Source organism: Alistipes sp. CHKCI003, from assembly GCF_900021155.1.
Lineage (GTDB): Bacteria > Bacteroidota > Bacteroidia > Bacteroidales > Rikenellaceae > Alistipes > Alistipes excrementavium.
Genome location: NZ_FCNT01000012.1, coordinates 57,672 through 113,889, shown reverse-complemented (window position 1 = coordinate 113,889; position 56,218 = coordinate 57,672). Strand labels below are relative to the sequence as shown.

General features: G+C 60.2%; 55 protein-coding genes (2 of these 55 only partly in view). 36 read left to right on the top strand and 19 right to left on the bottom strand.

Going from position 1 to position 56,218, the window contains the following annotated elements:
- Window positions 1-480: the 3' portion of a pyrroline-5-carboxylate reductase gene (gene proC, locus BN3659_RS01740; protein ID WP_224757826.1), read on the top strand. The gene continues 315 nt to the left of window position 1, outside the view; the window shows 480 of its 795 coding nt (coding positions 316-795); the start codon falls outside the window, past its left edge; the stop codon is at window positions 478-480.
- A gap of 399 nt (window positions 481-879) precedes the next feature.
- Here the strand turns inward: proC and BN3659_RS01735 are convergent, their stop codons facing one another.
- The 6 genes from BN3659_RS01735 to BN3659_RS01710 are packed head-to-tail and all read right to left on the bottom strand — an operon-like array spanning window position 880 to window position 5,850.
- Entirely contained in the window at window positions 880-2,013 is a 1,134-nt protein-coding gene (locus tag BN3659_RS01735; protein WP_091534068.1) for a peptidoglycan DD-metalloendopeptidase family protein, read from the bottom strand.
- 12 nt (window positions 2,014-2,025) lie between these two features.
- Entirely contained in the window at window positions 2,026-2,601 is a 576-nt protein-coding gene (locus tag BN3659_RS01730) for a DUF3109 family protein (RefSeq protein WP_091534067.1), read from the bottom strand.
- Window positions 2,598-3,584 carry a D-alanine--D-alanine ligase gene (locus tag BN3659_RS01725; protein ID WP_091534065.1) on the bottom strand — a complete coding sequence of 329 codons (987 nt, stop codon included), beginning with the start codon at window positions 3,582-3,584 and terminating at the stop codon, window positions 2,598-2,600. Before BN3659_RS01725 ends, BN3659_RS01730 begins: the two co-directional genes overlap by 4 nt.
- A 1-nt stretch (window position 3,585) precedes the next feature.
- Window positions 3,586-4,398 carry a nicotinate (nicotinamide) nucleotide adenylyltransferase gene (nadD, locus tag BN3659_RS01720; protein WP_091534064.1) on the bottom strand — a complete coding sequence of 271 codons (813 nt, stop codon included), beginning with the start codon at window positions 4,396-4,398 and terminating at the stop codon, window positions 3,586-3,588.
- Between the two features lie 4 nt (window positions 4,399-4,402).
- Entirely contained in the window at window positions 4,403-4,963 is a 561-nt protein-coding gene (gene gmk / locus BN3659_RS01715; RefSeq protein WP_091534062.1) for a guanylate kinase, read from the bottom strand.
- A gap of 2 nt (window positions 4,964-4,965) precedes the next feature.
- Window positions 4,966-5,850, bottom strand: coding sequence for a YicC/YloC family endoribonuclease (locus tag BN3659_RS01710; protein WP_410488785.1), 885 nt, complete (start codon window positions 5,848-5,850; stop codon window positions 4,966-4,968).
- Window positions 5,851-6,163: 313 nt separating this feature from the next.
- Between BN3659_RS01710 and serC the strand changes: the two genes are divergently transcribed.
- The 8 genes from serC to BN3659_RS13640 all read left to right on the top strand — a co-directional run bounded on the left by serC (window position 6,164) and on the right by BN3659_RS13640 (window position 13,866).
- A complete protein-coding gene (gene serC / locus BN3659_RS01705) occupies window positions 6,164-7,246 on the top strand; it encodes a 3-phosphoserine/phosphohydroxythreonine transaminase (RefSeq protein ID WP_091534061.1) in 1,083 nt (360 codons plus the stop codon).
- A 99-nt stretch (window positions 7,247-7,345) separates the two neighbouring features.
- Entirely contained in the window at window positions 7,346-8,269 is a 924-nt protein-coding gene (locus tag BN3659_RS01700) for a 3-phosphoglycerate dehydrogenase (protein WP_091534299.1), read from the top strand.
- A 24-nt stretch (window positions 8,270-8,293) separates the two neighbouring features.
- Entirely contained in the window at window positions 8,294-9,538 is a 1,245-nt protein-coding gene (locus BN3659_RS01695; RefSeq protein WP_091534059.1) for a DUF1015 domain-containing protein, read from the top strand.
- A 163-nt stretch (window positions 9,539-9,701) separates the two neighbouring features.
- Window positions 9,702-9,929 (top strand): 4Fe-4S binding protein, encoded by a 228-nt coding sequence (locus BN3659_RS01690; RefSeq protein ID WP_091534058.1) that lies wholly within the window; start codon window positions 9,702-9,704, stop codon window positions 9,927-9,929.
- 3 nt (window positions 9,930-9,932) lie between these two features.
- A complete protein-coding gene (locus BN3659_RS01685) occupies window positions 9,933-11,030 on the top strand; it encodes a 3-methyl-2-oxobutanoate dehydrogenase subunit VorB (RefSeq protein WP_091534056.1) in 1,098 nt (365 codons plus the stop codon).
- Window positions 11,031-11,034: 4 nt separating this feature from the next.
- Complete coding sequence (locus BN3659_RS01680; protein WP_091534055.1) at window positions 11,035-11,796, top strand: thiamine pyrophosphate-dependent enzyme; 762 nt, start codon at window positions 11,035-11,037, stop codon at window positions 11,794-11,796.
- 10 nt (window positions 11,797-11,806) lie between these two features.
- Window positions 11,807-12,352, top strand: a complete 546-nt coding sequence (locus BN3659_RS01675; RefSeq protein WP_091534053.1) for a 2-oxoacid:acceptor oxidoreductase family protein — start codon at window positions 11,807-11,809, stop codon at window positions 12,350-12,352.
- Between the two features lie 764 nt (window positions 12,353-13,116).
- Window positions 13,117-13,866 (top strand): GIY-YIG nuclease family protein, encoded by a 750-nt coding sequence (locus tag BN3659_RS13640; protein ID WP_366142746.1) that lies wholly within the window; start codon window positions 13,117-13,119, stop codon window positions 13,864-13,866.
- On the opposite strand, the gene BN3659_RS01665 is transcribed toward BN3659_RS13640, so the two are convergent.
- The 6 genes from BN3659_RS01665 to BN3659_RS01640 are packed head-to-tail and all read right to left on the bottom strand — an operon-like array spanning window position 13,757 to window position 19,332.
- The gene (locus tag BN3659_RS01665) at window positions 13,757-14,428 is read right to left on the bottom strand and encodes a TonB-dependent receptor plug domain-containing protein (protein WP_091534050.1); all 672 of its coding nucleotides are present in this window, start codon (window positions 14,426-14,428) and stop codon (window positions 13,757-13,759) included. The genes BN3659_RS13640 and BN3659_RS01665 overlap by 110 nt on opposite strands.
- A 16-nt stretch (window positions 14,429-14,444) precedes the next feature.
- The gene (fmt, locus tag BN3659_RS01660) at window positions 14,445-15,407 is read right to left on the bottom strand and encodes a methionyl-tRNA formyltransferase (RefSeq protein WP_091534049.1); all 963 of its coding nucleotides are present in this window, start codon (window positions 15,405-15,407) and stop codon (window positions 14,445-14,447) included.
- Between the two features lie 5 nt (window positions 15,408-15,412).
- Complete coding sequence (locus BN3659_RS01655; protein ID WP_091534047.1) at window positions 15,413-15,793, bottom strand: VOC family protein; 381 nt, start codon at window positions 15,791-15,793, stop codon at window positions 15,413-15,415.
- 14 nt (window positions 15,794-15,807) lie between these two features.
- Window positions 15,808-17,028, bottom strand: a complete 1,221-nt coding sequence (locus BN3659_RS01650; RefSeq protein ID WP_171847675.1) for a bifunctional 3,4-dihydroxy-2-butanone-4-phosphate synthase/GTP cyclohydrolase II — start codon at window positions 17,026-17,028, stop codon at window positions 15,808-15,810.
- Complete coding sequence (locus BN3659_RS01645) at window positions 17,006-18,502, bottom strand: LptF/LptG family permease (protein ID WP_091534044.1); 1,497 nt, start codon at window positions 18,500-18,502, stop codon at window positions 17,006-17,008. Before BN3659_RS01645 ends, BN3659_RS01650 begins: the two co-directional genes overlap by 23 nt.
- Window positions 18,499-19,332 carry a metal ABC transporter permease gene (locus BN3659_RS01640; protein WP_091534042.1) on the bottom strand — a complete coding sequence of 278 codons (834 nt, stop codon included), beginning with the start codon at window positions 19,330-19,332 and terminating at the stop codon, window positions 18,499-18,501. The genes BN3659_RS01645 and BN3659_RS01640 overlap by 4 nt, the downstream gene beginning before the upstream one ends.
- Window positions 19,333-19,549: 217 nt before the next feature.
- Between BN3659_RS01640 and mtaB the strand changes: the two genes are divergently transcribed.
- From mtaB to floA, 6 genes are read left to right on the top strand one after another with little or no spacing between them, the layout of a single operon-like run.
- Complete coding sequence (mtaB, locus tag BN3659_RS01635) at window positions 19,550-20,848, top strand: tRNA (N(6)-L-threonylcarbamoyladenosine(37)-C(2))-methylthiotransferase MtaB (RefSeq protein WP_091534040.1); 1,299 nt, start codon at window positions 19,550-19,552, stop codon at window positions 20,846-20,848.
- Between the two features lie 35 nt (window positions 20,849-20,883).
- On the top strand, window positions 20,884-21,690 hold the full coding sequence (locus BN3659_RS01630) for a hypothetical protein (protein ID WP_091534038.1): 807 nt from the start codon (window positions 20,884-20,886) through the stop codon (window positions 21,688-21,690).
- Between the two features lie 2 nt (window positions 21,691-21,692).
- Window positions 21,693-23,138, top strand: a complete 1,446-nt coding sequence (locus BN3659_RS01625) for a TrkH family potassium uptake protein (RefSeq protein WP_171847674.1) — start codon at window positions 21,693-21,695, stop codon at window positions 23,136-23,138.
- 18 nt (window positions 23,139-23,156) lie between these two features.
- Window positions 23,157-24,698 carry an SPOR domain-containing protein gene (locus tag BN3659_RS01620; RefSeq protein ID WP_224757827.1) on the top strand — a complete coding sequence of 514 codons (1,542 nt, stop codon included), beginning with the start codon at window positions 23,157-23,159 and terminating at the stop codon, window positions 24,696-24,698.
- Window positions 24,699-24,737: 39 nt separating this feature from the next.
- Window positions 24,738-25,211 carry an NfeD family protein gene (locus tag BN3659_RS01615; RefSeq protein ID WP_091534035.1) on the top strand — a complete coding sequence of 158 codons (474 nt, stop codon included), beginning with the start codon at window positions 24,738-24,740 and terminating at the stop codon, window positions 25,209-25,211.
- Between the two features lie 5 nt (window positions 25,212-25,216).
- Window positions 25,217-26,191 carry a flotillin-like protein FloA gene (gene floA / locus BN3659_RS01610; protein ID WP_171847673.1) on the top strand — a complete coding sequence of 325 codons (975 nt, stop codon included), beginning with the start codon at window positions 25,217-25,219 and terminating at the stop codon, window positions 26,189-26,191.
- 476 nt (window positions 26,192-26,667) lie between these two features.
- Here floA and BN3659_RS01605 read toward each other — a convergent pair whose 3' ends face one another.
- Window positions 26,668-27,435 carry a CDGSH iron-sulfur domain-containing protein gene (locus BN3659_RS01605; RefSeq protein WP_091534034.1) on the bottom strand — a complete coding sequence of 256 codons (768 nt, stop codon included), beginning with the start codon at window positions 27,433-27,435 and terminating at the stop codon, window positions 26,668-26,670.
- 144 nt (window positions 27,436-27,579) lie between these two features.
- On the opposite strand from BN3659_RS01605, the gene BN3659_RS01600 reads away from it, so the two are divergent.
- The 3 genes from BN3659_RS01600 to BN3659_RS01590 all read left to right on the top strand — a co-directional run bounded on the left by BN3659_RS01600 (window position 27,580) and on the right by BN3659_RS01590 (window position 31,762).
- Window positions 27,580-28,986, top strand: a complete 1,407-nt coding sequence (locus BN3659_RS01600; protein ID WP_091534032.1) for an FISUMP domain-containing protein — start codon at window positions 27,580-27,582, stop codon at window positions 28,984-28,986.
- A 150-nt stretch (window positions 28,987-29,136) separates the two neighbouring features.
- Window positions 29,137-30,339: an MFS transporter gene (locus BN3659_RS01595; RefSeq protein ID WP_091534031.1), complete on the top strand. Its 1,203-nt coding sequence runs from the start codon at window positions 29,137-29,139 to the stop codon at window positions 30,337-30,339.
- Between the two features lie 73 nt (window positions 30,340-30,412).
- Window positions 30,413-31,762: a fimbrillin family protein gene (locus tag BN3659_RS01590; protein ID WP_091534029.1), complete on the top strand. Its 1,350-nt coding sequence runs from the start codon at window positions 30,413-30,415 to the stop codon at window positions 31,760-31,762.
- 380 nt (window positions 31,763-32,142) lie between these two features.
- Here BN3659_RS01590 and BN3659_RS01585 read toward each other — a convergent pair whose 3' ends face one another.
- From BN3659_RS01585 to BN3659_RS01570, 4 genes are all read right to left on the bottom strand, one after another.
- Window positions 32,143-32,901 carry a DUF2490 domain-containing protein gene (locus BN3659_RS01585; protein ID WP_091534027.1) on the bottom strand — a complete coding sequence of 253 codons (759 nt, stop codon included), beginning with the start codon at window positions 32,899-32,901 and terminating at the stop codon, window positions 32,143-32,145.
- A 202-nt stretch (window positions 32,902-33,103) separates the two neighbouring features.
- Window positions 33,104-33,724, bottom strand: a complete 621-nt coding sequence (locus tag BN3659_RS01580) for a flavodoxin family protein (protein WP_091534026.1) — start codon at window positions 33,722-33,724, stop codon at window positions 33,104-33,106.
- A gap of 121 nt (window positions 33,725-33,845) precedes the next feature.
- Complete coding sequence (locus BN3659_RS01575) at window positions 33,846-34,421, bottom strand: TMEM175 family protein (RefSeq protein WP_091534024.1); 576 nt, start codon at window positions 34,419-34,421, stop codon at window positions 33,846-33,848.
- A 45-nt stretch (window positions 34,422-34,466) separates the two neighbouring features.
- Window positions 34,467-34,682 (bottom strand): hypothetical protein, encoded by a 216-nt coding sequence (locus BN3659_RS01570; RefSeq protein WP_091534023.1) that lies wholly within the window; start codon window positions 34,680-34,682, stop codon window positions 34,467-34,469.
- A 253-nt stretch (window positions 34,683-34,935) separates the two neighbouring features.
- Between BN3659_RS01570 and BN3659_RS01565 the strand changes: the two genes are divergently transcribed.
- The 10 genes from BN3659_RS01565 (at window position 34,936) to BN3659_RS01520 (ending at window position 44,787) form a co-directional block, all read left to right on the top strand.
- Window positions 34,936-35,988 carry a class I fructose-bisphosphate aldolase gene (locus tag BN3659_RS01565; RefSeq protein ID WP_091534021.1) on the top strand — a complete coding sequence of 351 codons (1,053 nt, stop codon included), beginning with the start codon at window positions 34,936-34,938 and terminating at the stop codon, window positions 35,986-35,988.
- 20 nt (window positions 35,989-36,008) lie between these two features.
- A complete protein-coding gene (locus BN3659_RS01560) occupies window positions 36,009-37,034 on the top strand; it encodes a 2-hydroxyacid dehydrogenase (RefSeq protein ID WP_091534013.1) in 1,026 nt (341 codons plus the stop codon).
- 523 nt (window positions 37,035-37,557) lie between these two features.
- Window positions 37,558-38,205 (top strand): TetR/AcrR family transcriptional regulator, encoded by a 648-nt coding sequence (locus BN3659_RS01555; RefSeq protein ID WP_091534012.1) that lies wholly within the window; start codon window positions 37,558-37,560, stop codon window positions 38,203-38,205.
- A gap of 3 nt (window positions 38,206-38,208) precedes the next feature.
- Window positions 38,209-39,489: a TolC family protein gene (locus BN3659_RS01550; protein ID WP_091534010.1), complete on the top strand. Its 1,281-nt coding sequence runs from the start codon at window positions 38,209-38,211 to the stop codon at window positions 39,487-39,489.
- Window positions 39,486-40,376: an HlyD family secretion protein gene (locus BN3659_RS01545; protein ID WP_091534009.1), complete on the top strand. Its 891-nt coding sequence runs from the start codon at window positions 39,486-39,488 to the stop codon at window positions 40,374-40,376. Before BN3659_RS01550 ends, BN3659_RS01545 begins: the two co-directional genes overlap by 4 nt.
- A complete protein-coding gene (locus BN3659_RS01540) occupies window positions 40,351-41,271 on the top strand; it encodes an ABC transporter ATP-binding protein (RefSeq protein WP_091534007.1) in 921 nt (306 codons plus the stop codon). Before BN3659_RS01545 ends, BN3659_RS01540 begins: the two co-directional genes overlap by 26 nt.
- On the top strand, window positions 41,264-42,004 hold the full coding sequence (locus tag BN3659_RS01535) for an ABC transporter ATP-binding protein (RefSeq protein ID WP_091534006.1): 741 nt from the start codon (window positions 41,264-41,266) through the stop codon (window positions 42,002-42,004). The genes BN3659_RS01540 and BN3659_RS01535 overlap by 8 nt, the downstream gene beginning before the upstream one ends.
- Before the next feature lie 2 nt (window positions 42,005-42,006).
- The gene (locus BN3659_RS01530) at window positions 42,007-43,098 is read left to right on the top strand and encodes an ABC transporter permease (RefSeq protein WP_091534294.1); all 1,092 of its coding nucleotides are present in this window, start codon (window positions 42,007-42,009) and stop codon (window positions 43,096-43,098) included.
- A 2-nt stretch (window positions 43,099-43,100) separates the two neighbouring features.
- Window positions 43,101-44,204, top strand: a complete 1,104-nt coding sequence (locus BN3659_RS01525) for an ABC transporter permease (protein WP_091534292.1) — start codon at window positions 43,101-43,103, stop codon at window positions 44,202-44,204.
- A 106-nt stretch (window positions 44,205-44,310) separates the two neighbouring features.
- Entirely contained in the window at window positions 44,311-44,787 is a 477-nt protein-coding gene (locus tag BN3659_RS01520) for a TspO/MBR family protein (RefSeq protein ID WP_091534004.1), read from the top strand.
- Between the two features lie 510 nt (window positions 44,788-45,297).
- On the opposite strand, the gene BN3659_RS01515 is transcribed toward BN3659_RS01520, so the two are convergent.
- Both BN3659_RS01515 and BN3659_RS01510 read right to left on the bottom strand, forming a co-directional pair.
- Window positions 45,298-45,528 (bottom strand): hypothetical protein, encoded by a 231-nt coding sequence (locus tag BN3659_RS01515; protein WP_091534003.1) that lies wholly within the window; start codon window positions 45,526-45,528, stop codon window positions 45,298-45,300.
- A gap of 163 nt (window positions 45,529-45,691) precedes the next feature.
- Window positions 45,692-46,939 carry a spondin domain-containing protein gene (locus BN3659_RS01510; RefSeq protein WP_091534001.1) on the bottom strand — a complete coding sequence of 416 codons (1,248 nt, stop codon included), beginning with the start codon at window positions 46,937-46,939 and terminating at the stop codon, window positions 45,692-45,694.
- A gap of 524 nt (window positions 46,940-47,463) precedes the next feature.
- Between BN3659_RS01510 and BN3659_RS01500 the strand changes: the two genes are divergently transcribed.
- The 8 genes from BN3659_RS01500 to BN3659_RS01465 form a co-directional block, all read left to right on the top strand.
- A complete protein-coding gene (locus BN3659_RS01500) occupies window positions 47,464-48,132 on the top strand; it encodes a recombinase family protein (protein ID WP_091533997.1) in 669 nt (222 codons plus the stop codon).
- A 479-nt stretch (window positions 48,133-48,611) separates the two neighbouring features.
- The gene (locus BN3659_RS01495; protein WP_171847672.1) at window positions 48,612-51,347 is read left to right on the top strand and encodes a TonB-dependent receptor; all 2,736 of its coding nucleotides are present in this window, start codon (window positions 48,612-48,614) and stop codon (window positions 51,345-51,347) included.
- A gap of 4 nt (window positions 51,348-51,351) precedes the next feature.
- Complete coding sequence (locus tag BN3659_RS01490; protein WP_141682446.1) at window positions 51,352-51,771, top strand: hypothetical protein; 420 nt, start codon at window positions 51,352-51,354, stop codon at window positions 51,769-51,771.
- Complete coding sequence (locus tag BN3659_RS01485; protein ID WP_091533992.1) at window positions 51,768-53,312, top strand: DUF6850 family outer membrane beta-barrel protein; 1,545 nt, start codon at window positions 51,768-51,770, stop codon at window positions 53,310-53,312. Before BN3659_RS01490 ends, BN3659_RS01485 begins: the two co-directional genes overlap by 4 nt.
- A gap of 35 nt (window positions 53,313-53,347) precedes the next feature.
- The gene (locus BN3659_RS01480) at window positions 53,348-54,589 is read left to right on the top strand and encodes a DUF4876 domain-containing protein (protein WP_091533991.1); all 1,242 of its coding nucleotides are present in this window, start codon (window positions 53,348-53,350) and stop codon (window positions 54,587-54,589) included.
- A gap of 7 nt (window positions 54,590-54,596) precedes the next feature.
- Window positions 54,597-55,487: an ABC transporter ATP-binding protein gene (locus BN3659_RS01475; protein ID WP_091533989.1), complete on the top strand. Its 891-nt coding sequence runs from the start codon at window positions 54,597-54,599 to the stop codon at window positions 55,485-55,487.
- Window positions 55,488-55,498: 11 nt separating this feature from the next.
- Complete coding sequence (locus BN3659_RS01470; protein WP_091533987.1) at window positions 55,499-56,170, top strand: hypothetical protein; 672 nt, start codon at window positions 55,499-55,501, stop codon at window positions 56,168-56,170.
- Between the two features lie 17 nt (window positions 56,171-56,187).
- A protein-coding gene (locus BN3659_RS01465) for a DUF4857 domain-containing protein (protein ID WP_091533985.1) crosses the window boundary here: on the top strand, window positions 56,188-56,218 show its start. It continues 1,199 nt past the right edge of the window; the window shows 31 of its 1,230 coding nt (coding positions 1-31); it begins with the start codon at window positions 56,188-56,190; its stop codon lies beyond the right edge, outside the window.

Genomic DNA, 56,218 nt, shown 5'->3' with positions numbered 1-56,218 from the left:
TACGAACGTGTTCTTGCGGAGGGGACGCCCCATCTGAGCACGATTCCCAATACGCCCGTGTCGGTCGGCGAGGGCATCGTCGTCTGCGAGCGGCGCCACTCTCTCTCCGAGGAGGACTATGCACGGATCACGGAGCTGTTGTCGAAGATTGGGCTGGTCCTTACGGTCGACACGGAACTGTTGGATATTGCAGGGACGGTCGGCGGGTGCGGTCCGGCGTTCGTGTGTCTCTTCATGGAAGCGCTCGCCGATGCCGCCGTGAAACACGGAATAGCCCGCACCGATGCCTACCGCATGGCGGGGCAGATGGTTGCCGGAACGGGCCGGCTGCTGCTCGAATCGGGCTTGCACCCCGCGCAGCTCAAGGATGCGGTCTGTTCGCCGGGCGGGACGACGATCGTCGGGGTGGCGGAACTGGAGCGCCGGCGGTTCCGCGGTGCCGTGTTGGACGCCATAGATGCCATCGAGCGGAAGGAGTAGACGGCCGCGCCGTTGCAGGAGACGGGTTCGCATTTCGGATGCGGAGGGAACAGCGGGAGGCGTAAAGTCTTTTTCAAGACCGTCCGCGTGCGCTCTGGACGGCATTTTCGCAGGCGCTTTGGATCCGATCGGCCCGCATTTCGGATTCCGGTGCAGCCTGTCGCCGCGGGCGATCCTCAGTTGCAACTGCCGCTGCGAGCCCGGTGGCGGGGTTGTCGCAACGAGCATGTCCGCTCTCGCGGGATAACGGGTTGCGCGGCGGTTTCGCAGTTGTCCGAACGAGTGGTTTCATACGGTTTCGCCCCTGCCGTGAATATGGTTCCGGCAGGGGCGATTTAAGTCCGAAGATGTGCGGTATGACCTGCTGTTCGGTGTCCGAAAGCCTCTGTTTATCGCTGTTTACCGCACGCGCAGCGTGCGCCCCAGCCGCAGGATCGTCGTGGGTTTGATGCCGTTCAGCGCACAGATTTTTTTCACGGTCGTGCGGTACTTCACTGCGAGGTGCCCGAGCGTATCGCCCGAACGGATCTTGTGGTATTGACGGGCGGCCAGTTCGGCGGCCTCCTTCTTGTCCTGTTCTTCGTTGGCGATCTCGTCGTCGAAATTCTGTCCGGCCTTCGAGTGGATGCTGAAGAACGTTTTTTTCAGCAGGAACGTCTCGCGGCACAACAACCCTTTTTCGAAGTCGATGAGCCGTTCGGGGTCGAACGACCGGCCGTAGTAGCGCGTCTCGAAATGAAGGTGCGGTCCCGTACTGCGGCCCGTCGAACCTCCGAGCCCGATGACCGTGCCCGCTTCGACCCACTCTCCGGGTTCGACCATGCGCTCCGAGAGATGGCCGTAATAGGTCTCCAGTCCGTTGTCGTGGCGGACGATAACCAGATTGCCGTAACCGCCCCTGTTGTACTCGGAGATCCGCACACGGCCGCTGAATGCCGCATGGACCGGATCGCCCGTCTTGAGCGGGATGTCGATGCCCTGATGCTGCCGGTTTCTGCGGAGCCCGTATTTTCCGTGGGGATGGGGCTTGCCCACATAGGGGCAGCAATAGCTGCGGAGCGAATCGACGAGTTCGATGACCACCGAGAAGGGCATGGCCGACATGTCGACCTCCTTGTAGGGGAAAAGCGTCGTGGTGTCCCAGTATTTCTCGAAAATCGTGCTGTCCTTGGCGATCTCGCGGTTGCGGATGTATTTCCACGTGTTGTTGCCGTACAGGACGACCTGTACGGCATCGTTGGCCGTCGCCAGCGTGTCGATCACCGCGAGGCCGTCGGTGGCGAAGGTCGATTCGATGAATTTCGGACGCAGACGCAGGTTGAGCTGCGCGATGGAGTCGGCGATGGGATCGGGTGCGGCCGCAGTTTCGGTTTCGGTCTTGACGGAGGCCGATGCGGAGTTCTCCGGCCGGTCGGAAGTGCGGACGGCGAGCAGACCGCCGCTCGCGTCCGGGGCGGCGGCCCGTTCGTTCTGCGCCGCTGCGCCGAAAGCCGTCAGCAGGGCCAGAAGGGTGCAGGATAGATGCTTGGTCATGCGGTGTGTCGGTTAATTTTGCGATTTGAGGTATGCCTCGGCGGCTTCGAGAGCCTTGTAGAACTCCTCGCCGAAGCGGCGCACGATGGGCTCGCGGAGCGATTTGTAGACGGGCAGGCCCAAACGGCGTCCGCATGTGCGGGCCGAAGCGCAGACCTCCCAGCGGTGGTAGTTGAGGCCGACGGCGCCGTTCGAGAACTTCACCAGCCGGATCGGATAGAGGTGGCAGGATACGGGCTTGCGGAACGGGGTCCGTCCCTCGCGCCACGCTTTTTCGATGGCGCAGAGCGTGATGCCCTCTTCCCGACAGGCGTAGGCGCACTCGGCGTCGCGGACGAGCGGTGTGGTCAGGTCGCCCTCTTCGTCGAGTACGGCGAATCCCTGCCGTTCGATCGCCTCGATCCCTTCGGAGGTCATGCAGGGCTTGTAATGTTCGTACTCCGCTTCCAGTTCGCCGAGCTCTTCGGCTTCGAGCGGTGCGCCGGCGTTGCCCTCCACGCAGCAGATGCCCCGGCACTGCGAAAGGTCGCAGGCGAAGCATTCGCGCAGCAGGTCGGCGGATACGATTTTGTCGTCGATTTCGATCATTTGCGGCAGGTGTCGGCGATGATGATGTCGTACAACTCCCCGAGCGTCATGCCCATGCACCGCACCTGTTTGGGGACGATGCTGCCGGCGCTCATGCCCGGGATGGAGTTGATTTCGATCAGGTAGGGCGTCCCGTCGGGCGTTACGATGAAATCCACCCGCACCACGCCCGAGCAGCGGCATGAACGGTAGGCTTCGAGCGTCATGCGGTTCAGCGCGGCCCGCACCTCGGGCGCGATGTCGGCCGGCGTGATTTCGTCGGAACGGCCGGCCGTGTACTTGGCCTCGTAGTCGAAGAATTCCTTTTTCGGAACGATCTCCGTGATCGGAAAGAGGTAGGGCTTGCCGCCGGCGATCATCGCGCCGCAACCCATTTCGCGGCCTGCGATGCACTCTTCGACGAGCACTTCGTCGCTCTCGGCGAACGCCTTGTCGAGCGCGGGCAGGATTTCGGCCTCGCTCTTCGCTTTCGTTACGCCGAACGACGATCCGCTGGCATTGGGCTTGACGAAAAGCGGCAGACCGAGTTCGCGCACGACAGCCGCGGGGTCGACCGCATCCCCCCGGCGGATGAAGATTTCGCGGGCGAGCGGAATACCCCGTCCCGCCAGTGTGCGCTTGGTGGTGATTTTGTCGAACGTGAGGACCGAGGAGGTCGTCGAGCACGACGAATAGGGCACGCCCATCATGTCGAGGTAGCCTTGCAGCCGCCCGTTCTCGCCCGGGGTGCCGTGGATGAGGATGAGCGCATAGTCGAATACCGTCTTCACGCCGTCGACGACGATCGAGAAGTCGTTCTTGTCCACCTGCCACTGCCGGCCGTCGGGTGCGGTGTGGTGCCAGTCGCGGCCGCGGAGGTCGATCAGGGTCGTATCGTATTTCGCGGGATCGAGCGCGGCCTCGATCTGGGCGGCGCTTTGCAGCGCGATCTCCCTCTCGGACGAGTCGCCGCCCGCCATGAGCGCAATTTTCAGACGTGTCATATCAGGGATTGTAGTAGTCTTTGTAGCGGAAGGCCAGAATCTCCTCCACCATACCGGCCAGCTCGCGCGCTTCGCGGTGGGCGTCGTCGATCCGCAAGGCCGCATTGAAATCGTTGAGTGCCTTGCCCCACTCCGCACGCCGGTAGCGGAGCTTGCCCCGCTCGACGTAGAGCGCCGCTTCGGCTCCTCCCGCGTCGATTGCGGCCGTGAGCGCTTCGAGGCGAGCGGCCGGATCCCACAACCCCTTGCGGCGGATGTAGTCCGCTACTTCGTTGCCGACCATCGGCGCGATTTGTTCGCCCCGTTCCGCCGCTTCGCGGATCGCAGTGGACGAGAAGTCGTACAGCGGCGCGTCGGCGAGGCAGACCACGCGGTCGGCGAAGCGGCCGGCCGTGGCGCCGCGGCGGGGATATACGTATATTTTATAATGATCCAGTATCTCGTCGTACTCCTTCCAGCGGTCGAGTCGCTCGGCATTGTCCGCACCCATCAGGATCGAGAACTGCATGTCGTGTCCGTGCGTCTCGCGCAGGTAGCGGAGCGTCCGGACCGTGTACGACGGTTTTTCGAGCAGGAACTCCACGGCCGACGGCTTGATGCGGTCGGGGTATTTCGATGCGGCGCAGGCGATTTCGGCCATCTCGAAGCGGTCCAGCTCCGGCGCCAGTGCGTCCGACGGTTTGAGCGGGTTCTGCGGCGAGACGACGAGTACGACCTCGTCACACAATCCGCGCTCTGCGGCATATTCCGCCAAGGCGATGTGTCCCTTGTGGACGGGATTGAACGAACCGAAGTATAAAAGTATGTTTTTCAATGTATTAACCGATAAATTCGTTGATGATTCGGGTAGTCTCGGCCACGGCTTCCGCAAGATCGTCGTTCACGACGATGTGGTCGAATGCGGGAGCTTGCGTGAGTTCGAATTCGGCTTTCGCCACGCGGCGGTCGATCACCTCCGGGGTGTCCGTGCCGCGCGATTCGAGCCGGCGGCGCAGCTCGTCGATCGAGGGCGGCATGATGAATACCGCGCAGGCGTCGTCGCCGAAGATGCGTTTGAGGTTGAGTCCTCCGACGACGTCCACGTCGAAGAGGATGACGTTGCCCTTGCTCCAGATGCGCTCCACTTCGCTGCGCAGCGTGCCGTAGCGGCATCCGGCATAGACCTCCTCCCACTCGATGAACTTGCCCTCCTCGACGGCCTGCATGAAGGCTTCGGGCGTGAGGAAATAGTAGTCCCGGCCGTGCTGCTCCTGACCGCGGGGAGCGCGGCAGGTGGCCGAGACCGAGAATTCGAATTGCGGGTAGCGCTGGAGCAGCTCGCGCACGATGGTCGTCTTGCCCGATCCGCTCGGGGCGGAGAAGATGATGACTTTGCCCACGGTCAGAGAATGTTGAGTACCTGTTCCTTGATCTTTTCCAGCTCGTCCTTCATCCTGACGACGAGAATCTGGATGTTCGTCTCGTTGGCCTTCGAGCCCATCGTGTTGATTTCGCGGCCCATTTCCTGAGCGATGAAGCCCAGCTTGCGGCCCGGACACTCCTCGCCCGCGGCCACTTCGCGGAAGTATTTGCAGTGATTCGACAGCCGCACCTTCTCTTCCGTGATGTCGAGTTTTTCGAGGTAGAAGATCATCTCCTGCTCCAGACGGTTCGTGTCCGTCTCGACGGGCAGCTTCGACAGATTGTCGAGGATGCGTGCGCGGATGGTCTCCGTGCGGGCCTTTTCGAAAGGCGTTACCTCGTTTTTATAGGTCTCGATCTTGTCCACACGGTGCAACAGGTCGGCGATGAGGATGGCCCCTTCCTGCGTTCGGAATTCGTCGAGCCGGCGCAGGGCGTCCTCCGTCGCACGGAGCAGGGCCGCATGTTCCGCCTCCGACACGGTGTCGCCGTCGGCCGCGATCACGTCGGGCAGCCGCAGCACGGACTGTACGATCGAGGCTTTCACCCCTTCCGCGTCCGAAAGGCCCGGGTGCTCCGCGCATGCCGCGGCGATCTGCGTATAATAGGTGTCGAAGGCTTGCTTGTTGATGTGGGCGGAAGTCTCCGCAGCCGGACTTTCGACGCTTGCGAACAGATCGACCTTGCCGCGTTGCAACGCTTTGGATACGAGGTTGCGCAGGTCGTATTCCGCACGCCGGTATGCCGACGGGAGTTTGACCGTAAGATCCAGCTGCTTGGAGTTGAGCGAGCGGACTTCGACGGTAATCTTCTTATTCTGTACGGAGGCTTCGCCTTTGCCGAAGCCTGTCATGGATTTGATCATTGCGCACGAAAATTTGACAGATACGGGACCGGACGCGGCGAAACCGTATAAATAATAAGGTATTCCGCAGGCCGTCCGGATCCGGATTATATTTTTGCAAAAATAGTAATTTTAATCCGGAAATGGAAACGATGATCCGACTAAATGCGCCGCGCGTCCGTCCGGAATGTGCCGGACGGTGATTCGGACGATGTTTCGGGCTTCCGTGAAAAATTATTCGCCCGTTCGTTGTTTATTGCAAAATAAGTCTGTATATTTGTCTTGATAAACTAACAGTTTGCAACCAAAACGCTAAAACTAATAAAAAACTATTATGAAAAAACACAATTTCAATGCAGGACCCTGCGTGTTGCCCAAACAGGCGATCGAATCGGCCATCGAGGCTATCCGTGATTTCGACAACACGGGTATCGGTATTCTGGAGATTTCGCACCGCACCCCGGGCTGGGAGCGCATCATGGCCGAGACCGAGCAGCTCTGGAGAGACCTGCTGAATATTCCGGACGACTACGCCGTCATCTTCCTCGGCGGCGGTGCTTCCACCCAGTTCTTCGAGGTGCCGGCCAACCTGCTCAAGAAGAAGGCCGCCTATCTCCAGACGGGCGTTTGGGCCAAGAAGGCGGCCAAAGAGGCCAAGTTCTACGGCGAAGTGGAGATCGTGGCTTCCTCCGAAGACAAGAACTATACCTATATTCCGAAAGGATACACGATCCCGACGGATGCCGACTATTTCCATATCACGACCAACAATACCATCTACGGTACGGAAATCCACGAGGATATCGACTCGCCCGTTACGCTCGTGGCGGACATGTCGTCGGACATTCTGAGCCGCCCCGTGGACGTGAGGAAATACGGCATGATCTACGGCGGTGCGCAGAAGAACGTTGGCCCTGCCGGCGTAACGTTCGTCATCATCCGCAAAGACCTGATCGGCAGCTCGGGACGTCAGCTTCAGACGATGGTCAACTACGGTACGCATTACCCCGAAGAGGCCCGCAACCACTCGATGTTCAACACGCCTCCCGTGTTCCCCATCTTCGTGATGCACGAAACCCTCAAATGGGTCAAGGAGCTCGGCGGCGTCGAGGAGATGTACAAGCGCAACAAGGAGAAGGCCGAGCTGCTCTATGCCGAGATCGACCGCAACTCCATGTTCGTCGGTACGGCCGTGAAGGAGGACCGTTCGCTCATGAACGTCTGCTTCGTGATGGCTCCGGGCCGCGAGGCGCTCGAAAGCGAATTCATGGCCTTCGCCAAGGAGAAGGGCATGGTCGGCATCAAGGGCCACCGTTCGGTGGGCGGTTTCCGCGCTTCGATCTACAACGCCTGCCCGCTGGAGAGCGTCAAGGCGCTCGTAGAGTGCATGCAGGAGTTCGAGAAGATGCACAAATAACAATGTTTTAGGATCACGATGGCGCGCTTTTTCACGTTCACACCGCGGAAACGGGCGTCATCGGATCTCGATTTTTACACTTTAATGGAGAATATACCGATGAAAGTACTGATAGCAACCGAAAAGCCTTTCGCAAAGAAGGCCGTGGACGGAATCAAGGCGATCGTAGAGCAGGCCGGCTATGAAGTGGCTCTGCTGGAGAAATATACGGACAAGGCACAACTGCTGGCCGCCGTGGCCGACGCGGATGCGCTGATCATCCGCAGCGACAAAGTTACCGCCGAGGTGATCGACGCTGCCAAGAACCTTAAGATCGTGGTGCGTGCCGGTGCGGGTTACGACAACGTGGACCTCGCAGCCGCAACGGCCCGCAAGATCGTGGTGATGAATACCCCGGGGCAGAACTCGAACGCCGTGGCCGAACTGGCGCTGGGCATGATGGTCTACATGGCCCGCAATCAGTTCACGGCCGGTACGGGCAGCGAATTGCAGGGCAAGACGCTGGCCATTCACGCTTACGGCAATGTCGGCAAGCTCGTCGGCCGCAAGGGCAAGGCGTTGGGCATGAACGTCATCGCGTTCGATCCTTTCATCACCGATGCCAAGGTCTTCGAAGCCGACGGCGTGCAGAAGGTGGATTCCGTCGAGGAGCTGTATGCCAAGGCCGACTACCTGTCGCTGCACATCCCCGCTACGGAGCAGACCAAGAAGTCGATCGGCGAGAAGCTCATGAAGTCGATGCCCAAAGGCGCTACGCTGGTGAACACCGCCCGCAAGGAGGTGATCGACGAAGCCGGCGTGATCGCCGCCATGACCGAACGCGAGGACCTGAAATACATCACCGACATTGCTCCCGAGGCCGCTGCCGAGATGAGCGAGAAGTTCGGCAAGCGTTTCTTCTCCACGCCCAAGAAGATGGGGGCCGAGACGGCCGAAGCCAACATCAACGCCGGTCTGGCCGCTGCCAATCAGATCGTGGACTTCCTGAAGAACGGCAACACCCGTTTTCAGGTAAACAAGTAGAAATCCGTAAAACCGAAAGACTTTATGGTACGTATCAAACCTTTCCGCGGAATCCGTCCCCCGAAGGAATACGCTTCGGAGGTGGCTTCGCGCCCCTACGACGTGTTGAATTCGGCCGAGGCGAAAGCCGAGGCTACGGAGCGTTCGCTCCTGCACATCATCAAACCCGAGATCGATTTCGATCCGATCGCCGACGAGCACTCGCCCGAGGTTTACGAAAAGGCGGTCGAGAATTTCAAGAAGTGGCGTGCCAACGGCTGGCTCAAGCAGGATGCCGACGAGCACTACTATATTTACGCGCAGACGATGGAGGGCCGCACGCAGTACGGTCTGGTGATGGGCTGCCATTTCGAGGACTATATGTCGGGCGCGATCAAGAAGCACGAGCTGACTCGTCCCGACAAGGAGGAGGACCGCATGATCCACGTCCGCAACCAGAAAGCCAACATCGAGCCGGTGTTCTTCGCTTATCCCGATAACGCCGAGATCGACCGCATCGTCGCAGATTGGGTGAAGAACCATCCCGCCGAGTACGATTTCACGGCCGAGGACGGTTTCGGACACCACTTCTGGGTGATCGACGACAAGAAGGTCAACGATCGCATCACGGAGCTGTTCGCGGCGATACCGGCGCTTTATGTCGCCGACGGCCACCATCGCACGGCGGCTGCCGCACGTGTCGGCGCGGAGTGCAAGGCGAAGAACCCTAACCATACGGGCGAAGAGGAGTACAATTATTTCCTTGCCGTAACGTTCCCTGCCAACCAGCTCCGCATCATCGACTACAACCGCGTGGTGAAGGACCTCAACGGTCTGACGCCCGACGAGCTGCTGGCGAAGCTGAAGGAGAATTTCGAGGTGGAGCCCAAGGGCAGTAATGTCTACCACCCGACCGGGCTGCACAACTTCTCGATGTATCTCGACGGTCAGTGGTACAGCATGACGGCCAAGAAAGGCACCTACGACGACAACGATCCGATCGGCGTGCTGGACGTTACGGTGCTTTCGAACCTCGTGCTCGACCGTATTCTCGACATCAAGGATCTGCGGACGTCGAAACGCATCGATTTCGTGGGCGGCATCCGCGGTCTGGAGGAGCTCCGGCGCCGCGTGGACAGCGGCGAGATGAAGGTGGCGTTCGCACTCTACCCCGTCTCGATGCAGCAGCTTATCAACATCGCCGACACGGGCAATATCATGCCTCCGAAGACGACGTGGTTCGAGCCCAAACTCCGCTCGGGCGTCGTGATCCACTCGTTCGAGGAGTAGTTTTCAGATTCCGACAGGGCCGGAGCCGCAAAGGTCCGGCCCTCTGTCTTTCAAGGTCGAAAACCGATTTTAACATTTATTTGCGATTATTTGTTTCGGATGTTAATGAAGTTTTCGATTTTTTCGTATATTTGTAAGCAACTTACAACACAAACGGCATATTATGGCTAAAATTAAAGGAACTATCATTGTCGATAAGGAGCGCTGCAAAGGGTGCGGAGTCTGTGTGGCTTCGTGTCCGTGCAACGTGCTCGCCTTGTCGGTCGAGGTAAACAGCAAAGGGTACCCCGCAGCTCAGATGGCTAATCCCGACGCCTGCACGGGCTGTGCGTCGTGCGCAGTTATTTGTCCCGACAGCTGCATCACGGTTTATCGTCAAAAATTTGAATAAGCTATGGCAGAAAAAGAGGTAAAACTAATGAAAGGCAACGAAGTGATCGCCCATGCGGCGATTCGCTACGGTTGCGACGGATATTTCGGCTACCCCATCACTCCGCAGTCGGAGGTGATGGAGACGCTCATGGAGCTCAAACCGTGGGAGACGACCGGTATGGTGGTTCTTCAGGCCGAGTCCGAGATTTCATCCATCAATATGGTTTACGGCGGCGCTTCGACCGGTAAGCGCGTGATGACCTCGTCGTCGAGCCCCGGTGTCAGCCTGATGTCGGAGGGGATGAGCTATCTGGCCGGTGCCGAGCTTCCGTGTCTGATCGTGAACTGCCAGCGCGGCGGTCCGGGTCTGGGTACGATCCAGCCTTCGCAGGGGGACTATTTCCAAGCCTGCAAGGGCGGCGGCCACGGCGACTTCCACATGATCGTGCTCGCACCCAACTCGGTGCAGGAGATGAACGACTTCGTGGCTCTCGGTTTCGACCTCGCATTCAAATACCGCAACCCGGCGATGATCCTCGCCGACGGCGCCATCGGTCAGATGATGGAGAAGGTGGTGCTCGCCCCGCAGCGTCCCCGTCGTTCGAACGAAGAGATCGCCGCAGAGTGCAAGTCGTGGGCAGCCTACGGCAAACCTGCCGGCCGCGAACGCAACGTGGTTACTTCGCTGGAGCTCAAATCGGAGATCATGGAGCAGATCAACCTGCGTCTGCAAGCCAAATATAAGGCGCTCGAAGAGAACGAAGTGCGCTACGAAGCGATCGACTGCGACGACGCGGAGTACGTGATCGTGGCGTTCGGATCGTCGGCCCGCATCTGTTCGGCTACGGTCGAGATGGCGCGCGCCGAGGGACTGAAAGTCGGTCTGCTGCGTCCCATCACCCTCTATCCTTTCCCCAAGAAGGTGCTCGCCGACATGGCCAAGCGCGGCGTCAAGGGATTCCTTTCGGCCGAGCTCAATGCCGGGCAGATGGTCGAGGACGTGCGTCTGGCAGTGAACGGCATGGCTCCCGTGGAGCACTACGGCCGTCAGGGCGGTATGATGTTCGCACCGGACGAGGTGCTGAACGCATTGAAAGAAAAACTGATAAATAAGAAATAAGACTATGGCAGAGGTTGAAATCAAAAACGAGAATCTGGTTTACGCGAAGCCTAAGCTCATACTCGACAACGTTATGCACTACTGCCCCGGCTGTAGTCATGGTACGGTTCACAAGTTGGTGGCCGAAGTGATCGAAGAGATGGGCATGGCAGACAAGACGGTCGGCGTTTCGCCCGTCGGCTGCTCGGTATTCGCCTACAATTATATCGACATCGACTGGATCGAGGCGGCTCACGGACGTGCATTGGCGGTGGCGACTGCCGTGAAACGTCTGCACCCCGAGAACATGGTCTTCACCTATCAGGGCGACGGCGACCTTTCGGCGATCGGAACGGCGGAGTCGATCCATGCTGCTGCGCGCGGCGAGAATGTCGTGGCGATCTACATCAACAATGCGATCTACGGTATGACCGGCGGGCAGATGGCCCCCACTACCCTGCTCGGCATGAAGACGGCGACGACGCCCTATGGCCGCGATCCGCGTCTGAACGGCTATCCTTATAAGATCGCCGAGATGATGGCGCACCTCGACGGTGCGACCTACATCACGCGCCAGAGCGTGCATACGCCCGCCAACGTGCGCAAGACGAAGAGGGCGATCCGCAAGGCCTTCGACAATGCGATGGCCGGCAACGGTTTCTCGCTCGTGGAGGTCGTGTCGACTTGCAACAGCGGTTGGAAACTCTCGCCCGTGGCTTCGAATCAATGGCTGGAGCAGAACATGCTGCCTTTCTACCCGCTGGGTGATATCAAGGACGTAAAATAAGAGGACGGATATGAAAGAAACTTTGATTATTGCAGGATTCGGAGGACAGGGTGTCCTTTCGATGGGTAAGATCCTCGCCTATTCGGGCGTGATGCAGGATTACGAGGTTACATGGATGCCCTCTTACGGACCCGAGATGCGCGGCGGCACGGCCAATGTTACGGTGATTATCTCCGATAAGAAAATTTCGTCGCCGATCGCGCATGAGTTCGATACCGCGATCATTCTGAATCAGCAGTCGATGGAAAAATTCGAGCCGATGGTCAAACCGGGCGGCGTGCTGATCTACGATACGAACGGTATTACGCGCCATCCGCAGCGTACCGATATTTCGGTCTTTACGATCGACGCTACGGCCGAATGCGCCCGTATGGGGCAGGCCAAGCTGTTCAACACGATGATCCTCGGCGGCTACCTGAAGGTATGCCCCGTGGTGAAGATGGAGAACGTGATGGTCGGGCTGAAGAAATCGCTTCCCGAGCGTGCATGGAAAATGCTTCCGCAGAACGAGGAGGCGATCAGACACGGCGGTGAAATCATCAAGAAGATTCGATAACTGTTTTGATAAAGGGGAAGGGGCGATGCAGCGAATGGCATCGCCCCTTTTTTTTGCTGATCCGTAAGTCGGCCGGAGGAAATCGAGGGGCGGCGGCAAATGTCGTGCATGCGGCGTCTGCGTCATTTTCCTGCGGAGCGGGCTGCTCCCGACTGTATTTGTGTTGTTGCGTTTGCCGAAGTCGGACGTTTTCTTTTCGAGGTCTGAAAAAGCGGATCGGGAGGAGCGTAACGAAGAAGCGGCCGGACTTCGTTTTCGCAGCAGGGGCCGAACGGAGAAAGATCGGATGGATCGGACGTTCGGACGGTTTGGAGGGGGATTCATTGCCCCTCCCATTCGGTTCGACGATGACTTATGCTTTTTCTGCTGGAATCTTCTTGATAGAGACAAGCCATGAGTAGCGACTACAGACAGATCACCGAATGTCTTGATACGTGGAAGGAACGAAATCATTAGTCGGCGGTGAGTGCCGTAGGAGCTGCCGGAATCTTGGATAAGGCTGGGTTATTGAAAGATAGCGGATCGAGGCGCAACCGGCCGTTAAGAGTGAAATTACGAAATGGAGATATTCCGCACGCATACCAAAGCGGTAGAAATTGGTATATTCCGAATCGGAAAAATCGTCGTAGAAGATGTCTCGAAGACTGCTTCGTCCTCTGCTCGAAATAAGAATGACGGAAAGCCCGAACGAGGGCCTTCATTCGATGTTTCGACTTTGTTGAATAGAGAGAAATTCCGGACAGTCGCAATCTTGACCGGGAACGATATCTCTGATTTTCCGGAGCTTAACGCCGTTCGGATCGAAAACAGAGGGGCTTCCGGGAGAGTTTGCGAAAGAATCGGTCCGAAGAAATACGACATTGCTTTATGTCGGTAAAGCGGCGAAGAGTATAAGGAGGCGTTTGCGGGAAGAGGAGCCGCATGCCCGGCGACCTGCGCCTTTTTTCAGAACCATCGGAGGCGTATTGGGATTTCGTCCGTCCCGAGGCTCTTTGACCGGTAAAAACAAGCGATGCAATTATTTATTTGCATCCGGCGACAGCACGAAGATTATCCGATGGAATGTAAAGAATCTGTCGGTGAATTTTGTAGCGTGTGAAGATGATATTGATTGTGTGGAGAAAGATATCGTCTTCGGGATCAAACCGATGACGAATACACGGAATAATCCTGAACCGTTTGGATCGCTCAAAGAATTGCGTGAAAAATGCAGGGATAGCGCCCGCCGACAGCTCCGGTTTAATCGGAGAAAGCAATGCGTTCATCCGAACGATAGCGCAACGATGCGGTGCGGTCGTACAGCAAGGGTATGCTTTCCCATTCGCTTGCGAACGGATTCGGAGCTGGTATCCTTGGGAATCATCCTTTGCGTCCCCGGATTCCGCTGTGCCGGAATAGCGGACCTCACTGTCCGCCTTTTTTCGTTCGGATATGGATCACGCCGTTGGCACCTCGGGAGCCGTATATGCTGCCGTTTTTCTGGACTTCGACCGTTTCGACGTCGTGGATGTTGATCATGTTGATGTTGCCGACAGGCGATCCGTCGCAGAGAATCAGGGCGGCGTTGCTCAGAACGAGCGAACTGCCTCCGTTGATGATGAGCTGGCCGTTGCGCTGCACGACCCCGGGGACGAGCGTCGAGATGGCGGTTCCGAGATCCGTGAATCCCCGCTTCACGAGGAGATCGCCCGTGAAACCGCTGCTGCTTTGCGTGAGGTTGCGCCGTTTGACATAACCGTAGCCGTAATCGGCCAGTTCGGGTGCCGCCGAGCTCTCTGTTGCGTGGCCCAGCCATGTGATGCGGATCGCATCGCGTCCGTCGACCGGTATGTCGATCTCTTCTTTTTTGTAATGCACGGTCAGCGTGTCGGTCGGATGGATATTGAGCAGTCCGAATTTACCGTTGCGGTCGCTGTATGTGAAGACCGGACTGTGTTTGACACGGATGGTCGCCTTGAGACCCTTGCCGTTCGAGTCGACGATCAGGCCGTTGAACGGCTGTTCGTGGATTTCCTGCGCCGCAAGTTGTTGTACGGCGATCGCGAGGCAGCATGCTAAGATCAGAAAAGGTTTCATGGCGTGCACGTGTTTTTTAGAATGTGTAATCGTTGATGTCCCGCAGTCCGAGCAGCAAATCGCGTACCTGCATCCGTTTCTTGCCTGCGATCTGCAATTCGTCGATCGTGATCCACCCGTCGGCGCAGGCGACACGGATATAAGTCCGGTTGTCGCTTTCGACCGTGCCTGTTTTCGCCGCGTGCGTGTATGCCTCGAAGCGGGCGGAAAAGATTTTCGCCGACCCCGATTCCGTACTCTGACGGAACATCGGGGTCCAAGCCGCCGGATAAGGCGAAAGTCCGCGGATGAAATGGAGAATCCGGTCGCCCTTCCACGTCCAGTCGATCCGGCAATCCTCCTTGAAGATTTTGGGCGCCGGCCGCAGGTCGCTGTCGTCGGTAGGTTCCTGCGGCAGAGGATGGGTCTCCCCTGCCGCGATCCGATCCACGGTTCGTGTTACGAGACCCGAGCCGATGCGCATCAATCTGTCGTAAAGGGTCCCGGCGTTGTCTTCCGGCAGAATGGGCACTTCGATTCGGTCGAGAATGGCCCCTTTGTCGATCTCGTGGTTCAGCAGGAAGGTCGTAACTCCGCTTTTCGTATCGCCGTTTATGAGAGCCCAGTTGATCGGTGCGGCTCCCCGGTATTGCGGCAGCAGCGAGGCATGGAGGTTGAAGGTCCCGTAACGGGGCAGCTTCCAGACGACCTCGGGCAGCATCCGGAATGCGATCACGATCCCCAGATCGGGTTGCAGGGCCCGCAGGGCATCGACGAATTCGGGCGCTTTGAGTTTCTCGGGTTGCAGAACGGGAAGTCCAAGTTCGCGGGCTGCGATCTTGACTTCGCTCTCGTGGAGTTTCCGTCCGCGGCCCGCCGGCTTGTCCGGTGCGGTAACGACCGCGACCACCCGATAGCCCGCTTCGACCAGTGCACGGAGCGACGGCACGGCGAACTCGGGCGTGCCCATGAATACGATGCGCATCTTTTTGGCTTCCATGGCGCTCAGCAGGTTATCTCCACCAGATTGCCGTCGGGATCGGCGACGACGCTTTCGAAATATCCGTCGCCCGTGGTGCGCGGTTCGCCGACGATCTGGTAGCCGTCGGCCCGCAGCCGTTCGGTGAGGGCGACGACGGCCTCGCGGTCCGCGCAGGCGAAAGCGAAATGCGCCAGTCCGATCCGCTCCTCCTGCACTTCGCCGTTGATGTCCGAGCGGCGCATGAGCTCCAGACGGCATTCGCCGTCGAACGCGAGCTGATAAGATTCGAAACGTTTGGCCGGATTGACGTATTTCCCGCCGGAGCGGCCGCCGAAATAGGTGCCGTAGAATTCGCGCAACTCTTCGAGGTGTTCGGTCCAGAGGGCGATATGGGTGATTTTCATACGTGTGCAGCTTCTTAGTGTTTGCAGAGGCCCAGCGCGTGGTGCATGCGTTTCTCTTTGGTTTCGAGATAGTGGAGGTTGTATTTGTTGGGTTCGATGACGATGGGTACGATCCGGTCGATTCTCAGTCCGTAGCCTTCGAGGCCGGCGCGTTTGAGCGGGTTGTTGGTCATCAGACGCATGTGTTTGATCCCCAGATCGCGGATGATGCTGGCACCGACGCCGTAGTCGCGTTCGTCCACGCCGAAGCCCAGACGGACGTTGGCATCGACCGTGTCGAGCCCCTCCTCTTGGAGTTTGTAGGCGTTGATCTTGTTGAACAGCCCGATGCCGCGCCCCTCCTGATTGAGGTAGACGATGGCCCCCTTACCCTCCTTTTCGATCATGCGCATCGCTTCGTGGAGCTGGGCGCCGCAGTCGCAGCGGCACGAACCGAGGATGTCTCCCGTGGCGCACGACGAGTGTACGCGCACCAGCACAGGTTCGTCTTCGCTCCACTCGCCCTTGGTGAGGGCCATATGCTCCAATCCGTTGCTCTTCTGCCGGAATGCCGTGATTTTGAAATGCCCGAGGTCGGTGGGCATGTCGGCCGTGGCGCCCCGTTCGATGATCGATTCTTCGCGCAGGCGGTAGGCGATCAGGTCGGCGATGGAGATGATCTTCAGTCCGTGTTTTTCTGCGATTTCGAGCAGTTGCGGCAGCCGGGCCATCGTACCGTCTTCGTTCATGATCTCGATCAGTGCGCCGGCCGGTTGCAGGCCGGCCATGCGCGCGAGGTCGACGGCCGCCTCGGTGTGTCCCGGGCGGCGGAGCACGCCTTTCTGACGGGCCCGCAGCGGATTGATGTGTCCCGGGCGCCCCAGATCGGACGGCTTGGTCTTCGGATCGGCCAGCGCGCGGATGGTCGCCGCGCGGTCGTGGATCGAGACGCCCGTCGTGCAACCCTCGCCCAGCAGGTCGACCGTAACGGTGAAGGGGGTGCCCAGCAGCGAGGTGTTGTTCTCCTCCATCATGTTGAGTTCGAGTTGCGCGCAGCGCTCCTCGGAGAGCGGTGCGCAGAGCACGCCGCGGCCTTCGCGGAGCATGAAATTGACGATTTCGGGCGTGATCTTTTCGGCGGCGACGATGAAGTCGCCTTCGTTTTCGCGGTCTTCGTCGTCCACGACGATTACGATCTTGCCGTTGCGGAAATCTTCGACGGCCTCTTCGATGCTATTCAGTAATTTGCTTGTCATTATGTTTGGATTTGATTTTCGACAGGATGCGGCGGATGCGTTCGGCGAACCATCCTTTGAGGGCCTTGTATTTGACGATGTACCAGTCGGTGTCGAGCAGCGACGAGTCGTTGGTGGCTTTGTAGGTGAGGTAGGCGGCGACGGGCGTGAGGATGAAGGTCGAGAGCCACATGCCGTAGACCGCGGCCCACGTACCCTCTTTGGCCAATTTCTGTCCCGTGATGGAGATGATGTAATAGATCACGAAGAAGATCACCGAGATGACGATCGGCATGCCGAGGCCGCCCTTGCGGATGATGGCTCCGAGCGGCGCGCCGATCAGGAAGAAAATGAGGATCGACACGGGTAGCGACCATTTGCTGTGCCATTCGATCTGGCTGCGGTATAGGAGGTTGAGTGCATCCTTGGCGCTTCGTTCGTCGTAGTTGAACATCGCCCGCGAATTCTTCGACAGCGAGCGGGCCTGCGTCCACACCTGCGCTTTTTCGCGCAGTCCGAGTTTCGAGATGGAGTCGGCGGCCGAAAAGTCGCGGAAGCGGCGTTTGTCGACCCCCAGCGTGTCGAAGAGGATGGTCGGGTCTTTCGAGAAAATCTGATCTTTGAGCAGCGGCTCGTAGGAGCGGGCCGTCGCCGTGTTGACGATCTTGCCGAGCGAGTCGATGTCGCGTTCGAGTTCCACGATGTTTTTCGTCTGGCTGTTGTTCGAGAAGCTGTTGGCGTCGGAGCGCTGCATGTCGAAGCCCGACATGGAGACGGCCAGATCCTGCCGGTCGAACTTGTCGTGGCGCAGCGCGCTCTTGCTGTACCATTGGTTGTTGCGGGTCTGCTCGTAGTTCTCGCCGTGGAAGAGCGTAACCATCAGAAAGCGTTTGTCGTCCGACAGACGGATGTAGCCCGAATCGGCGAGCGTCGTGCGCATGTTGCCGTTCGCGGCGCTGTTGTCGTAGATCAGCACGTCGGTCAGCAGCTTGGTCTGCGGGTCCTGATGGCCGACGCGGATGCTCATGTTTTCGAGCCCGTTGAAGAAGAGGCCGTCGCGGAATTCGAGCGTCTGCTTCTGTTTGCGGATGTCGTAGAGGGTGCTGGCCAGTTTCTTGTTGGCGGCCGGCACGAGGTTGTTGGCGATGAAGAAGCTCCCCACGGCGATGACGCCTACCAGAATGACGAGCGGCCGGATGATCTTGGGCAGCGACATGCCCGCCGACTTCATGGCCAGCAGTTCGTAGTTCTCGCCGAGGTTGCCCATGGTCATGATGGCCGCCAGCAGCATCGAGAGCGGCAGTCCCATGGGGATCATGTTGGTCATGGCGTAGCCGAGCAGTTCGATGATGATCCCCGCGCTGAGGCCCTTGCCCACCAGCTCGTCGATGTAACGCCACAGGAAATTCATCATCAGCACGAACATGACGATGAAGAACGTCAGGATCATGGGCCCGAGGTACGATTTCAGGACGAGTTTATGGATGGTTTTCATCGGCGTGCCGGCTGTTTTTCGTTACGCAAAGATAGCAGTTTTACTATTATAAGCGCTAAAGTGAGGGTAAATATTATGGCCGCGCCGGGCGGAACCTCGAAATGATAGCTCGCGACGAGGCCGGCGATGTTGGCGCCGACGGCGATCAGGGGCGCTGCGACGACGATCGAACGGTAGGAGCCGGAGAGCGTGTCGGCGATCACGACCGGCATGGTGAGGAGCGAGATCAGCAGCACGATGCCCATGATGCGGATCGAGAGCACGATCGTTACGGCGACGAGCGCCGCCATCAGATAGGAGATCGCACGGGTGCGGATGCCGCGGCTGCGGGCGAAGGCGCGGTCGAAGGCGACGTAGATCACCGGTCGGAGCCAGAGTAGGCAGCCTGCGAGGACGACGGCTGTGAGCAGGGCCAGCGCCGCGACGTCGCCGTCCGTTACGGTGATGATGCTGCCGAAGAGGTAGGCCGCCAGATCGCCCGACGAGTAACCCGGGCGGAGGCTCATGAACAGAGCGCCCGCAGCCATGCCGACCGACCAGACGATGCCGATGGCCGAGTCCTCGCGGATGCGGCCGCGTTCGGAGGTCCACTCGATGCCGAAAGCCGAGAGTACGGCGAAGATCATGGCGCCTGCGATCGGATTGATCCCCAGATAGAAGGCGATGCCCAGACCGCCGAACGAAGCGTGGGTGATGCCGCCGGCGAGGAAGACCATGCGGCGGCATACGACGTAAGTCCCTACGATGCCGCACGTGATTCCGGAGAGTATGCAGGCCGCAAGGGCGTGGCTGAGATAGCCGTATCGGACAAGGTCGTTGAAAAACTCCATGGAGCGTTGCTCGTTGACGTGCAAATTTACGCTTTTTTATCGGAAATGGATCGAATCCGCCGGAGAACCTCGTTTTTTTGTTGTGTCATGTCCGGACGGTCGTGTAGGCGCTGTTCCGGTGCGGACGGTTTTATCGGGCGGACGGCGATTTTTTGTCGGCACGACTGTCGGATTTCGCATAGTTTTCGTAATTTCGCCCGAAATTTACGGCAGGAATATGCAGCAGCGCAGAGTCAGTTTCCACACCTTGGGGTGCAAGTTGAATTTTTCGGAGAGCTCTACCCTCGCACGCGAGTTCGAGCAGGGCGGTTTCGTGCGCGTGGCGCCCGAGGCCGAGGCCGACATATGCGTGGTCAACACCTGTTCCGTTACGGAACACGCCGACAAGAAATGCCGCAACCTGATTCGCAAACTCCATCGCCGCAATCCCGGGGCGATCATCGCCGTTACGGGGTGTTACGCCCAACTCAAACCGGAGGATATAGCGGCGATAGACGGTGTGGATATAGTGTTGGGAAATAATGATAAGGGCGATTTATATAAACGGGTGCTCGAACTCACGGGCAAAGGCCGCGCGCGGGTTTACAGTTGCGATACGGATTCGCTGACCCGGTTCTTCGCGGCTTTTTCGAGCGGCGACCGCACGCGGGCGTTCCTCAAGGTACAGGACGGCTGCGACTATTGCTGCGCCTACTGCACGATCCACTATGCGCGGGGTGCGAGCCGCAACCTGCCGGTTGCGGATGCCGTGGCCGAGGCGCGGCAGATCGCCGCAGCCGGACAGAAGGAGATCGTCATCACGGGGGTGAATACGGGCGACTTCGGCCGCACGACGGGCGAGAAGTTCATCGACCTGCTGCGGGCGCTCGATGCGGTGGAGGGGATCGAGCGCTACCGCATCTCGTCGATCGAACCCAATCTGCTGACCGACGATATCGTCGAATTTTGCGCTGCGTCGCCCAAATTCCAGCACCACTTCCACATTCCCCTTCAGAGCGGCTCGGACCGCATCCTCGGGCTGATGCGCCGCCGCTATACGACGGCCCGTTTCGCCGGTCGGATCGAGGCGGTGCGCCGTCTGATGCCCGACGCTTTCATCGGCATCGACGTGATCGTCGGCTTCCCGGGCGAAACGGAGGCCGATTTCGGGGAGACCTATGCGTTTCTGGAGCGCACGGCGCCGGCTTTTCTGCACATTTTTCCCTTCTCCGAGCGTCCCGGGACGCCGGCCGTCGCGCTGCCCGGCAAGTTGCAGCCTGCGGTCGCCGCACGTCGGGGCGCCGAGCTGGAGGCGTTGTGCGAACGTCTGCACGGCACGTTCTGTGCGAAAGCCGTGGGTACGGAGGATCGCGTGCTGTTCGAGAGTACGCGGCGCGGCGGCATGATGTTCGGCTTCACGGGCAACTACCGCAGGGTCAAAGCCCCCTACGACCGCGCCCGCGTCAACACCGTTTGCCGGGTGCGGCTCGGCGCGATGGATGAATCGCACGATCTCGCGGGTGAAATTCTCGATTAAATTCGTATCTTTGCAGGAGTAAAAACAGTTGGGATATGACAGGACTTCGGAGAAGGGTCGCGATCGGCTTTCTGAGCATCGTTTGTCTGCTTTTCTTTTCGGGCATGATTTCGTTGTTCGAGCTGAGCCACCTGAGCCGCGATACGGGCGATATTCTCAAGGCCAACAAACGCAATATCGAATTGGCCAAGCGGATGCTCGACGCGGCTCACGAACAGAACGTGGCGCTCATCCATCTCGCGGTGTTCGGCGACCGCTCCTACGACAGCGTGTGCCGTAACCGCATGGAGAGCCTCGAAAATACGCTGGCCGTGGCCCAGAGCGAAGCGCTCGACAAATCGTTTCTCGATTCGCTCGCGTTCGCCACGACCGAGATGCGCCTTCTGACCGACAATTTTCTGGCTTCGGGCGACGGAACTCCGTTCCGGACTGCGTTCGCACCGCTCGTGCAGGCGGATTCGGCCGCTCTCGCTTCGCGCTGGTATCAAAGCGATTACGAGACGCTTTACGGCCGTCTGACGTCGGCGATCAAATCGTACATGACCTCGACGCAGAGTTCGCTGGTGCCGCGTGCCGAACAGATGAAAAAAAACGCCTATCGTGCGGTAACGCCCGTGCTGATTTCGCTTGCGGTGATGATTGCCATCGTGCTGATGCTCTACTATTTCATGTCGGTCTACTGCGTCAATCCGATCGTTCGGATGAACAAGAGTCTCGGCGATTACCTCGCGTTCCGCACTCCGTTCGCTGCCAAAGCCGAATTCAAGGACGAGGTGCTGGGGCTCAGAGAGAAGATCGAAGCCCTCATCGCGCTGGTCAAACAATCCGGTAAAACCCAATAGCGATGAGGTTGAGCGTGGTCTTGCGTTATGTGGGGATGGTGATGCTCTTCGTCGCCCTCTTCATGCTGCTGTCGGCCGGTATTTCGGCGGTCAGCGGCTATGATTCCGCGTTCTATCCTCTCTTGCTTTCCGCGTCGCTGACGACGCTGCTGGGGCTTTTCCCGATGATCTTCGTCGAGAAGACCGAGCAGCTCACCACCAAGGAGGGATATTGCATCGTCGTCTGTTCGTGGCTCGCGGCCTGCGTGGTCGGCATGTTCCCCTATCTGATGTGGGGCGGAGAGTTCACGCTGGTGAATGCGTGGTTCGAGAGCGTCTCGGGCTTCACCACCACGGGCGCTTCGATCCTCAACGACGTGGAGGCGCTGCCGCGCGGACTGATGTTCTGGCGCATGGGCTCGACGTGGATCGGCGGCATGGGCGTGGTGATGTTCGCGCTGGTGATCCTGCCTTCGCTCGGACGCAACAAACTGACGCTTTCGAATGTCGAGATGTCCACGCTGGCCAAGGACAACTACCGCTATCGGACCCAGATCGTCGTGCAGATTCTGCTGGTCGTCTATGTCGGACTGACGGCACTCTCCACCCTGTGCCTGAAGATGGCGGGGATGAACTGGTTCGACGCCCTGTGTCAGGCGATGTCGGCCTGCGCCACCAGCGGTTTCTCGACCAAAAACCTGAGTATCGGCTTCTGGAACAGTCCGATGATCGAGACGATCCTGATCTTCACGATGGCCGTGGCGGGCATTCATTTCGGGGTGATCTATGCGACCGTTACGGGCAAACGGAACAATATTTTCCGTTCGGAGGTTACGCGCTTCTATCTGTTGATGCTGCTCGCAGGCAGCGTGGCGATCGCCGTAAGCCTCTGGATAGCCGGTACTTACGAAGGTTTTTTCACCTCGTTCCGGTATGCCGCCTTCCAATTCGTCTCGCTCGTATCGACTTCGGGGTATGCCACGGCCGATACGAACCTTTGGACGCCGTTCGCCATCATCGTCCTGATCTTCGGGTCGCTCGTCTGCGCCTGTGCCGGTTCGACGGCCGGAGGCATCAAGGTGAACCGGCTGGTGATCGCGGGCAAGATGCTGCGGGCCCGGCTGAAGCAGCAGCAGCATCCGAGCGCCGTCATACGCATCCGTCTCGACGGCATCATGCAGGAGAACGAGGTTACGAATTCCGTGATGGTGTTCATCGTCGCCTACCTGATGCTGACGCTGGCCGGTACGGTCGTGAGCACGATGTGCGGCGTGGACCTGCTGACCAGTTTTTCGGCGGCGGTGGCCTGCATCGGCAATGTGGGACCCGGCTTCGGCGAAGTGGGGTCGCTCGATAATTATTCGGGGCTTCCGGTGTTGAGCCGGTTCGTGAATACGTTGCTCATGTTGTTCGGACGTCTGGAGATATTCGGATTGGTCCAGTTGTTTTTCATAAAGTGGTGGAGATAGATCAAAACTCAGGGAGAGATGATGTTGCGTAAGGTTTGGATGATCCTTTTTTCGTCGGCGGCCGGTTTGTGCGGCGCTTATGCCCAGCAGGTTGCGCCCCGCATCGCAGGGTTGGAGGATAACGAGGAGTATATGTCGCTGCTGCGCGAAGATGCGCGTTTGCAGATGCGCGAGGATTCGGTTTCGAACGAGCTGGCGGCCGTTCGCGTCCGGTTCCGCGACGATGCGGCCGGCCGGCAGCTCTACGGGCAGCGGATCATGGAGCTGGAAGAACGGATTTTCGCCATCCGCAGCGCGAAAGGCGAGCTCGTCGACCGTATCGCCGCGATCGAACAGGAGTGGGTCGTCTCGAATCTCGATGCGCCGCACGGTGTTGCGGCGGCGTCCGGCGGCGTGTCCGTGCCCGAGCTGCCCGAGGCGGAGAAGGTGCGCAACTTGGTTTACAACGGCTATTTCGAAGAGCAGTTGTCGGCGGCGGACTACGCGGCGCTGAAGGAGGCGCAGCGGCTGGAGATGCAGGCGGTGGATTACATCAACCGCTACTATGCGAACTATCAGGAGTTGTCGCGTCTGGCCGAGCGGTACGCTGCGGCTCCGACCGAAGAGGAGGCGGCCGAACTCTATGGCAAATGCCGTACAATGCAGGGGTTGAACGAGGTGTTGGCCGATTCGCTGGCGATGACGTGGAACTACATCTTCGACAATAAGACCTACGCCTACGGCTATCTGCTCGACAAGCTCGGTCAGGACGATATTCTGGCGCACGAAGAGGAGCTTGCGGCCGAAACCGCCCGCGAGCTCTCCGAGTTGAAGGGCGAGACTGCGTCCGATGCCGTAACCGACTATTTCCTGCGCAAACAGGTGGCTGTGGATTACGAGACCCGGCTGGCGGAACTGCTCGGACTGGACGCTGCGCGCGATTCGCTGCGCGGCGTAACGGCGCAGTTGAGGGTGGTGGACTACCGTCTGCCGAAGATCGAGTTGCAGGAGCGCTATTTTCTCGACTATGCGCCGATCGCATTTTCGGCGAAGCCGACGTACAGCTATCAGCATCCGATTCCCGAATGCAAGGTCCATCCGCGCGGCACGATCTACCGGATTCTGCTCGGTACGTTCAATACGAAGCGGGCGGCGGCGCTGTTCAAGGGAGCCTATCCGCTCTGCTACCAGATCGACGATGCGGGCAAGTGGCGCTATTTCGCCGGCGGATTCGCCACGGAAGCCGAGGCTCTCGAAGCTCAGAAGCAGATGAAGTCCAAGGGTTTCATCCGGCCCGAGGTCGTGGTGTGGCGCGACGGCGAGTACCGCAATCTGACGCGCGATCCCGAACGGACGAAGATCGCCTACCGGGTCGAGATCGCAGGCCCGCTTTCCGAATCCGCGAAGGAGACGATCGCCGCCGAAGCTCAGGGCCGCGAGCTCTCCCGCGTCGGTCGGGACCGCTTCGTACTCGGAATGTTCGACGAGGAGGCCGCGGCCGCCGCAGTCGCCGGAGCGATCCGGCAGGCGGATCCTGCACTCGAAATAAAAGTAACCGAATTTGCCGAAAATTCGAATTGATTGATTATCTTTAGTCCCGGCTACCAATTTTTATTGCGTATGGAGATGTTCGTCATCGTACTCCTCATTCTCTTCGGCGTGCTCTTTCTCGTGGCGGAGTTGGTGCTGCTGCCCGGTGTGTCGGCCGGCGCCGTGCTGTCGCTCGTGAGCTTCGGAAGCGCTGTCTATATGGCTTTCCGCGACTACGGCCCCCTCGGCGGAACGGTAACGCTCGGGGTCGTACTCGTGCTTGCCGTGGCAGCGACGCTCTTGTCGCTGCGGGCCAAAACGTGGCAGCGCTTTTCGCTCCGACACAAAGTCGCATCGAGCATGCCCGCTCCCGCGTCGGAGCAGGTGCGTCTCGGCGACCGCGGCCTTACGCTTTCGCGGCTCTCGCCGATGGGCAAGGTCGAGATCGGCGGCCGGAGTTTCGAGGCCAAATCGCTCGGCACTTATGTCGATCCGCGGACCGAGGTCGAAGTGGTGGGGTTCGAAAATGCCAGCGTGATTGTGAAACCTATTGATAAAATCTGAATATCATGGACCTTCAAATCGGAATGATCGTACTGATCGTCTTCGTGAGCCTCTTCGCCGTCTGGCTCGTCTTCTATTTCATCCCGGTGGGGCTTTGGTTCTCGGCGCTCGTGTCGGGCGTGCGGCTCAGTCTGCTGCAACTCATACTGATGCGCTGGCGCAAGGTGCCGCCGTCGGTGATCGTCTCGTCGATGATCGAGAGCACGAAAGCCGGCCTGAACCTCGATGCCAACGAACTGGAGGCCCATTATCTTGCGGGAGGCAACGTTACGAACGTGGTCCATGCACTCGTCTCGGCTCAGAAAGCCAACATCATGCTCGACTTCAAGATGGCCACGGCCATCGACCTCGCGGGCCGCGATGTGTTCGAGGCGGTGCAGATGTCGGTGAATCCGAAGGTCATCAACACGCCGCCGGTGGCGGCCGTGGCCAAGGACGGCATCCAGCTCATCGCCAAGGCCCGCGTAACGGTTCGGGCCAATATCAAACAGCTCGTGGGCGGAGCCGGCGAGGAGACGGTGCTGGCACGTGTGGGCGAAGGCATCGTTTCGTCGATCGGTTCGGCGGATTCGCATAAGATCGTGCTCGAAAATCCCGATTCGATTTCGCGCGTGGTGCTCGAAAAGGGGCTCGATGCCGGGACGGCATTCGAGATCCTCTCGATCGACATCGCCGACATCGACGTGGGCAAGAACATCGGCGCGCAGCTCCAGATGGATCAGGCGCAGGCCGACAAGAACATCGCGCAGGCCAAGGCCGAGGAGCGCCGTGCGATGGCCGTGGCGCTCGAACAGGAGAACAAGGCCAAGGCGCAGGATGCGCGCGCGAAGGTGATCCTCGCCGAAGCCGAGGTGCCGCTGGCGATGGCCGAGGCATTCCGCAGCGGGAATCTGGGGGTGATGGACTATTACAAAATGAAGAATATCATGGCCGACACCACGATGCGCGAAACCATCGCCAAGCCCGAAAAGAAGCAATGACGGGCGTGCGGGCGGCGAGTCCGCACAGGGGTGCTGTCTGCCTGAATATCGCAAGGGGCTGTCCGACACGTTTTAGACTCCCCTTTTTCATTCGTACTGCTATTCGAGAATTTTCGGAGTACGCAATTCTCAGAGGGTTGGGAAACGTGTTAGACAGCCCCTTCACAACCACCGGCCCGGTCGGATTCCCTCTGGTGCGGGACTTCGGGCAGGGAGTAGGATTTCGGCGTCGGCCGGCATCTTCGCTACGTGCATCTTCTCCTGCAAGGCTTCGGCTTTTGTGCCGGCCGGTACCCTTGCGGCTCTTTGCCGCCTGCTGCCCCGCTGATCCCGCCTGCCGGGGCCGAGGGCCGCACAGCGGGCTCGCCGCTCTATTCCGGTGCGGCATCTGATTCGCCTCCCGCTCGGCCGAACCGTTTTCGGAGGACGGTCGTTGTCTCTGGCGCGGAAGGCGGAGAGCGGCAGCCGCCCGGCCGTCAATAAACCTTCTCGGGCAGCGTTTCGCCCACGGGTTCCCCTTCGAGGTTGTCGCGCCATTTGATCGAGGCGTGCGTGCCGTCGCAATAGGGTTTGTTGGCGGATTGCCCGCAGCGGCAGACGACGACGCGGTTGCGGATTTCGTAGGTGCGGCCGTTTTCGCGTTTCAGCGGGATGCCGCCGCGAATCCACAATCCGCCGCTGGCGCCGATCGTGATGTCCTCGATCAGCCCGAGGCTCGGCTCGAATTTGAATTCGTAGGGCTTCATGGATTTGTTGTCCCAAGCCATCAGACGTCCGCTCGGACACATCGAAGCCTCGCGGATGGCGAGTGTGCGGGCGCCGGGGTCGGCCGAACGCTCGGTGAGCGACCATGCGTCGCCGTGAGGATGGCAGAAACGTGCGAAAACGCAGTATTTCTCATTGTCGGTCATCGAGACCGAACCGCCTTCCGTTACCTCCACGTCGTCGAGCAGCGAGTCCTGTTCGGCAGTGAGCTCGGGCTCCCAGCGGGCCTTCGTGTGGGCGCCGTCGCAGTAGGGTTTGCGGTGCGAAGCTCCGCATCGGCACAGGGCCGTGGGTTCGGCTTCGGTCGAAAAGCGTCTGCCCTCCTGAAAATACCAGCTTTCGTTCCGGTCGTTCGGCATGATGAATTGCAGGGCCAGCGGCGGCCGGCCGTAGACGAGGTAGGGTCCTTTCTCCGTAACCGTTATGCTGAAACGGTCGGCAGCAGGCGAACTTCCCGTCTCGATTTTCAATTTCGACATACTATTCGGATTTAAGAATCGTTACACGAAATGGGGCAAGAATCATTCCCGAGTGTAATTTATCGAAGCACGCCGTAGGATTTGTTGCGCTTTTTGGTATCTTTGCAACGGTTTACGAATGCTGTCCGGTAAATTGGAAAAGATATGGATAATTTGATCGTTAAGTGCGTAAGACGGTGTCTGGCCGTTGTCGTCGCGGCTGCTATTTTCGCTTCGTGCGGCAAGGACGACGCGCCGTGGCTGTCGCTGGGCCCGGGTGCCATTCTGGTGAAGACTCCGGGCGGAACCGGTACGTTGGGATTCACCGCCTCGGACATCATGAGCGTCAGCGTTACGGACATTCCCGAGGGGTGGACGCTGACGGCCGATATGGCGACGATGACCCTCACGGCTCAGGCGCCTGCGAAAATCGGCGACGGCGAGGGGGCCGAATCCGGTACGGCCACGGTCATCGGGCGGGCGCCCGACGGAGGGGCCGTTACGCAGGAACTTTTCGTCAGCGTGGCGGATGCCGTCGACCTCGGGTCCGTGCAGTCCAACTGCTTCATCGTCTCGCAGCCGAATACGAACTATACGTTCGACGCCATGACGAAAGGCGAGAGCGGCGGTCCGATCGCGACGCACGACGTGCGTATCGTCTGGCAGACCGAGACCGAGCTGATCCGGTACTGCGAATTCGCAAACGGAAAATACTCATTCTACGTAGGTGCGGAGGACGGCGGCGTCAAGGAGGGCAATGTCCTCGTGGGGGCATACGATGCCGCGGGCGCTCTGCTCTGGACGTGGCATATCTGGATCGTGGATGCCGACGATGTCGGGGAGCAGACCTACGCCAACGGAAAGACCTTCATGTCGCTCAATCTGGGCGCACTGGGCAACACGAATGCCACGAACGACGAAATACTCGCTTCGTTCGGGCTCTTCTATCAGTGGGGGCGCAGAGTACCCTTCGTCGGGCCCGCCTCTTACGATGCCGCCCGTGGGACGGACCACGCGATGTACGACGCGGACGGCATCCGCGTTACGATCGAATACGTGCGGTCCGATGCCGGCACGGGAACGGCGGATTATGCCTCCTCCCATCCGCTGAGTTTCATACTCGGCGTGGAGGAGTCGGCTTACGACTGGCTCTATGCGGCGCATTCCGATGAACTGTGGGGGCGTACGAAGACGGAGAACGATCCCTGTCCGAAGGGGTGGCGCGTGCCGTCGGCGGAGGATTTCGCCGGGTTGGAGATCGTCGACAAGGCGGCCGGTACGGAAGCGATGTACGGCTGGACACTGACCGATGGTACGGCGACGGCGTTCTACCCCGCTGCCGGATTCCGCACCTATCTGACGGGGGGAATTCAGAATCTTTACAGTCCCGAGACGGGCGTCGAGGTACCTAAGCCGTGGATGGGCTATTACTGGACTTCGGGAACCGACGCGCTCGATGCGTCGGCCATGACATTCTGGTTCGATGCGTCGGATGCCGCCCGGAGCGGATTCGAACCTTCGTCGCCCTATCACAGGGCCGGCGGCATGCAGATCCGCTGCGTAAAGGAGTAGCGGCGGAAGGAAGGCGCGCCGAAGTCCGTTTTTTTACGATTCCACCCCTGCCGGAAATACCTCCGGCGGGGGTGTTTCATGGCGGGAGAGCTGTCGGACAGCGCTTTTGGTACGACAGTTGCGGATAATACCAGTAAACGTGTCGGACTTATGAAAATAGAAACAGGTAAAGGTACGATACCGCTTGTCGTGCTGCTTGCCGTCTGGTCGGTTTCGGCCATTTCATCGTTACCCGGCTTGGCCGTCTCGCCCATTCTCGGCGACCTGAACGGCATCTTCCCCAAGGCAACCGATCTGGAGATCCAGATGCTCACGTCGCTGCCGTCGCTGCTCATCATCCCGTTCGTGCTGTTGTCGGGCAAACTGTCCGAAGGGCCCGGCAAACTCCGGACGCTCACCGTGGGGCTCGTGCTCTTTTTCCTGAGCGGCGCAGCCTGCCTGTTCGCCCGAAGCATGACCGGCCTCATCGTCATCAGTTGCCTGCTCGGGGTCGGCGCCGGCATGGTGATTCCCTTTTCCACGGGCCTCGTCGTGGATTACTTCACCGGAGACTATCGCATCCGGCAGCTCGGATACAGCTCCTCGATCAACAATCTCACGCTCGTGCTGGCCACCATCGTAACGGGTTATTTGGCCGATGTCGAGTGGCATCTGCCCTTTCTGGTCTACACCCTGCCCGGCATCTCGCTCGCGCTCTCCCTGTTTCTGCGGCGCCAGCCCGCCGCCGCAGAGCCCGAGCAAAGCGCGCAGCTGCGGCACAAGTCGATCGACCGCCGCAAGCTGGCCGAGCTGATGGGGCTCTATTTTTTCATCACCTACACCGTACTGGTCGTTACGTTCTATACGGCCTTTCTCGTCGACGACTATAAGATCGCCAGCTCCTTTTCGGGGGTCCTGATCTCGCTCTTCTTTCTCGCCATCATGCTGCCCGGACTTTTCATCGACCGCATCATCCGCCGCCTTCGCCGCAACCTCAATTTCGTGTCGCTGCTGCTGATCTGCGCTGGTCTGCTGTGCTGCGGTATCTTCCGCGACAGGACCATGCTCGCAGCAGGCTGCCTGCTGGCGGGGCTCGGCTACGGCGCCATGCAACCGATCATCTACGATAAGGCCGCCACCATCGCTCCGCCCCGTTCGGCGACGCTCGCCCTGTCGTTCGTGATGTCGGTGAACTACCTCGCCGTGATGGTCTGTCCGTTCCTCGTCGATCTGTTCCGGCACATGACGGGTACGCACAGCGATCGGTTTCCGTTCTTATTCAATGCCGCGCTCGCAGCCGTTGCGGCGGTTCTGATCTGGTTCCGGCGGGAGAACTTCACGCTCGGACTCGATGAATCGTATTACAAAAATTGATGCGAAAGTTTGCCCGATAAGCTGAAAAGACGTATATTTGTTCTGTTTAGCAATATTAACGGCAAACTTTACAATGAAAAAATCTATCGTTATGCTTTGCGGCATGGCGGGCGTGATCGGAGCGGGCGGTTGTTCGCGTTCGCACGAAGTGCCGGAGCTCTCCGGCGTGAAGATCATGCCGGCCATCACCCGCGTTTCGGGACTCGATTTCGAAACAGGCGACGAGATTGGCCTCACCATCACCCGCGCCTCCGGCATCTATGCCGAAAATGTACGAATGTCTTACGACGGGACCGTTTTTTCCGCATCCGATCTCGCTTGGTACGACCAAACCTCCGATCCGGCCACGCTCACGGCCTATTACCCCTATGCCGAGAACGGCGCTCCCGTCCGATTCAGCGTCGCGGCCGACCAATCCTCCGGCATCGAATCGTCGGACCTGCTGTCTGCGCTCAAGTCGAACGTTACGCCCACGGAGTCGGCGGTCGGAATGGTCTTCCGGCACCTCATGGCATCCGTGAGGATCGTCGTTACCAACCGGACCGCTTCGGCCGTCGAGGAACTCCGCCTCGGCGGGACGGTGCTCAGTGCCGATGTGGACCTCGCGGCACAGACCGCGAAGGCCGGAAGCGGTGCTCCCGCCGCCGAAATCAAAGCCTTTGCGCAAGTGCCCAACGAGTCGTATCGGGCTGTCGTCGTTCCGCAGACGGCCGCTCTGACGCTGACGGCCCGCACGGCCGACGGCAAAAGCCGGTCGGCGTCGTTCGAGGCCACCGAGCTGTTGCAGGGGAAGTATTACACCGTCTCGCTCGTCGTCGAGCAGGATCGTCTGGTCCCGACGCTCAGCGGCGATGTGGCCGACTGGGAGACCGGCGGCGAATTGAAACCCGACACGGACGGCAATGAAGGCGGCGACAGTCCCGACGACGAACCGGGCGGGGACGATGCGAGCGGCGATACGATGGTGTGCATGGACGAGACCTATGCCACCGTCGAGCTGGGCGGACGCATCTGGATGGCGGAAAACCTGCGGCATGTAACCGGAGATCCGTCGGGATGCTGGTATCCGTCCGACGCCTCGTCCGAGAATCTGAAAAAATACGGGATGCTGTACGATTACGAAACGGCGCAGGGCCTTTGTCCCGACGGCTGGCGACTGCCCGAAGAGGCCGATTTCGAGGCGCTCGTCGCCGTACTGGAGGAGCCGTATACGGACTTTATTCCGCTGGCGGGTCTGTATTCGAAAGCCGCCGGGAAGAATAACGGATTCGGTGTGCGCGGCTGTCTGATGGGTGCGACCGAAGGCGAGTCGGGAATGCGCAAATATCTTCAGATCAATACGCTCGGCGGCGGCGTGCCCGTCATACAGGATTCGCAGGTCGCAAACGGCGTTTCCGTGCGTTTCGTGAAGGACGCGCAGTGAGAAGACTTTTGCCGCGAAAAGCGGAGAAGTCGTCCGTTCGCCTCGATTCTCCGGATTCCGCCCGCGTCGGGAAACATCCCGACGGGGCGGTTTCCGTTTTCGGAGAGCTTCGGGCGCGGACTGTTCCTTTTTCCGTCCTGCGATCCGAGTGCCGGAACCCGAATATCGTGTGCCGGCTGCGTCCGATGTTGCCCGCGCACGCTCTACATACCCACTACATACCCTCTGCACGCTGCACTCGGTACTCGCCGCCCGTGCCGCACACCGGCGTGTCCGGGGACACCGGACGGCGGGGGCGATGCGGAATCGTGCGCAGGGAGTGTTGTGAGGCTTTTCGCCGTATGGACGGAGCGGCTTCGGACGGGCTGCCTTGTGTCGGATCAGAAACTATATTCGTAAAATACACCGAGTATGTGATTGTTCTCCTTGCGGGTGGTAACGAACCTCGCCGGCCCGGCGCCGGCCGCTTCGATACGTTTGCTGCGGTTGTGGTCGAAACGGTAGAAAAAGTCGAATTCGCTCCGCGGCGACAGGGCGTATTTCACCCCGAGCGAGGTGCGGATTTTGTCGATGTAGTTGCCTGTGATGTTCGGAGCGTTCAGCGTGTTCGAGAGTTCGAGGTAGACGTAGGGCCGGATCGGAAGAGGCCGCACGTCGTATTCGGCCATGAGCCGCGAACGCATGATCCAAGCGGGATTGGCTTCCAGTGCCGGATCGCTCCGCTTGTTGGTCGAGGTGATGCGGAATCGTTCGCGGAGCGAGAGCCGCCAGCGGGGAGCGGGCTTGTACGAGGCCGTGAGGTCGATGTTCGAACGGTTGCGGAATTCCCAGCCTTCGTCCCGTTTGACGGCGATGAAGTTGTAGTCCGCGCCCGCCTTGAACCACGGGCAAAATTCGTAGGAGACCGCCAGAACCGAGTAGATGCGATCGATTTTCCCGAGCGCATCCTTGAGGCGCAACTCTTCGCTCCATGTGATGTGAAGTCCTGCGACGGCTTTTTTGTCGATGCTGAAGCCCGTGCGCGCTTGGAAATCGCTCTTTTCGGTCGATTTTTCCGCGATCTGGCCTGTCGAAACAACGGGCAGCAGCAGCGCGCAGCACAGCATTGTTGTCCGGAAAAGGTGATTCGTGGCGTTCATGAGTCGGTGTTCGGTTTACGGTCGGTTCGATTTTCCCGGACAAGGAGCGTGCCGGATGCGGATTATCTGCAAAGATAGGATTTTTGCTTCGTAATCCGAAAACGGACATTCGGCGGCCGAGGCGTTTCTGCGGAGGCTGTCGGAAATGAACGGAGGTCGCGCGGCAGATCGGCCTGCGGCGAGGGAGCCGTCCCCGCTCCCGCTACCGGATGAAATTCGTGCGCACGGGTTCCTCGGCTTCGGGGAGGCCGATGCCGACTGCCCGGCCTGCTTCGATGCACCGCAGAAGCCACGCCATGCTGACGCCGAGCGTCCGCATGATCTGCATCCCTTCGGCGTCGCGCCGGACCTCTTCGGGCGTCGTGCCGTGCACCATGTTCCAGTATTGGGACGAAACGACGGGCATCCTGCTGATTGCGAAGTATTTGTTGAGCTGGTCGAGTGCGGCGGTTGAACCCGCCCGGCGGCAGCTCGCCACGGCTGCGGCGGGTTTGTAGGCGAACAGGGTTGTCCGGCCGTAGAAAAGACGGTCCATGAAGCCCGTGAGGGAGCCAGTGGCCGATGCGAAATGTACGGGCGTGCCGAAGACGAAGCCGTCGAATTCGGCGGAGCGGGCGATGACCTCGTTGACCGCGTCGCCGATGAAACAGCGGCCTGTGGCGAAGCAGCGTCCGCAGCCGATGCATCCGGCCACGGGCTCGACGCCGAGCCAAAGCGTCTCCGTGTCGATACCCTGCTTTTCGAGAGCTCCGGCCACTTCGGAGAGTGCCGTGAAGGTGCAGCCCTGTCTGTGCGGACCGCCGTTGACCAATAATACTTTCATAAACGAACCGGATCGAAGTTGCGGTACAAAGTTAAGAAATTTTCGGCGCGGCGAAGCGGCGGCCCCGCGCTGGACGGGAGGTGCGGGCACCCGGCCGGATTGCGAAGCGGGCCGCATCGGTCTATTTTTCCACGGCTTTCTCCAATCCTTTCGAGGGGATGAACCAGATGACGGCGACGATGACGTAGCAGGCGATCGACGGTGCGATGTGGAAAAATGCGACGGGAATGCTGAAGAGGTAGAGGACGATCGATACCCGCTCCTTCCGGCTGTTGTTCAGGGTGTTCGCGATCGGAGCTCCGGCCCCGTGCGAGCGGATGAGGGCTCGTTCGAGGATGCGGAAAGCGACGGCCGTCATGAACAGGACGCCTCCGTAGAACGCCACGGGTACGGGTTCGAGGTGATTTTCGCCAAGCCAGCCCGTAACGAAAGGAATCAGCGAAAGCCAGAACAGCAGATGCATGTTGGCCCACAGGACGGCGGTACTGATCCGGCGGGTCGCTTGCAGCAGGTGATGATGGTTCACCCAGTAGATCGCAACGTATACGAAACTCAGAACGTAGCTCAGAAACACGGGCAGTACCGGAAGCAATGCGCTGAGCGCGGTCTGCTTGGGCGGTTTCATCTCAAGCACCATGATGGTGATGATGATCGCCATGACCCCGTCGCTGAATGCCTCCAGTCTGCCCTTTTTCATCTTTTTCTGCGGCAGTCCCGTCCTTTTCCGAGCACAGCGTCGCGCCTATACGCCGGGTTTGTTGCGGTAGCCCTCTTCGTCGTACACGGGCCGGTCGTCTTCGACGATTTCGTCCGTCCCGTCCGGTATCCGGTCGTCGGTCGGAATTTCGGTGTCGATGAGATTCTCTTCGATCAGGGTTTCGTCGCGTTCGTTCCCGGCGAATCCGTTGTTACGGGTCGAGAAGATGATGCGGTCGTTGCGGAACAGGAACTTTCCCATGGCTTGTACGGTTTTTACGATGCCTTTGAAACAACAACGGTACCACATTCGACGGGTGTCGTGCGCACGATGACCGAACGTCCGGCCGTATTTTTGGGAAATTCGCCCCTATTGTGTTGAATCCCAGCCGTCGTATCCGGTCCGCCGGGGTTCGCCGTATCCGGCGGCGGCATTCGCCGGCTTGCCGCCGGCGCAACGGGGTACGTTCTTTGCCGTCGAACGCGGACAGTCATCCATCAATACTATAAATGTTATGAGTAAAATCAGCGATTTATTGGGTCCGCAGGCCGAATACTATCTCGGTCATACGTGCCGGACCATCGACAAAGGGGCGCTTCATCTGCCCGGGCCGGATGCCGTGGACCGCATCTGGATGGATTCGGACCGCAACGTCCGGACCCTCGGCAGCCTGCAAACCCTGTGGGGGCACGGCCGTCTGGCCGGTACGGGCTATCTCTCGATTCTGCCCGTCGATCAGGGAATCGAGCACTCGGCGGGCGCCTCTTTCGCCCCGAATCCGGCCTATTTCGATCCGGAGAACATCGTGAAACTGGCGATCGAAGGGGGTTGCAACGCCGTGGCTTCGACGTTCGGAGTGCTGGGGGCCGTGGCCCGCAAATACGCCCACAAGATACCGTTCATCGTGAAGATCAACCACAACGAGCTTCTTTCCTATCCCAATACCTACGACCAGATCTTGTTCGGAACGATCCGCGAGGCGTGGAACATGGGGGCGGTCGCCGTCGGGGCCACGATCTATTTCGGGTCGCAGGAGAGCCGGCGTCAGCTCGTCGAGGTCTCGAAGGCGTTCGAATACGCGCACTCGCTGGGGATGGCGACGATCCTGTGGTGCTACCTGCGAAACGGTGCCTTCCGAAAAGACGGGACCGACTACCATGCTTCGGCCGACCTCACGGGGCAGGCCGACCACTTGGGCGTAACGATCGAGGCCGACATCGTGAAGCAGAAGCTTCCGGTCGGCAACGGCGGATTCCGCGCCGTGGGCTTCGGAAAGACGCGCGACGAGGTCTACACGCAGCTCGCGTCGGATCATCCGATCGACTTGTGTCGCTATCAGGTGGCCTGCGGCTATATGGGCCGTGTCGGCCTGATCAACTCGGGCGGCGAGTCGCACGGCGAGTCGGATCTGAAGGAGGCCGTCCTGACGGCCGTCGTCAACAAGCGTGCGGGAGGCATGGGGCTGATCTCGGGCCGCAAGGCGTTCCAGAAGCCGATGGCGGAGGGGGTGCGGCTGCTGCATGCCGTGCAGGACGTCTATCTCGACCCGGAGGTAACCGTTGCGTAGTCGTAAACGTCGTTCGTGCCATGAAAATAACGATGTTCGGAACGCAGCCCTACGACCGGGAGTCGTTCGAGCGGATCGGCAGGGATTGCGGATTGGAGATCGGCTACCACCGCAGCCATCTGAATGCCGACAACGTCGCCCTCGCAAAGGGGGCCGACGCGGTTTGCGTCTTCGTCAACGACACGGTCGATGCCGAGACCGTCTGCGGTCTGGCCGATTTGGGCGTGAAGCTGATCGCGCTGCGGTGCGCGGGTTTCAATAACGTCGATCTCGAAGCGGCGGCCCGCTGCGGGATTCCCGTGGTGCGGGTTCCCGCCTATTCGCCGCATGCCGTGGCCGAACATGCCGTGGCGCTGATGCTGGCGCTCAACCGCAAGATCCACCGCGCCTACTGGCGCACGCGGGACGGCAATTTCTCGCTCCACGGATTGATGGGATTCGACATGTACGGCAAGACGGCCGGCATCGTCGGTACGGGCCGGATCGCACGCGAGCTGATCCGCATCCTCAAAGGTTTCGGCATGGAGGTGGTGGCCAACGACCTCTGCCCCGATCCGGCCTATGCGAAGGAGGCGGGGATCGTCTACGTGTCGCTCGAAGAGCTCTACCGGCGTTCGGACATCGTGTCGCTGCATTGTCCGCTGACCGATCGGACGCGCTACATGATCGGCGACGTGGCGGTCTCGCAGATGAAACCCGGGGTGATGCTCGTCAACACGGGCCGCGGACAGTTGATCCACACCGAAGCCCTGATCGACGGACTGAAGGAGAAACGGATCGGTGCGGCGGGGCTCGACGTGTACGAAGAGGAGGCCGGCTATTTCTACGAGGATACCTCGGACCGCGTCATGGACGACGACGTGCTGGCGCGGCTGCTGTCGTTCAACAACGTGATCGTAACGTCGCATCAGGGGTTCTTCACCCGGGAGGCGCTGGACAATATCGCCCGCACGACGTTGCGCAATATCCGCGATTTCGCCGAGGGGAGAGTTCTCGTGAACGAAGTGAAAGCCGAGGCGATGCCCGCTGCCGGGCGGTGCAGGTAACCTTCTCCCGCGAAGGAGAGAGTGCCGCTTCGGGCGAACCGGTCGTTCGCAGGATGCCGTCCGGTCGGCCGGCCGCGTGCGGTTTGTCGGCAGTGCAGGTCGCATGCGCAACTTCTGAAGATCGTTCGCCGGCCGGCGGAAGGGATTCGCCGGGTCGGGTCGGTCGGCAGCGGGAGGCGCACGCATGCGGCCGAAAGAGGGCTGCGGCGGCACGAACTGGCGGTGAACGGCTCCCCTCCCCTCGCACGGGTTTTCTGCCTCTTCGCAGGACGAGGACGCTGGCCGCGAATCGTGTTCGGCTCTTCGAGAATCGTATGTCCGAAAGGTGTTCCCGAAAGCCGAACGCATGAAAAAGAGGCTGTCTGATGTTGCGGACAGTCTCTTTTCGTATCATGTTGGTATGCAGGATATTCCGTTTTCTCGTTCGGCGTGCCGTTCGTGCAGACCGAAAAAAATATCGGCGTAGGTGTTGTAAATCGGAAAAGAGAATGTATATTTGCATTGACAAAATTGTTAAATAAAAATGTCAAACAACGGCAAACCGACGGTTGTTTCACAGCCGAACAGAGAGCAGGCGATTCTGGAGGCGGCCGAACGCGAATTTCTCGCCAAGGGATTCGCCGGTGCGCGCACCACGTCGATCGCCGAGGCGGCGGGCGTAACGCACGCTCTGCTGCACTACTATTTCCGCACGAAGGAACAGCTCTTCGACCGCATACTCGACGAGAAGTTGCGGCTCATGGGGCAAACCGTGCTTGCGGCTTTCGGACGGCGGGAATTGCCGCTTCTGGAGCGTCTGAAGGAGGGAATCGAGACGCATTTCGATTTCATCGCCGCCAATCCGGATATGCCGCGTTTCATCGGCAACGAAGTCTTTTCGCGGCCCGAACGCTACGAAGCCATGCGCGTGCGTATCCGCGGGATCACCGATGCGATGATCCGTGAATTGCAGTCGGAGCTCGACGCTTCGGCCGCCCGGGGCGAAACGGAGGGGGGGGTGGATGTGAGGATGCTGATGCTCGACATCATCTCGCTCAACGTCTTTTCGTTCATCGCCTACCCCATCATCGAGCCCATACTCGGGGATTACACCGCGGACCGGAGTCTGTTTTTCGAACGGCGCAGGGCGGAAGTCGTCGAGGTCGTCATGCGGCGGCTTAGAAAATCGTAGGTCATGAGACGAATCCTTATCGCATGCGCCATGCTGCTGTCGGCCGTCGCGGCAGCCGCACAGCCGACGCTCGAGGAGTGCCGGCGCCTCGCGCGGGAACATTATCCCGAAATCCGCCGATACGATCTGATCCGGCTCGCGCGGGAATATACGCTCTCGAACGCCCGCCGCGCCTATCTGCCCCAATTCGCGCTCTCGGCGCAGGCCACGTGGCAGACGGCGGTGGCTTCCTACCCCGACGTGCTCCGGGAGATGCTCGTCCGACAGGGAATCGAGCTGCCCGGGCTGAACAAGGATCAGTACAAGGTCGCGCTGGAGCTGAACCAGACCGTCTGGGACGGCGGAAAGACGGCCGCCGACAAGCGGATCGCCGAAGCCGATGCGGCGCAGCGGGCGCGTGCGGCGGATGTCGCTCTCTACGAGGTGGAGGGGCGCGTGGACGAACTCTATTTCGGCATCCTGCTGCTCGACCAGCGGATCGTGCAGACGAACCATACCCTCGGTCTGCTGCGCAGCAATCTGGAAAAGATGCGCTCGCTGCGGCGTAACGGCGCGGCGACGCAGGCCGATTGCGATGCCGTCGAGGCCGAACTGCTCGCGGCCGGACAACAGCTCGCCGAGGTCGAGGCTTCGCGCGGCAGCTATCGCCGCATGCTGGAGCTCTTCATCGGTCGCGAGCTCGGCCGGGCGCATCTGGTGTGCCCCGATGCCGCGGAGCCGGCGGCCGGAGAGCCGGCGCGGCCCGAGCTGGCTCTGTTCGATGCGAAGGCCGAGGCGCTCGCCGCACAGGAGCGGAGCGTGAAGGCTTCGGTGCGGCCGCGTTTCGGACTCTTCGCACAGGGGTATTACGGCTATCCGGGCCTCGACTTTCTGGAGAGCATGATGAAAAGCGACTGGTCGTGGAATGCGACGGTCGGCGTGCGCATGACGTGGAATTTCGGGGCCTATTACACGAAGAGGAACTCGCTGGACAAACTCCGCACGGCACGCCGTGAAGTGGAGGTGGAGCGCGACGTATTCCTCTTCAACACGAGGCTGCGAAGCGAACGGGAGAGCGGCGAGATCGCACGTCTGCGCCGCGCGCTGGCCGACGACGACCGCATCGTCGCGCTGCGCCGCTCGGTGCGCCGTGCGGCCGAGGCGAAACTCGACAACGGCGTGATCGACACCGACGACCTGCTGCGCAGGATCACCGAGGAAGCCGCGGCGGCCACGGCACGCAGCGCACACGAAATCGAACTCGTAAAAACGATTTGCGAATTAAGACATACTCTGAACCGATGAAACGAATGTACCTATGCGCCGCAATGCTGCTTGCGGCCGCCTGCGACCGCAGCGGAGACTACGACGCCGCAGGCACTTTCGAGGCGACCGAGATCACGGTCTCGGCCGAAGCGGCGGGCCGGATCCTGAGTTTCGATGTGCAGGAGGGCGATCTGCTCGAAGCGGGACGGCCGGTCGGCGTCATCGACACCGTGCAGCTCCGCCTGCAAAAGCTCTGTCTCGAACGTCAGCGCGCCTCCGTGCGGTCGGGGCGTCCCGACATTTCGAAGCAGGTCGCCGCGCTGCGCGAGCAGATCGCCAAACAGCGGACCGAGCGCCGCCGCGCGGAGAACCTCCTCCGCGACGGAGCGGCGACGGCCAAACAGCTGGACGACATAGACGCGCAGCTCAGGGTCCTCGGCGGTCAGCTCGACGCGGCGCTTTCGACCCTGCGCAACAACGCCGCGGCTGTCGACGAGAACGCTTCGGCCATCGATCTGCAGATCGCGCAGATCGACGACCGGCTCGCCAAATGCCGCATCGCGTCGCCCGTAACGGGGACGGTGCTGGCCAAATACGCCGAGGCCGGCGAGCTGGCTTCCGTGGGGCGTCCGCTGATGAAAGTCGCGGACCTGAGCCGGGTCTATCTGCGCGCCTATTTCACTTCGGATCAGCTCGCCTCGCTCGCACTCGGCCGCGAGGTGTGCGTAACGGCCGATTTCGGCGGTGCGGAGCAATACGAGTACGAGGGCCGCGTCGTCTGGATCGCTTCCGAGAGCGAATTTACGCCCAAGACTATCCAGACGCGCGATTCGCGGGCCAATCTGGTGTATGCCGTCAAAATCGCCGTCGAGAACGACGGACGTCTCAAACTCGGTTTGTATGGAACGGTCCGACTGTGCGATTGAGGTTTCGGGGCTGACCAAACGCTACGGGGCGCTGACGGCTCTCGACGGCGTGTCGTTCCGGGTGGGGCGCGGCGAGCTGTTCGGACTGATCGGCCCGGACGGTGCGGGAAAAACCACCCTGTTCCGCCTGATAGCGACGCTGCTGACGCCCGATGCGGGAACGGCGTCGGTCGACGGTTTCGACATCGGACGGGATGCACGCCGCATACGTGCCCGCGTAGGCTACATGCCCGGTCGCTTCTCGCTCTACCCCGACCTTTCGGTCGGCGAGAATCTGGATTTTTTCGCGTCGCTCTTCGGCGTGCGGATCGCGGATCACAGCGATCTGATCGCTCCGATATACCGGCAGATCGAACCCTTCCGCCGACGCCGCGCCGGCAAGCTTTCGGGCGGCATGAAGCAGAAACTCGCGCTGTGCTGCGCGCTGATCCACCGTCCGTCGGTGCTGCTGCTCGACGAGCCCACGACGGGCGTCGATGCCGTGTCGCGCAGCGAATTCTGGGACATGCTCTCCGAGCTCCGGACCAAGGGCATCTCGATGCTCGTCTCGACGCCTTACATGGACGAGGCGCAGCGCTGCGGGCGCATCGCCCTGTGCGACAAGGGGCGCGTGCTGGCGGTCGACACGCCGGCCGGTACGGCCGCGCGCTTCGACGGGGCGCTCTATGCGCTCTCGGGTCCGGATATGTACGGGCTGCTGCTGGCGGCGCGTGCGGCGCACGGGGTGCGGGAGTGCTATCCCTTCGGGGCGGTCCACCACCTGATTCCGGGACGGGGATTCTCGGCGGAACGGTTCGTCGCGGAGCTGGCCGGCAAAGGGTTTCGCAATGCGGAGCTGCGCCCCGCGGAGGCGGGAATCGAGGACGTATTCATCCGATTGATGCGCCATGAATGATCCGATCCTTTCCGTCCGCGAACTGAGCAAAAAGTTCGGCGGCTTCACGGCCGTGGACCGCATCTCGTTCGACGTCGCCCGGGGCGAGATATTCGGGTTCCTCGGCGCCAACGGCGCAGGCAAGACCACGGCCATGCGGATGCTCTGCGGGCTGAGCTACCCCACTTCGGGCAGCGGCACGGTGGCCGGCTGCGACGTGATGCGCGAGAGCGAGCGGATCAAACGCCGCATCGGCTACATGAGCCAGCGTTTCTCGCTCTACGACGATCTGACGGTGCTGGAAAACATCCGTCTCTACGGCGGAATCTACGGTCTGAGCCGCAGGCGGATCCTGCGGCGTGCGGTGGAGATTCTCCGCCGTCTCGATTTCCGCTCCGAGAGCCGCACGCTCGTGGGGGCGCTGCCGCTCGGCTGGAAGCAGAAACTCGCGTTCTCGGTGGCGACGCTCCACCGGCCCGAGCTCGTCTTTCTCGACGAGCCGACCGGCGGCGTCGATCCCATCACGCGCCGCCAGTTCTGGGAGCTCATTTACGAAGCCGCGGCCGGCGGAACGACCGTGTTCGTTACGACGCACTACATGGACGAGGCGGAGTACTGCTCGCGCGTCTCGGTCATGGTGGACGGTCGGATCCGTGCGCTGGGGACTCCGGCCGCGCTGAAAAAACAATATGCCGTAGCGACGATGGACGAAGTGTTCCGCACGTTGGCCCGCGGCGCGAAACGATCCGAATGATCATGAGGGGATTCATGTCGTTTGTCAGAAAGGAGACGCTCCACATTCTGCGCGATCCGCGCACGATGCTGATCGTGCTGCTGATGCCTGTGATTCAGGTGTTGTTGTTCGGGTTCGCCATGTCCACCGAGGTAACCGACGTCCGCGTGGCCGTCGTGGCGCCCCATCGCACCGAAGGGGTCCGGCAGGCGGTCCGACGGATTGCGGCCAACCCCTGTTTCACGCTTCGCGGTTATGTCGACGGCACGCAGATCGACGCCGTGCTCCGCTCGGGCGAAGCGGATGCCGTGGCGGTTTTCGCCGCGGACTACGACCGGCGGATGAATGCACTGGAGCTCGGAGAAGCGGCCGGCGAAGCCGTGCAGCTCGTCTTCGACGCTTCGAACACGAATACGGCGTCGGCCGGTGCGGGGTACCTGCAAAGCGTGCTGACGGCGGACGTGCGGAGCGGCCCGCTTCCGGAGACGCGCCTGCTCTACAATCCGCAGATGAAGAGTTCGTACAATTTCGTGCCGGGCATCATGGGCATGATCTTCATGCTCATCTGCGCCATGATGACCTCCGTGTCGATCGTCCGCGAAAAGGAGACGGGCACGATGGAGGTGCTGCTCGTGTCGCCCGTGCGGCCGCTGCGGATCGTCGCGGCGAAGATGGTGCCCTATTTTCTGCTTTCGTGCTTCAATCTGGCGACGATCCCACTGCTGGCGCGCTGCGTGCTGGAGGTTCCCTTGTCGGGCAATCTCGCGGGCATCGCCTGCCTGTCGCTGCTCTACCTCTTGCTGGCGCTGGCCTTCGGACTGCTCATCTCGACCTTCGCCGACAAACAGGCCACGGCGCTGCTCATCTCGGGCATGTTGCTCCTGATGCCCGTGGTCATGCTTTCGGGGCTGGCCTTTCCGATCGAGAACATGCCCCGCATCCTTCGGGTCGTGTCGTGCGCCGTGCCGACCCGCTGGTACATCGAGGCGGTCCGCAAGCTGATGATCGAAGGGCTTCCGTTCGCCGCCGTGATGAAGGAGGTCGCTATCCTCGCCGCGATGACGGCCGTGCTGACCGCCGCGGCGATCCGGAAATTCAACGACAAACTCGAATGACGATGAGAACCCTCCGTGTTTTACTCGACAAGGAACTGCGCCAGTTCGTGCGCAGTCCGTTTCTGCCGAAGCTGGTTCTGCTCTTTCCGCTCGTGGTGATGCTCGTCATCCCGTGGGTTACGACCATGGACGTGCGGCACATCGACGTGGCGGTGGTCGACAGCGACCGTTCGTCCGCTTCGGAGCGGCTCGTCCGGAAAATCGCCGCTTCGGACTGTTTCACGCTGCGAGGTACGTTCGACCGCTACGACGCGGCTCTGGCAGCGCTCGACGAGGGCGCGGCGGACGTCGTCGTCGAGGTCCCCGACGGCTTCGGGCGCTCGGCGGCCGGAGGCCCTGCGGAGCGGGTGCGGATTTCGGCCAACGGCGTCAATGCCGTGAAGGGGAGCCTCGGCATGCAATATCTGATGCAGACGTTGACGCAGACCCTCTCCGAACTGCGCGCCGATCGGGGATTGCAGCCGCTCGCGGAACCGGTCGTGGTGCAGAACCGCTACAATCCGACGCTGGAATACCGCTTCTACATGATTCCGGCGCTGATGATCATGCTCCTCATCATGCTGTGCGGCTTTCTGCCCGCGCTGAATCTGGTGGGCGAAAAGGAGACCGGCACGATCGAGCAGATCAACGTTACGCCCGTCAGCCGTCTGAGCTTCACGCTGGCGAAACTCATCCCCTATTGGGTCGTCGGGTTCGCCGTGCTGACGCTGGCGATGTTGCTGGCGCGGATCGTCTACGGACTGTCGCCTGCGGGGTCGCTGGGGGCCGTCTATCTGGCCGCCGCGCTCTTCGTTTTCACCATGTCGGGCGTCGGCGTGATTGCGGCCAACTACTCGTCGACCATGCAGCAGACGATGTTCGTGATGTTCTTTTTCGTGATGATCTTCATGATGATGAGCGGCCTGATCACGCCCGTGGAGTCCATGCCCGGCTGGGCGAAGACGCTGACCCGGTTTCTGCCGCCCCGTTATTTCGTCGGAATCATGCGGGCGGTCTATCTCAAGGGGTCGACCGTCGCCGAACTGCGGGCCGACTATGCTGCGCTGGCCGTGTTCGCGGTGCTTTCGAACGCATGGGCCGCGGCGAGCTACCGCAAACGGTCGTGATCGGGAGCCCGGGGCGGCGGGGCCGTGCGGACCGGTCCCCTGCGGAAGCCGCCCGCGAAAAATCGGGCACCGATTTTGCAACGTCGCACTTAAAAACGTCCGAACCATGAAAAAAGCGATGGCATATATTCTCCCGACGCTCCTCTGCTTCGTGCTGGGCGGGCTTGCGGGATGGTTGCAGAGCGATTCGATCGAATATTGGTATCCCTATCTGATAAAGCCGGCTTTGACACCCCCGGACGTCGTCTTTCCGATCGCATGGAGCATCATTTATCTCTGCATGGGCATCTCCGCAGGTCTGGTGCTGAACTCCGGTGCGCATGCGCGCAAAGGCGTGATGACGATTTGGTTTTTCCAGTTGGGGTTCAATTTCCTGTGGAGCATCCTGTTTTTCGTGTGCCGCAGCCCGCTGTTGGGCATGATCGACATCGTGGTGCTCGATGCGTTGGCGCTGCTGTATGCAGTGCGCAGCGCGAAGGTGCGTACCGGTGCCGCTTGGTTGTTCGCACCCTATCTCTGTTGGCTGGCTTTCGCCACCTATCTCAACGCCTATATTCTTGCGATGAACGGCACCGGCATGTAGCGGTCCGCAGGCGTCTTTCGCCGCAGCGCCGGCGCGCTTCGCCGCGAAAGGGTGCGCCGCCCCGCTCCGCGAGCTGCGGGAACGTCCGGCACGAAGGTATGCGAAAAGCAGCAGACGGTGCATTTCCTTTCTCACGGCTCGACCGAAAAAGAGGCTGTCCGAATGTTGTCGGACAGCCTCTTTTTGTTCGTACCGCCGTTCGGTGTCTTTTCCGGACATGCGTTTCCCTAAGGAGCGGAAGGCGGGGCGAACTCTTCGCGCGGTAGAAAAACGTGTCGCCGGTGCGGCCGTCCGGACGTCGGCTCCTTCGCCTTGCTCCGGGAAAAGGACCGGCGCGTGCCATGACGGGAGACCGCTTCAGTATTTCCGGTATCGCGGCCCGGAATCGCACGGCAGGCACACTCCCTTCGCCGTGAGCCCGGTGCTTCGTATTTTGCCGGTTCCGGCACACGTGGAAGGGGGAGGTGTCTTCGTCGACACCTCCCCCCCCCTTCTCCGCCGGTGCGGCCGTCAGTCGTGGCCTTCTGTTTTGACCAGTTTGTTGTACAGCCCCATAATCAGCAGAGGTGCCGCCCATTGCCCCACCGCCAGCGCTGCATGCGGACGTTTGCGGTGCATCAGACACGCGGAGGCCGCCAGAGGAATCATCCCCGCGGCGAAATAAACGATCGAAGGAATTTTCGCCGTCTGTTTTTCGACGGCGACGGTACCTTTACCCTCTTGTGAACGAAGAATCGACATAGCTCGAAAAGTTTTGATACGACCGTACGGAGGCAAAAAATATGCCGCTTGCGTCGCTGCGGCGGCTGTATGCGCTACCGTGCGTGTCCTCGTGCGTCGTGCGCGGCAAAAAAAACCGGAGCGCGTCGTGCGGCTCCGGCTGCGGTCGGTACGGTGTCCGGCCTCAGTAGATCGTAATCTTCACGATCTGGTCCACGGACGGTACCGGGAACGTGTCGCCCACGACGCTGATCGCTTCGTCTTCGGGCATCACCGTCCCGTCGAAGATGGATTGCGCATTGCCGGCTCCCGGGTATTGGCTCACGGCCGTGCCGTCGTCCAGCAGCACCGTCTTGCTCGTAACGTCGCCTTTGGTCAGCGCGGGAAGTTCCGCGTTGTTGGCGAAGAACCAGTCGTTCGAATAGCCGAACATGGTGGCGAAAGCGATTTTCTCGTTGGCTGCCGCTTCGTACGTGCACTCCATGCTCTCCTTGGGTTGCACGGTCTGTTTGATGACGTAGATCTTGCGGACCTGCGGTACTTTTTCCAGCGAAGCCTGCAAGGGCGCGGGGTCGCCGCGCTGTGCGAGTGCCGACAGACCGAGCTGCGCATCCTTTTCGCCGAGTGTGTAGATGGGGTTGGTGTCGCCCGTATACACGACGACGATGGCGCTCATAAGGGTGGTTATGATCCCGGTCTGGCTCGTTACGAGCGTCTTGAGCGGATCGACATCGCCCTCCTCGGCCAGCTTGGTCAGCTCGGCGCCCGATTTCTGACCGGCGCTGAAGAAGGGTTCGTCCATCACGAGCTTGTCGTCGAGAATGTTCGATACGACGTAGACGCCGGCCGAGAAGGGGGTCTCATTGGCCGTGCCTTCCGAGATGTTCGTGATCGTGCAGGTGAAGAGCGACTGCACGGCATCGAAGCTCAGGCTCACCTGAAACAGGCTGGAGGCAGGCAGGTAGCTGTGCCCCTCCGCGTCCGTGCCGTTGACTTCGGTTACGACGCCCGCCTGAGCCACTCCCGGATGGTTGACATCCGGCCCGGGCTGTTCGTTGACACGTGTACCGTTGTCCCAGAGTTTCACGGCATCGGCAATGACGCCCGTGTACGGAACGCCCGAATCGTCGAAGAGCCGGATGCCCGGATTTTCGGGTGCGAAGAAAAGGTCGTTCGAATAACCGTACATGGACGCGAGCATCAGGCGCTCGCCCTTGGCGGCGTGGAACGTGAAGGTCGTGCTGGCACCGGGGTTCACGGCGTCGAAGCTGCCGCTCTGAACGTAATTTTTCGTGGCGACTACGTTTTCGAATTTGATCGTCGGCCGGGTCCCGGGAGCGACATTGTCGTCATCGTCGTCGCAGGCCGTGAAGCCGAAGCCTGCGAAAAGCAAAGTCGCTGCGAGTGCGGCGGAAAAGTACTGTTTTTTCATGGCAGTTTTGTAAATTTAGTTGATTTAGTGAAAAAATCGGTTGAACCGTAATCGTTTGTATCGCCTCGTTAGCCGTCGGAACGTGCGATCATTCGACCTTACGGGCGTATGTTCACATACATCATTGATGCCATAAAAGGGCATGCCGACCCTTCGGAAGAGCGTCGTCGGGCTATGGTTCTGCAAACAAGCGGCTAAAGAACGAAAAAATTTTCGGCGCTTCCGAACGGGGCCTGCCGCTGCATTGCGCTCCGCCCCGTCTCGCTGCAATCCGTGTCGATGAACCCGCGCATGGATCGCCGTCCGTCGGTGCGGTGTGTCGAGCAGCCTTTGCAGGCAGGGGAAAGAACAGCCTCGGAAGCCGATTTCCATGTCTGCTCTTCGTATTCTGCCATAGAACGACCTATTTCTTTCATACATTTGCACCATTATTGTTCTGAAATACGCTGTTTGCTGCTATAATGCCTTAATATTACTCGGTGAAAACGGGGGCAATGCAGCTTCCGTAAAATAGTTAAATAAGTATGATCGTAGGCTATTTGAGAGTTAGCACCAGCAAACAGCACTTGGCTAACCAAGAGGATGAAATCCGGCGTTTCGCCGACAGTAGAAATCTTTTCGTCAGCCATTGGGTAACGGAAGTCGTCAGCGGCAAGAAAAAACGCAGCGACCGCAAGCTCGGCGGTCTGTTGCAGCGCATGAAATACGGCGATACGCTCATTATCACGGAGGTGTCGCGCCTGAGCCGGACGTTGACGGACATTATGGCCATCATGGGCAAGTGTCTGGAGAAGGGCATCAACCTCTACACGACCAAAGAGGGGTATTCGTTCGACAATACCATCAACAGCAAAGTGCTCTGCTTCGCCTTCGGATTGGTGGCGGAAATCGAACACAGCCTGATTTCGATGCGGACGAAAGAGGCTCTTGCCCTGAGAAAGGCCGAAGGGGCCGTGCTCGGACGAAAGAAAGGCAGCTATACGAAGAGGAACATCCTGCTCGACAACCGGCATATCATCGTCGACATGTTGAAACGCGACCGCTCGATCGGCGATATATGCAGGCGTTTCGGCATCTCGCGGGACACGTTCGCCAAGTTCCGCGACGAGCACGAGGACGTCAGGAAGGTGCTGGACGAAAAAGAGTGCCGCCGCAAGGACCGGGCGCAGCGCAGACGGAGCGGCCGTCCGTGAGCGGGAGAGGCTGTCCGGCAAGTTTTTTACCCTTCGGGCATTGCCTGTTCGGACAAACTCCGGAATGGCGGTACGATTGAATAAGGGTTGTCCAACAAGTATTTTCAACCCTCTGGGAATTGCGTATTCGGAAAAGTTCCCGAATACAGTATGGATGAAAAAGGGCTGTCTAAAACGTGTAAGACAGCCCTTTTTCGCATCCGATTTCCCTCCCGTCGGCAGTGCGGCCGCATACGGCTCCTCCCCTCGCGTGCGGGATTCCGCATCCGCTCTTTTCCGTCCGGATGCTGCTTTTGCGCCCCGTCGTCCCCTGTTTTCGGTATATGGGGGCCGCATCGGTGCATGGTTGCCGACGGATTGGACCGGAAATATACCTAAAACTGACGATTGCTCCGTTTGTGCGTCGTGCCTACCTTTGTCTCGCTTTGCGAATGGAAATTGTGATGCGATTCTTGCGTTGTCTGACATATTTTTTCGGTATGGCATTGCTGGCGTCTCCGGCATACGGCCAGCCCGCTGCGGGCATCGAGATCGAGTTCGAGGTTACGGACACCCTGTCGGAACCTCTGGCATACGCCACAGTCGAGCTGAAAGCTCGCGGCAGCGGCAAGATACATGCCGCGACGACCGACTTTACCGGAAAATGCACCTTCGCGCTTCCGGCCGGCCTGTACGATGCGAGCATCGCATATGTCGGATATGAGACCCGGCATATGACGGTCGAATCCGCCGGTGAAGGACCGTCGCACTATGAGGTGCGGCTGCGTGCGTTCGCCTTCGCCATCCGCGACGTCGTCGTTACGGCCTCCGAATCGAAGGGCGGCACCAGTTCTTCGACGATCGACCGCAAGGCGATGGAGCACATCCAGCCGTCGAGTTTCGCCGACCTGCTGGCGCTGCTTCCGGGCGGTTCCTCTTCTTCGCCGCAGCTGTCGGAACCCAATACGATTCACCTGCGCGAGATCGGCGTTTCGGACGACGATTACGCCACCTCGTCGCTCGGCACCTCCTTCGTCATCGACGGCGCACCCGTGCGCAACGACGCCAACATGCAGTACGTTCCCGGGATCGACCAGCTGCTCGAACGCAAGACCTTTATAAATAAAGGTGTCGACATGCGGTCGATTTCGACCGACGAGATCCGGCATGTCGAGATCGTCCGCGGCATCCCCTCGGTCGAGTACGGCGATCTGACCAGCGGACTGGTCAAGATCGAGCGCAAACGGGGCGGAAATGCACTCGCAGCCCGTTTCAAGGCCGATATGGACAGCAAATTGTTCTATCTGGGCAAGGGATTCGAGATTCCCGACCGCCGCCTTACGGTCAACCTCGGCGCCGACCTGCTCGATTCGAAGGCCGACCCCCGCAACAAACTCGAAAACTACAAGCGTCTGACCGGGTCGCTGCGTGTCCACAAGACATGGGACGGCTTTTCCGGCCATACGATCGCACTGGGGACCAATCTCGATTATACCGGATCGTTCGACAACCGCAAGGTCGATCCCGAGAGCAACAACGGCAACCTCGACGAATTCAAATCCGAATACAACCGCTTCGCTCTGAGCGCCGATTTCGACTATATGTCGAAGGACGACGGATTCTTCCGCGCCTTGGAGGTCGTCGCTTCGGTCGATTACTCCCGCGACCGTATCGAACGGCGCAAGTTCTGTCAGGTTACGCGCCCGACGGCCGTGCCCAACAGTCTCTCCCCGGGCGAGCACGACGCCCAGTTTCTCGAACCCAGCTACATCGCCGATCTGACGGTCGACGGACAACCCCTGAACGCCTATGCCAAGGCTGTGGCGAAGTTCGGGATCGAGAGCGCCACGACCAGCAGCACGATCATCGCGGGTGCCGACTGGTCGCTGGACAAAAATCTCGGGCGCGGACAGGTCTACGACATGCTGCGGCCTCTCTCGTCCGACGCTTCGACGCGGCCGCGCGCATACAGCGATATTCCGGCGCAGCACGATCTCGGTCTGTTCGTCGAGGACGACACGTCGGTCAAGCTCGGCCGCTCGCGGCTCGACGTGATGGCCGGCGTGCGCGTTACGACCATGCTCAACCTCTCCGAAGCATATGCCTTGCGGGGGCGATTCTATTTCGATCCCCGTGCGAACGTGCGCTTCTCCTTCCCGGCGGCGAAGCTCGGCCGCCGCACGCTGGAGACCGCCGTTTCGGGCGGCGTGGGATGGCACACGAAAACCCCGACCATGAGCCAGCTCTACCCCGCCCCGCTCTACTACGATTTCCAGCAGCTCAATTACTACCACTCCGATCCCGCCTTCCGCCGCATCAACATGGTAACTTATGTCGTCGATCCGACGAACTATTCGCTCGGTGCGGCGCGCAATTTCAAATGGGAGGTGCGCGGCGACATCACACTGGATGGCAACCGATTGTCGTTCACCTATTTCGAGGAGGATATGGAGTCGGGCTTCCGCACGGCGAACCGCTATGCGAGCTACACCCGCAAGCAGTACGATTACAGCGGAGTGGACGACACGCAGCTTACGGGCCCTCCTTCGCTCGACGGCATGCCCTATACGATCGATACGTTGGTGCGTGCGTCGGCGACTGTTACGAACGGCAGCCGTACCCGCAAGCGGGGCGTCGAGTTCACCTTTTCCTCGCAGCGTATCGAGTCGCTGCGCACCCGCCTGACGATCACGGGCGCATGGTTCCGCACCGAATACGACAACAGCGATCCGGTATATTACAACCCCGAGACGGTCATCAACGGCAAGTCGCTGGTCTACACCGGAATCTATGCTTCCGACGGAAATTATATACGGGAGATGTGGCACACCAATTTCATGATTGACACCGACATACCCCGTCTGGGGCTGGGCTTTTCGTTCACGTTCCAGTGCCGGTGGCATTACCGGCAGTACAACGGTTTCAAAAGCAGCCGCCCGTTCGCTTATTTCGGCCCCGACGGAGCGGTCCATGCCTATACGGACGAGTCGGCCGCCGATCCTTTGCTCAAATGGCTCATCCGCTCCTACAACGAGGCGGCTTACCGGTGGGAAAACGTGCCTTTCTACATGACTACCAACCTGAAAGTTACCAAAAAACTTTTCCGCGAGAAGGTGATGGCGGCCATGTTCGTTACGCAGATGTTCAATTACATGCCGAGCTATGTGGTCGACGGCGTGCGCGTGCGTCGTCATGCTTCGCCCTATTTCGGCATGGAGGTCAATTTCAGATTATGACGCTATGAAGCGAATGTTTTTAACCCTCCTGTCGTGCGGCGCCGTGCTCTGTTCTTGCGTGGAAAAGGATACGGAGGCTCTGTTTACCGATGCGACGCTCGCGGTCCAGCTGCCCGATTCCCTGCAAATGGTGCGCTTGCAGGCTACGGCGGTCTTCACCAACGCCAACACGAGACGGTCGATCGCCTCGTCCGACTTCCGCGACGGAGTGCTCTCGGTGCGCCTGCAAAAGGGAATCTATTCGATCGGAATCGGCAGCGGCAGCACTGTCGAATATATTGTCAAATCCACCGGCGAATCGTACATGCGGCAGGTAACGGCCGATACACGTGCGGCGCTGCTCGACGATCGGGAAACCGTTCGCATCGATTTGCTCTGGTACGAAAACTCCGCGTCCGCAGGTGCGGACGCCGCCGAACGATGAGAAGACTCCTGTGCATCTTGCTGCTCTCTGCGGCCGGAATGACGGATGCCGTCGCCGCCTTTACGCAGCCGGCCGATTCCGTCTCGCTGTTCCGCACCCAGCGCGAACATGCTTCGCCCGTGGCGGCGCTCGCGGCTGCGGCTTATGCCGCTCCGGCACTTCGCAGCGAAGCCTTCGTCGGCTCGCTTTCCGAAATATCGGTCGGCTATGAAATGCGGCGCGAGGAGACGGCCTTCGAACAGCAGAAGGGCGACGGCGACGATTTCGGACGCTTCTCGGCCGAGAGCTACGAGCATCTCTCCGACAAGAGTACCGTCTGGGGCAATGCCGGCTATCGGCGCGGCACGGTGCGCAACGTCGTGTGGAACGTCTCGTCGGACTACGACGTGGTTTTCCCCTATGTCGTCGCCGACTCCATCGGCGGCGACCTCGCCTCCGAGGAGTACGTCTTCGGCGGCGGTTACGGGCATCGCAGCGGCAGATGCACTTGGGCGCTGGAAGCCGATGCCCGGGCTCTGCACGAATACCGCGATCACGATCCCCGCATCCGCAACGTCGCCATCGACATCGACGCGGGTGCCGGCGGCTCCGTGCGGATCGGGAAATACCGTCTGGGGCTTTCGGCCTCGCTGCGCGTCTACAAGCAGTCGGGCGAAAAGATCCAGTATGCCCATTCCGCCGGGGAGAAAGGCGTTTACCACCTCTCGGGGCTCGGGTCGCACTATGCCGGATTCGAGGGCAACGCCAATTCCCAAGCCCGTTATCGGGGCAACGGCTGCGGTATGACGCTCGCGCTGGTGCCCGATGCGGAGCGCGTGGGGTTGCACCTCGTGGCTGGATACGAATACCTGCGGATCGAAAAGGAGCTGCCCGGCAGTGCCGATCTGGTTTTGCAGAAGGTCGTTCCGCAGGCGTTCCGTGCCGAAGCCGCTTGGCTGAGGGATACGGGAGACGGCCTGCACTGGGGTGTCGCCCTGAAGGTGCGTTACGACTACCGCCGCGGGGACGAAGGCATCGTGGACGACAACAATTCGTCGCAGGGAAGCGAGACGCTGGGCTTTCTCACGCTGTTCGAATACGGCAGCCTCACGGGATGCGCCGAGGCCGTAGTCGGCGTCGAGACGGCCGACCGTGCGTGGTACCTCTGCCCGTGGGCCGCGTACCTGCATCGGACGTCGGACTACCTCTATCCTGCTCAGAACATGGAACTGACGCAGGCCGGCGGCGGTGCGGATTTCCGCTATGCGCTCCAGCGGCGGCGCCTGTCGTTCCGCTTCGAAATAGGCGGCGGATATGTCGCCTGCCTGAAATCCGGACTGACCCTTCCCGTCGCCGACCTCGCCGCGCCGCTCGTCGGCATGGTGCGGCACGACTACGACCGCCGGCGGCAGGATGCCGCCGCATTCCATCTGGGCTTGCGGACCGATTATGCGCTGCGGCGTCGGATCTCGCTCTTTCTCGCAGCGGATTACGGGGGCGAACTGTACGGCGACAGCACCTCGGCGCACCGGGCGCGCATCGTCTGCGGCATCGCGTTTTGAAACGAATATCATTCACTTACATAATTTTTTAACCTATGAGTATCAAACATCTTTTCTATGCACTTGCGGTCTCGGGCATGCTGTCGGGCGCCGTGTCGTGCGCAGACGACGAACCCGAAACCGAGGTCGTACCCGTGGATTTCACCCTCCGGCTGAACATGCCGATCAGTCTGACCGATCCGAAACTGACTTCCGTCGATTGTGCCTTCACCCGGGTCGAAACGGGCGATGAAGTCCGCATTACCGAATTTACGGAGGCGGAGACCGGCGCTTACGAGGTCGTCGCAACCCTCGAAGAGGGGACGTACAACATCGCCGTGTCGGGACAGATCGCCTATACGCTCGACGGCAATACGGCCGAACGCGACATCGAAGCATCGCGCGAAGGGGTCGCCGTGTCGGCTGCGTCGGACGTGCTGACCATCGAGACAACCGTCGCCGCCATGAAATCCGACGATTTCGTGATCGAGGAGATCTTCTACACCGGCACCGAGACCCCCGAGGGTATGCCCTACTACGGCGACCAGTATATGAAGATCACCAACAACTCCGACCGGACGCTCTATGCCGACGGACTGGTGATCTTCAAGTCGGCCTTCATGACCGTCGAAAAATACGATTACACGCCCGACATCATGTCGGACTACTTCTCCGTCGACAGCGGTCTCATTCTGCCCGGTTCGGGTACGGATTACCCCGTAGCTCCGGGAGCTTCGGTCGTCATCGCCGACACGGCCATCGACCACACCGAGTTCAACTCGCTGTCGCTCGACCTCTCGGGGGCGACGTTCGAGTATTTCAACACGCTCGATGACGAAGATATGGACAACCCCGACGTACCCAACGTAACGACGCTTTTCGCCGACGATTTCTGGACGTGGCACAACCGCGGTTTCTATACGTATGCGATCGGCCGTCTGGGGGAAGGCGTAACCGCCGAGAGTTTCGCTTCGGATTATGCCTATACGGTCGAGTACGAGATGGTCGTTCCCGACTACGGCACATTCCCCATGAGCGACGACTATTGGAAAGTTCCCAATTCGTGGATCATCGACGCGGTGAACCTGTCGATCGAGGAGTCGTTCGCATGGATCGTTACTTCGCCGCTGCTCGATGCGGGCTGGACCTACTGCGGCAAGATCGACGGCGACGAGACCCGCTTCGGCAAGAGCGTCCGCCGCAAGAGCGTGAGCACGACCTCCTCGCCCTATTACATGGATACGAACGATTCGACCGCGGATTTCATCCCCGAGACCTCGCCGTCGCTCAAGAACTGATTCCTGCATGACGGATTCCGTAATCGAATGCCGCAGCCTGACCCATTATTATGGGGAGCGGCTGATCTATAAAGACCTGAGTTTCGAGGTTCCGCGCGGGCGGATCCTCGGACTTTTGGGGAAGAACGGCACCGGGAAAACCACCACGATCAACATCCTGAGCGGCTATCTGCAGCCCCGCAGCGGGGAGTGCCTGATCTTCGGCGAGGACATCCGCACGATGCGTCCCGCGACACGTGCGCGCATCGCGCTGCTCATCGAGGGGCATGTGCAGTATGCCTTCATGACCATCGAGCAGATCGAGCGGTTTTATTCGCGGTTCTATCCGCGCTGGAACCGCGACGCCTACTACGGCCTGATGGAGAAGCTCCGGGTGGCGCCGGGACAGCGCATCTCGCGCATGTCCTGCGGTCAGCGTTCGCAGGTGGCGCTGGGGCTGATTCTGGCGCAGGACGCCGAACTGCTCGTGCTCGACGACTTCTCGATGGGGCTCGACCCCGGCTACCGGCGCCTGTTCGTGGAATATCTGCGCGAGTATGCCCAGAGCGAGGAGAAGACCGTATTCCTCACCTCGCACATCGTTCAGGACATGGAGAAGCTCGTCGACGACTGCATCGTCATGGACTACGGGAGCATCCTCGTGCAGATGCCTGTCTCGGAGCTGCTCGCCACCTTCCGGCGTTATACCTTCGCAGCCCCGCAGGGGAGCATGAATCTTCCCGCCGGCGCGGGCATCTACCATCCCGCCGTGCTGAACGGGCGTGCCGAGCTCTATTCGTTCGATTCGCCCGCGACGGTGCGGGGCGTGCTCGAACGTGCCGGGATCGCCTGCGGCGATTTGAAAGCCGAAACGATGAACCTCGAAGATGCCTTTATCGGGCTGACCGGAAAATATTAAACCACGACGTTATGATAAAAGCCATATTTTACAAAGAGTGGATCAAGATGCGCTGGTTCTGCTTCGTGGCGGCGCTGTTCCTCGCCGGATTCACCGCCTACGCCCTGCTGCGCGTCCAGCGCGTGATAACGTTCAAGGGCGCCGCACACATCTGGCAGGTCATGCTCGAAAAGGAGGTCGTACTGATCGACCTCCTCCAATACCTGCCCGTGCTGCTGGGAATCCTCACGGCGCTGGTGCAGTTCGTCCCCGAGATGGCCCAGAAACGCCTGAAGCTCACCCTTCATCTGCCTTTCCCGCAGCGGAGGATGATCCTGCTCATGACCGGCACCGGACTCGCGGCGCTCGTCGTGCTGTACGCGGCGCAGACGTTCGCCCTGTGGGCGTACTTTCGCGCCGTGCTGGCTCCCGAACTCGTCGCCCGCATCCTGCTGACGGCGCTGCCGTGGTATCTGGCCGGACTGACGCTTTATCCGCTCACGGCTTGGGTGTGCCTCGAACCGACGTGGCGGCGGCGTATCGCCGACATGCTGGTTGCCGCAGGCGTCTGCCGCATCTTCTTCCTCTCGGAGTCGCCGCAGGCTTACGACGGCATGCTGCCGTGGCTCTGTGCGCTCCTGCTGTGCGTACTGTTTTTCCCTCTGCTCTCGGTGCATCGGTTCAAACAGGGATGTCAGGATTAAACGAAAACAACAGACTTATGATAAAGACTATCAAGACCGGCGTGCTCC

Excerpts from the sequence above, each read along its gene's own strand:
- BN3659_RS01735 (WP_091534068.1), bottom strand. The coding sequence starts at position 2,013 with ATGACCAAGCATCTATCCTGCACCCTTCTGGCCCTGCTGACGGCTTTC.
- BN3659_RS01730 (WP_091534067.1), bottom strand. The coding sequence starts at position 2,601 with ATGATCGAAATCGACGACAAAATCGTATCCGCCGACCTGCTGCGCGAA.
- BN3659_RS01725 (WP_091534065.1), bottom strand. The coding sequence starts at position 3,584 with ATGACACGTCTGAAAATTGCGCTCATGGCGGGCGGCGACTCGTCCGAG.
- BN3659_RS01710 (WP_410488785.1), bottom strand. The coding sequence starts at position 5,850 with ATGATCAAATCCATGACAGGCTTCGGCAAAGGCGAAGCCTCCGTACAG.
- serC (WP_091534061.1), top strand. The coding sequence starts at position 6,164 with ATGAAAAAACACAATTTCAATGCAGGACCCTGCGTGTTGCCCAAACAG.
- BN3659_RS01700 (WP_091534299.1), top strand. The coding sequence starts at position 7,346 with ATGAAAGTACTGATAGCAACCGAAAAGCCTTTCGCAAAGAAGGCCGTG.
- BN3659_RS01695 (WP_091534059.1), top strand. The coding sequence starts at position 8,294 with ATGGTACGTATCAAACCTTTCCGCGGAATCCGTCCCCCGAAGGAATAC.
- BN3659_RS01690 (WP_091534058.1), top strand. The coding sequence starts at position 9,702 with ATGGCTAAAATTAAAGGAACTATCATTGTCGATAAGGAGCGCTGCAAA.
- BN3659_RS01685 (WP_091534056.1), top strand. The coding sequence starts at position 9,933 with ATGGCAGAAAAAGAGGTAAAACTAATGAAAGGCAACGAAGTGATCGCC.
- BN3659_RS01680 (WP_091534055.1), top strand. The coding sequence starts at position 11,035 with ATGGCAGAGGTTGAAATCAAAAACGAGAATCTGGTTTACGCGAAGCCT.
- BN3659_RS01675 (WP_091534053.1), top strand. The coding sequence starts at position 11,807 with ATGAAAGAAACTTTGATTATTGCAGGATTCGGAGGACAGGGTGTCCTT.
- BN3659_RS01665 (WP_091534050.1), bottom strand. The coding sequence starts at position 14,428 with ATGAAACCTTTTCTGATCTTAGCATGCTGCCTCGCGATCGCCGTACAA.
- fmt (WP_091534049.1), bottom strand. The coding sequence starts at position 15,407 with ATGGAAGCCAAAAAGATGCGCATCGTATTCATGGGCACGCCCGAGTTC.
- BN3659_RS01655 (WP_091534047.1), bottom strand. The coding sequence starts at position 15,793 with ATGAAAATCACCCATATCGCCCTCTGGACCGAACACCTCGAAGAGTTG.
- BN3659_RS01650 (WP_171847675.1), bottom strand. The coding sequence starts at position 17,028 with ATGACAAGCAAATTACTGAATAGCATCGAAGAGGCCGTCGAAGATTTC.
- BN3659_RS01645 (WP_091534044.1), bottom strand. The coding sequence starts at position 18,502 with ATGAAAACCATCCATAAACTCGTCCTGAAATCGTACCTCGGGCCCATG.
- BN3659_RS01640 (WP_091534042.1), bottom strand. The coding sequence starts at position 19,332 with ATGGAGTTTTTCAACGACCTTGTCCGATACGGCTATCTCAGCCACGCC.
- mtaB (WP_091534040.1), top strand. The coding sequence starts at position 19,550 with ATGCAGCAGCGCAGAGTCAGTTTCCACACCTTGGGGTGCAAGTTGAAT.
- BN3659_RS01630 (WP_091534038.1), top strand. The coding sequence starts at position 20,884 with ATGACAGGACTTCGGAGAAGGGTCGCGATCGGCTTTCTGAGCATCGTT.
- BN3659_RS01625 (WP_171847674.1), top strand. The coding sequence starts at position 21,693 with ATGAGGTTGAGCGTGGTCTTGCGTTATGTGGGGATGGTGATGCTCTTC.
- BN3659_RS01620 (WP_224757827.1), top strand. The coding sequence starts at position 23,157 with ATGATGTTGCGTAAGGTTTGGATGATCCTTTTTTCGTCGGCGGCCGGT.
- BN3659_RS01615 (WP_091534035.1), top strand. The coding sequence starts at position 24,738 with ATGGAGATGTTCGTCATCGTACTCCTCATTCTCTTCGGCGTGCTCTTT.
- floA (WP_171847673.1), top strand. The coding sequence starts at position 25,217 with ATGGACCTTCAAATCGGAATGATCGTACTGATCGTCTTCGTGAGCCTC.
- BN3659_RS01605 (WP_091534034.1), bottom strand. The coding sequence starts at position 27,435 with ATGTCGAAATTGAAAATCGAGACGGGAAGTTCGCCTGCTGCCGACCGT.
- BN3659_RS01600 (WP_091534032.1), top strand. The coding sequence starts at position 27,580 with ATGGATAATTTGATCGTTAAGTGCGTAAGACGGTGTCTGGCCGTTGTC.
- BN3659_RS01595 (WP_091534031.1), top strand. The coding sequence starts at position 29,137 with ATGAAAATAGAAACAGGTAAAGGTACGATACCGCTTGTCGTGCTGCTT.
- BN3659_RS01590 (WP_091534029.1), top strand. The coding sequence starts at position 30,413 with ATGAAAAAATCTATCGTTATGCTTTGCGGCATGGCGGGCGTGATCGGA.
- BN3659_RS01585 (WP_091534027.1), bottom strand. The coding sequence starts at position 32,901 with ATGAACGCCACGAATCACCTTTTCCGGACAACAATGCTGTGCTGCGCG.
- BN3659_RS01580 (WP_091534026.1), bottom strand. The coding sequence starts at position 33,724 with ATGAAAGTATTATTGGTCAACGGCGGTCCGCACAGACAGGGCTGCACC.
- BN3659_RS01575 (WP_091534024.1), bottom strand. The coding sequence starts at position 34,421 with ATGAAAAAGGGCAGACTGGAGGCATTCAGCGACGGGGTCATGGCGATC.
- BN3659_RS01570 (WP_091534023.1), bottom strand. The coding sequence starts at position 34,682 with ATGGGAAAGTTCCTGTTCCGCAACGACCGCATCATCTTCTCGACCCGT.
- BN3659_RS01565 (WP_091534021.1), top strand. The coding sequence starts at position 34,936 with ATGAGTAAAATCAGCGATTTATTGGGTCCGCAGGCCGAATACTATCTC.
- BN3659_RS01560 (WP_091534013.1), top strand. The coding sequence starts at position 36,009 with ATGAAAATAACGATGTTCGGAACGCAGCCCTACGACCGGGAGTCGTTC.
- BN3659_RS01555 (WP_091534012.1), top strand. The coding sequence starts at position 37,558 with ATGTCAAACAACGGCAAACCGACGGTTGTTTCACAGCCGAACAGAGAG.
- BN3659_RS01550 (WP_091534010.1), top strand. The coding sequence starts at position 38,209 with ATGAGACGAATCCTTATCGCATGCGCCATGCTGCTGTCGGCCGTCGCG.
- BN3659_RS01545 (WP_091534009.1), top strand. The coding sequence starts at position 39,486 with ATGAAACGAATGTACCTATGCGCCGCAATGCTGCTTGCGGCCGCCTGC.
- BN3659_RS01540 (WP_091534007.1), top strand. The coding sequence starts at position 40,351 with ATGGAACGGTCCGACTGTGCGATTGAGGTTTCGGGGCTGACCAAACGC.
- BN3659_RS01535 (WP_091534006.1), top strand. The coding sequence starts at position 41,264 with ATGAATGATCCGATCCTTTCCGTCCGCGAACTGAGCAAAAAGTTCGGC.
- BN3659_RS01530 (WP_091534294.1), top strand. The coding sequence starts at position 42,007 with ATGAGGGGATTCATGTCGTTTGTCAGAAAGGAGACGCTCCACATTCTG.
- BN3659_RS01525 (WP_091534292.1), top strand. The coding sequence starts at position 43,101 with ATGAGAACCCTCCGTGTTTTACTCGACAAGGAACTGCGCCAGTTCGTG.
- BN3659_RS01520 (WP_091534004.1), top strand. The coding sequence starts at position 44,311 with ATGAAAAAAGCGATGGCATATATTCTCCCGACGCTCCTCTGCTTCGTG.
- BN3659_RS01515 (WP_091534003.1), bottom strand. The coding sequence starts at position 45,528 with ATGTCGATTCTTCGTTCACAAGAGGGTAAAGGTACCGTCGCCGTCGAA.
- BN3659_RS01510 (WP_091534001.1), bottom strand. The coding sequence starts at position 46,939 with ATGAAAAAACAGTACTTTTCCGCCGCACTCGCAGCGACTTTGCTTTTC.
- BN3659_RS01500 (WP_091533997.1), top strand. The coding sequence starts at position 47,464 with ATGATCGTAGGCTATTTGAGAGTTAGCACCAGCAAACAGCACTTGGCT.
- BN3659_RS01495 (WP_171847672.1), top strand. The coding sequence starts at position 48,612 with ATGGCATTGCTGGCGTCTCCGGCATACGGCCAGCCCGCTGCGGGCATC.
- BN3659_RS01490 (WP_141682446.1), top strand. The coding sequence starts at position 51,352 with ATGAAGCGAATGTTTTTAACCCTCCTGTCGTGCGGCGCCGTGCTCTGT.
- BN3659_RS01485 (WP_091533992.1), top strand. The coding sequence starts at position 51,768 with ATGAGAAGACTCCTGTGCATCTTGCTGCTCTCTGCGGCCGGAATGACG.
- BN3659_RS01480 (WP_091533991.1), top strand. The coding sequence starts at position 53,348 with ATGAGTATCAAACATCTTTTCTATGCACTTGCGGTCTCGGGCATGCTG.
- BN3659_RS01475 (WP_091533989.1), top strand. The coding sequence starts at position 54,597 with ATGACGGATTCCGTAATCGAATGCCGCAGCCTGACCCATTATTATGGG.
- BN3659_RS01470 (WP_091533987.1), top strand. The coding sequence starts at position 55,499 with ATGATAAAAGCCATATTTTACAAAGAGTGGATCAAGATGCGCTGGTTC.